The sequence below is a fragment of the uncultured Tateyamaria sp. genome (assembly GCF_947504105.1).
Lineage (GTDB): Bacteria > Pseudomonadota > Alphaproteobacteria > Rhodobacterales > Rhodobacteraceae > Tateyamaria.
Genome location: NZ_CANNGP010000023.1, coordinates 1 through 57,327 on the forward strand (window position 1 = coordinate 1; position 57,327 = coordinate 57,327).

The following is a 57,327-nucleotide window of genomic DNA, read 5'->3' on the forward strand; positions in this document are numbered from 1 at the left end:
CCGGACACAAGACCGCTTCTGAAAAGGTACACGCAATCCCATTTAACCCTTGCTATGCGGGTGCCATCCACACAAGTTATTCGCGACCAAGGGACCAATGACTGTTTTGGTCCCGCGGAGCAGACCTTATCCACTGGCCGGGCCGATGACCGCAAAGCGGACGAAGCGGCCAATGCTCGCTATGGACCAAAGGTCCGCTATCGCACGCGCGTTTCAAAGACCCTGATTGTTGATTGGATCTGACGTTTGAACGCCCGCTGCATGCGTTGATGGTCTCCAAAGCCGGTACTTCGGACAACACTTGCTGCAGGCATTCCCGACGCCAAACGATCCGCTGCCAAACGGACACGAACTGCCTCGACGAACTTAGTTGGCGACATGCCCATTTGTGCATTGAAGCGTCGGGTCAGCGTCCTCGGTGTTGTGCCTGCAAAATCTGCCATTTCGGATAGCGTCCACGAACGGGCCGGGCTTTGAGCGATTTCATCAACAAGATCGGAAAGCTGGCAGTTGGATGCAAACTGAGCAGACAGCACATCGTTGAACTGGCTCTGATCACCAGAGCGCGACAAGTGAACAAGCATACCTCGGGCGGCAGACAAAGCGGCTGCGGTGCCACAGTCCTGTTTCAAAATGTACAGGGCTAGATCAATCCCCGCCGTCACGCCGCCGGATGTGTGAATATGGCCATCTTGGACATACAGCTTGTCAATTTCCCAATCGACTGTGGGAAAGCGCTTTTTGACGAACCGCTCTCTTTGCCAGTGCGTTGTTGCAGGGCGACCATCCAAAACGCCCGCATGTGCGAGCAACACTGAACCGGAGCAAATGCCCATCAAACGCTGGCCGCGCCAATTTGCCAGATAGGCTCGGAGGCATTCATCCTTCAGCGCATCGTCCACCCCCATGCCGCCAGGCACCAAAAGGTAGTTCGCTCCTGACGCATCTGACAATCCGACGTCCGGAGTGAGGCGCACGCCGCAGGCCGTCGTGACCGACGCTCCATTTGAGGACACATATCTCAGGCGGTAGGCCTGTTTCCCGTTACTTTGTGCATTGCTGAAGACATGGGTGGGCCCGCTCACATCCAGCAGTGTCACGCCGTCAAAGAGAAGCACGTCGATGTGGAAAGGCGCTTTGTCCATAATTGACTAAACTATGTCCAAAAAGACGACTGCAAAAGCGTTATCGTCAGGCAACAGATCCCTATACTGGAAACACCGGCCTTCGGATGACACACAAAGACCCTCAACAGGCATTAACGCGCGATACAGCAAGCGTGATCGGCCCAACCCTTGCCCTGCTGACAGCGTTGATTTTTGCGACCAGCAGCATCGCGGCAAAAATCGCCACATTTGAACTTGAAGCCCTGACGATCATTCTTGTCCGCTCCTCGATTGCCGCCGTGGTTTTGCTCGCCGTTATGCTGTTTCAAGCCAGATCAGTGTTCCGCATCAGCATACGAGACATTCCGGCAATCGCCGTTCTGGGGGTTGTGGGTATCGTGGCGACACTTTGGTTTCTGTTGCAAGCACTGACATACACGACGGTCACAAGCACCGCTCTGATCGGTGCGACGGCTCCAATCGTGACAGCGGTTTCTGCGGCTATCGTGTTCAAGGAGCGGCTGCCGCGTGCGGCCTATCTAGGCGTCGTAACATCATTTGCCGGGGTCATCCTTCTGATCACGGATGGTCGGATCGCGGACTTGCGGGAGTTATCTTTCAACCGTGGTGATCTGTTGATGTTCGGGAACGTCGTCAGCTCTGCGATTTACGCACTGACGATCAAAAGCCTCAGCGTAAAGTATGCTTCTTTGACACTCACGTTTTACATGACGATTGCGGCTATTCTCGCCTTGTTGATCTTGGTCGACTTCGATCAGGTTCGCGAGGTCTCCTCAGCTTCGGCAACCAGCATCTGGGCCTTGCTATATCTGGGCATCGTGACATCAGCCATCGGGTACTTTCTTTACAATTATACCGTCAAAATCGTCGGCCCGACTGTCATGTCCTGCACAGTTTTCAGCGCTATGCCGGTCTTTGTGATGATACTCGCGTGGGTCATGCTGGGGAAGGTCATCGCGTCGTTCGAGGTCATCAGTTCAGCATTGATTTCTGTGGGACTGTTCTTCGTTCTGAGACCAAACAGCAGGGCGTAGCCTACACAATACGACTGGGCCATGAACATAAAGCCGCCGTTCGTTGATCGCGCGGCATCGGTCGTTTTTGGGCACGGAGCAGCCTTTCGCAAAACGCTCCCACACCCCCTTGGCTCCGCCGCTCGCCACAAGTTCAACGTCACCTCTTCCCTATAACTTGGCGACCGGTCCCAATGAACAACCCAAGACTACCGGCACCCAAACGCATCCCGCACTGGACAACGTCCGTCAACGTGTCGCAAATGCTGCAATCAATGCAAAGGGCGCGCACCATGTTCGGATTGATCCGCACACCTATCCTGATCCTGATCGCCTTCCTGGCGGGCCTGATGTTTGAACGTAGCCAGGGGGCAGAGGCGTGCACGGACCAAGGCGGCGTGATGCGTGACGGAGTATGCTGGAATGAGTGATGATGTGATCTGTGTCGGCGTGATCAGCGGCGCCTACGGTGTGCATGGCGAGGTCCGGATAAAGTCATTCTGCGCCCTGCCCGAGGACATCGAAACCTATAGCCCGCTCACGACCGAAGACGGCAAGCGTTCGTTTTCCCTTGCGCTCATACGCCCCATGAAAAACGGCTTCGTCGCCCGCATCGCCGAGGTTGCGATCAAGGAAGAGGCCGACGCGCTCAAAGGAACGCAGCTTTTTGCCCGCCGCGATCAGCTACCTCACCTGCCGGATGATGAATTCTACTACACGGATCTCGTGGGGCTTGAGGTGTTCGACACCGGCGGCACATCGCTTGGCCACGTGAAATCCGTACAGAACCACGGCGCCAGCGACCTGCTTGAGGTGCACATGCCCGGGGCCACGGCGACGGTCCTCTTGCCCTTCACCAAGGCCGCCGTGCCGACCGTGGATCTTGCTGCAGGACGCATCGTGGTCGACCCACCCGATGGTCTTTTTGACTGATCGCAAGGCGCCTGATTGCGCATGTGGGTTTTCACAAAACGGGGACCACCTCCATTCAAAAGACGCTGAACGCCAATCGAACCGTCTTGGATGGGCGTCTCCATATATGTCTGCGCACCGATATGCTGGCTTTGTGCGAAGCGGCCCGCAAATGGTCCGTCAAGCGCAGCCACGTCAATCTCGCATATGTCCGATACGAGGCGGCAGAGCTGCTTTCATCGTGGCGTGATGATTGCTCGATGCTGATCAGCTCAGAAGACTTGAGCGGTCACATGCTAGGCCGCCGTGGCCTCACCACATACGACGCTGCGCCCGTTCTGGCAGAGGCTCTGATTTCAGCCTAGGCTGCGGCCCGACCGGATGTTGATATCACGCTCGCCTACACAACCCGAGCAGCGACGCCCTGGTTGCGCAGTTGCTACACGCAACACCTGCGCGCCACGCGCATTACAGTGTCCGAAACGGGCTACACCCAGGCATATGCCGAGTCTGCTGGTCTTGATGGGATCATTGCCCGCGTACGGGACAAGACCAAACACACAAACGTTCAGACCTTTCCGCTAGAGATAGCCAGCGGGCTGCGTTTGGTCCGCTCGACCCGCTTCTGGATCTTGTCAGTCTGCCCCGGGCTGTTCGATCCCAAATTGCCCCACAGCCCCCCGCGAATGTTGCCATGTCGCAAGACGCACGGGACGCGCTGCTTGCCTTGAACCGCTCTGACATCAACGGCGATGCCTACCGAAAGGCGCGCAACGCATTGAAAAAAACGACGCACGTGACCGCCTGCGCCGTTGCCTTTGTACCCTGACCAACGGCATAGACACAGCGCATCGAACAGATAGAACCTGCTTATGACCGCACCTTCAAAATCCCATGGCCGCAAAGTCATTCGCCCGACCCTGAAACCGGCCTCACTGATGGATGAAGCGCCAGACTTCGTCGGCGTCTGGCAAGCGCGGATTGTCACGCTTTTCCCTGAAACCTTTCCGGGCGTGCTGGGTGCATCACTAACAGGCAAGGCTTTGCAGGACGGCAAGTGGCAATTGCACACGCACGATCTGCGCACCCACGGAATCGGCAAGCACCGCAATGTAGACGACACTCCGGCGGGCGGTGGAGCCGGCATGGTGCTGCGCGCCGACGTGGTCAGTGCCGCGCTGACAGAGGCGCAAGCGCATGCCCGCGGACGCTGGCCCATCCTCTACCTGTCTCCACGCGGACAGCGTTTTGACCAAGCCATGGCCCGCGATCTGGCCCGCTGTGACGGTGTCACCATGCTGTGCGGTCGCTTCGAAGGCGTGGACGAACGGGTGCTTGAACACTGGGGCATTACCGAAGTCTCGCTTGGGGATTTCGTGATGACCGGAGGCGAGATCGCCGCGCAAGCCATGCTCGATGCAACCGTGCGTCTTCTGCCCGGCGTGCTGGGCAATGCCGACAGCGCGGTCGAGGAAAGCCATTCGAACGGCCTTCTGGAACACCCGCAATACACCCGCCCCGCCACATGGGAAGGGCGCGACGTTCCCGATATCCTGATGTCCGGTCATCACGGCAAGGTGGCAGAATGGCGGCGGGAGATGTCAGAGAAGCTGACACGCGAGCGGCGGCCCGACCTATGGACACGCTACAAGGATCGCGGCGGTGACTGAGGCACTGACGCTGTATGGATATCACCACAGCGTCTACACGTGGGCGGCACGGATGACGCTGCATACCACCGGCGTTGGCTGGCGCGATGTCGAAGTGAACCCGTTTGCTGCCGCACCCGAAGACCAAAAGCTGCCACACCCATTCGGACGCGTCCCCGTGTTGGATCACGACAGCTTCCGCATCTACGAAACCCGCGCGATCACAGACTATATCGACGCGCAGTTTGGACAGGACCGCCTGACACCACATGATCTACGGGCCAGGGCGCGCATGAACCAGGTGATCGGCATCATCGACAGCTATGCCCACATCCCACTGGTCCGACAGGTTTTTTCGCACAGCGTGTTTCGCCCTTGGGCAAATGAACCAAGCGACCCGGACGCAATCAAGGCAGGCTTGGACGCCGCCACGACCGCCCTCTCCGCTCTGGAGGATATTGCGGCAGAAGGGCTGGTTCTGACGGGTGAAACGCTCAGCCTCGCGGACTGCCACCTCGCTCCGATGATGGCCTACTTCAGCGCTGCACCCGCCGGGGACGACGCTCTACGCACCAAGCCAGCGCTGACGCAATGGTGGGACCGAACCCGGCGCGCGACGGCGCTTGCTGAAACATGGCCCGTTGGACCTGTGCAAAAGCCTTGATTGCTGCGCTTTGCCCTCCTATACACCGCCCATTCCGACTCGGGACTTCCTGATCGGGGGTTTGGCTTGTGGCACTTTCTTCAGTGCTTCTACGCAGGCCAAACAAAGTGAGACAAGGAATGATGACCTGACCTCTGGCGGGCGCAATGGCGGACCCGGTGAAGACACAGAGCTCTGAGGCGCGACAAACCTTCGTGGAAAAACCACGAGCATCATAGGAGTGATGGTCAATGGACCTGATCGCACAGCTAGAGGCGGAACAGATTGCCGCCCTGGGGAAAGACATCCCCGACTTCAAAGCCGGTGACACCATCCGCGTCGGCTACAAGGTGACCGAAGGCACGCGCACCCGTGTGCAGAACTACGAAGGCGTCTGCATCGCCCGCAACAACGGCTCAGGCATCGCCGGTTCGTTCACCGTTCGCAAGATTTCGTTTGGCGAAGGCGTGGAACGTGTGTTCCCGCTGTTTTCGACCAACATCGACAGCATCACCGTGGTCCGCCGCGGTCGCGTGCGTCGCGCCAAACTGTACTACCTCCGCACCCGCCGCGGCAAATCGGCCCGGATCGCGGAAGTCTCCAACTACAAACCCAAGAAGTCCGAAGGAGCCGAGGCATGAAGGCCGATACGCATCCCGACTACCACATCATCGACGTCAAGATGACGGACGGCACAGTGGTTCAAATGAAATCGACATGGGGCAAAGAAGGCGACCAGCTGTCGCTCGACATCGACCCCTCCGTGCACCCCGCATGGACCGGCGGTTCGTCCCGCCTGATGGACACCGGCGGCCGTGTGTCCAAGTTCAAGAACAAATACGCCGGTCTGGGCTTCTAAAGCATCCACGCCACGTAAAAGACAAAGCCGCTCCAACGGGGGCGGCTTTTTTCGTTCCGGGCCAAAGCATCTTGCCGCGCGGCTCCGCCGTCGCGATAGTATCCCGATCCATCTGGGGGACGGCGATGCGCACCGCATCACTCATCTTGGCACTCTTGATCGCGGCCACACCGGCCGCGACCCAGGCGGATATCCAAACCGCCACCAAACGCACCAAGTCCGGTCAATTCGATGCACAAGGCCAAGTGCGCTGCGCTCAAGAAGTCGGACAGGTCCTCGGTGCCTGTGACGCTTCGGTCGCCCGCGCGACAGGATCGGCAGCGGTGGTTGTGACCTTTCCCAACGGCTTTGCGCGCATGCTGACATTCTCGGACGGCGCATTCCTGCGCGACAATGCAACAATGTCAGGGGTCGGCACAGACACGGAATGGCAATTGACCAACGGCACCTACCATATTCGGGTGGATGACCAGCGCTTCGACATCCCCGAAACGCTGGTCACTGCAGATTAGCCGCCGGGCGTCAGCTTATAGATCGTACCTTCGTCGATGGACGTGTACAGGCTGCCATCCGGCCCCATGACCACCGACCGGAACCGGCCCGACTCCATCGGCAGGGTCATCTCGGTCACGTCCTCCACATCCGCAACATCTTCGTTGAATTGGATCACGTCGAGGCGTTGCCCAATGGGCGTGCCGCCAAATCCGATCCCCATGATGCCGACAACCATCGCGTCGTTCCAATCGCCCCAGGCGTCCCCCTCCAGGAACGCGGCCGAGGACATCCCTTGCGACCAGCCGTTGTTGTTCCAGACCGGTGGCATGGCATCAGGATAGGTGTCGAAATCGGTCATCGGCATGAACGCCGCACGCTCGTACCGGTTCATGCCCTCTTCCTGGTTGGGGCTGTAGCCACAGTAGTTGTCCGGGCAATCGCCACGCCCAGCCACGTTCGGGCGCGGGTCCCACCCGGCATTGCCACCGTTTTCCAGAATGGTGATTTCATCCGAATGCCATGGCCCGTGTTCTGCCGTGATGGCCTGCCCCGTCTCGGGGTGGAACGCGATACCCTGCACGTTGCGGTGCCCATAAGTGTACGTCCGCGCGTCAAAGCCTTCGGGCGGGCTGTTGTCGGCATGGGCATTGCCGTCAGTATCGATCCGGATCACTTTCGATCCCATCATCGTCGGGCTCTGCGGCACCTCGCCATTATGGGTGTCACCCGTTGTCAGCCACAACGCGCCATCCGCGCTGAACCGCACGCGACCGCCATTATGCGCTCCGGGTCCCCCGAACGGGTGATCAGACGCCGCCATTTTGTAGGGCACATCGTCGATGATATCCGTCCGATCCGACACGCTGGCAAAATCATCGCTGACCGTAAATCGCATCAGCCGGTTGGTGTGCGGGTCCGACATGTTCGATGTGGAATAGACATAGATGCGCCGGTTGTCGGCAAAGTCGGGGTCAAAGGCGACGCCCATCATGCCCGCCTGCCCTTCACAGAACAGGTCAGCGCCATTGGCCGCATATCCGACCGTGTCGGCAACGCCGTAAAGCGCAGTCACAGTTCCATCCGGCATCCGCACGGACAGCCCCTTGCACTTTTCCGTAAACAGCATCGTGCCATCGTCGAGGAACGCCATGTCCCAAGGGTTTTCGAGGCCATCAAGCACAACCTCGTGCGTCAGACTGGTGGTGTTCATGCCGCTCTGGGCCAGCAGCGGCGATGATGAAATAGCCGTCGCCGCAAGCAGTGATGCAATGACCGATAGTTTGGAATGCGTGGTATAACCGGACATAGTTTCCTCCCTTAAATGGTGTCATTCGCCATCCGGAGGGTGCTCTTTGTTTTTATGTCCGGACAAGCCAGACTTTCACGGTATGGTGGCGCCATACGCTGGTCAATGTTTAGTTTACCCAAGGGCAACTTTACGCCGGTGCGTCCATACGGATACGAATGTTCAATCGAATGCCGTCGCCACGTAGACCGAAATATTGACAATATCCTCGTCCGACAGCCGCTTGGCATGAGAGATCATCAGGATCGAATTGGGCCCAATCTTTTCACCGGCGCGATACCTTTCAAGCTGCGTGGCGATATAGGCAGGGTCCAGGTCAGCAAGTGCAGGATAGCTTGAGGCCCCTTGTGCCTTGTTGCCATGGCAAGCCCTGCACGATTTTCGAAAGATGTCCTGCGCCGCGTCCACGTCGATCACTTGGTCTTCGGATATCGCGGCGGCGCTGGGCGCTGCTGTCCGTCGTGGTATCCGCCCAAGTGGCGCACGCCCAAACGCTGATCGCAACGGTCAAAAGGCAGCGTATTAGCATCGGCACGGGTCTCCTCTGCTTGCACAATCCCTCAGTAGTAGAAGGTCCAGCGCAATTCGTCCAATGCCCGTCCGCGTCGGGAACGCGATCGGGTGGTCTATGGACTGCTAGGAGAGGTGGGGATTTTGCACCAAAGACACCTCGCTCATCCCGTCTGCCTCCAGAACAGGCGGACCCACATCCAATGCCAGCTGCTGCGGTAAAAATATTAACAGTTCCTGAATCCGCCGCTGTAACCCATTGAAATTTCTAAGGCTGGAACATGTCCCACGCCGGGACACCCCTACCGCGACAGGGCCGCAGCCTCCTTCGCCAAGGCCTCGATCCCGGCCCAATCCCCGGCTGCGACCAGGTCCTTGGGGGCGACCCAGGATCCACCGGCACAGACCACATTTGGCAGGCTCAGATAGCTATTCGCATTCCCCATGCTCACCCCACCCGTCGGGCAGAACGATATCTGCGGCAAGGGCGCACCAATGGCCTTCAAAGCAGGTGCCCCGCCTGATGCCTCAGCCGGAAAAAACTTGAGCATATCGTATCCACGTTCGAACAGGCACATCGCCTCGGAAGCCGTGGCAGCCCCCGGCAATAAGGGCAAATCCTCGGCCTCGCAGGCCGCAATCAGTGCCTCGGTGGCACCGGGCGACACCCCAAACTGCGCGCCAGCCTCCTTGGCCGCCTTCACGTCATCCGGCGTGACCAACGTCCCTGCACCAACAACGCCACCTGGCACCTTGGACATCGCTGCGATCACATCCAATGCAGCTGGGGTGCGCAGCGTCACTTCAAGCGCCGGTAGCCCACCCGCCACCAATGCTTCGGCCAGTGGCCGCGCATGGGCGACGTCATCGACCACAAGCACCGGCACGATCGGGGCCAGGTCACAGATTTCGCGGGCGCGCACGGCAGCAGCTTTGGCAGTCAGCATTCAAAAGTCTCCAAATACGGTTGCGCCAGTATTGGCGGACCCGACGGTATTACGGAAGGCGTGGAACATGTCGCGCCCAGCCCCCCATTGGTTGGCCGAAAGATCAGCCGTGGCATGAGGGCGGTCAAGCACACCTTCAGTCAGAACTTCAAGTTGCCCCGCCTCGGCGTCAACGCGGATCAGGTCGCCGTCCCGCACTTGCGCGATCACACCCCCATCCAGCGCCTCGGGGCAAACATGGATGGCGGATGGCACCTTGCCCGATGCGCCGGACATGCGGCCATCCGTGACCAGCGCCACCTTCTGCCCACGGCCCTGCATGATGCCCAGTAGCGGTGTCAGGCTGTGCAATTCCGGCATCCCATTGGCCCTGGGTCCCTGGAACCGAACCACGATAACAAAATCACCTTCGTTGAATTCGCCAGCCTTGAACGCGGCCTTCACGTCGTCTTGTTCATGGAACACGCGCGCCGGGGCTTCAACGATCCGGTGTTCCGGTGCCACGGCCGAGATTTTCATGACCCCTGTTCCCAAGTTGCCGGCAAGGCGGCTCAGACCGCCGGTTTCCTGAAACGGATCAGACGCAGGGCGTACGATCTTTTCATTCAGGCTTTTACCCGCGCCCGCTTCCCAGGTCAGTGCACCGTCGATCAGCTTGGGTTCCTGCGTATAGTTCTCAAGCCCCTCACCCGCGACTGTCTGAGTGTCATCGTGCAGCAAGCCTGCGCCCAAAAGCTCGCCAATCATGAAGCCAAGACCACCCGCCGCGTGGAAGTGGTTCACGTCCGCCAAGCCATTGGGATAGACGCGCGCGATCAGCGGTGTCACTTCCGACAAGTCGCAGAAGTCTTCCCAATCCAACACAATGCCCCCGGCCCGCGCCATGGCGATCAAGTGGATCAACAAGTTGGTCGACCCACCCGTCGCACTCAGGCCAACGATCCCATTCACGAACGCCTTCTCATCCAGGATATTGCAGACCGGCGTGTAGTTGTTGCCCAGAGCCGACAAGGACAGCGCGCGCTTGGCCCCTTCAACTGTCAGCGCGTCGCGCAGCGGGGTGTTCGGGTTGACGAAGGACGAGCCCGGCAGATGCAGGCCCATGAATTCCATCAGCATCTGGTTGGTGTTGGCCGTGCCATAGAAGGTACAGGTGCCCGGACCATGGTAGGCGGCCATCTCTGACGCGAGCAATTCCTCACGCGTCGCTTCGCCCGCCGCGAACCTCTGGCGGACCTTGGCCTTTTCATCATTGGACAAGCCGCTGGTCATCGGACCTGCAGGGAGGAAAACAGCTGGCATGTGACCAAAGGATTGGGCCGCGATGATCAAACCCGGCACGATCTTGTCGCAGACGCCCAGAAAGACGGCGGCATCGAAGACATTGTGGGACAGCGCCACACCGGTCGCCATAGCGATCACGTCACGCGAGAACAGACTCAACTCCATGCCTGCCTCACCTTGGGTCACACCGTCGCACATGGCGGGCACACCGCCCGCCACTTGCGCAGTTCCGCCCTCCGCCCGGATCGCGTCGCGGATCAGGGTCGGGTAGGTCTCGAACGGCTGATGTGCCGACAGCATGTCATTGTAGGCCGTGACAATCCCAAGATTGCCAACGCTTGCTTCGGCCAGCCGGGACTGGTCAGGACCAGCCGCGGCAAACGCATGGGCCTGGCCGCTACAGGACAGGTGCGCGCGGGCCGGACCTTGGGACTTGGCGGTAGCCATCCGATCCAGATACCGACGTCGTGTCGGTGCGCTGCGTTCGATCACACGTTCAGTCACGCGCTCAAGTGTAGGGTGCAGGGGCATCGTGCTCTCCTATCTCCTCATCTCGGTTTGGCCACATCTTATCACAAGGCGCCTGATAGCGCTAACAGCTTCGTTGTGCAATCACCGCGCCACGGTGCCGCAGGAAAGTTTCCATGCCCGCTTTCAAAGGGTGCGAACACAACATATAGTGGCCCAAAATTCGCAAAGCGGATGTGCGGTAAGGGGACAATCATGGCGCATATCATTGTTGTCGGCAACGAAAAGGGCGGGGCTGGCAAGTCCACCGTGTCGATGCATGTGGCCACGGCATTGGCGCGCGCAGGCAAGAAAGTCAGCGCACTTGATCTCGACCTGCGGCAGCGGACGTTTGGACGCTATGTCGAAAACCGCCACGGGTTTCTGGCCTCGGCTGACCTAGACTTGCCGTCACCCGATGTGCACGACTTGCCCGAGATCGACGCGGCGCAGCTGAAGCCCGGCGAAAATATCTATGATCATCGGCTCAGCGCAGCAGTAGCGACGCTCGAACCCGACAATGACTTTATCCTGATCGATTGCCCCGGCTCTCACACCCGCCTTAGTCAGGTCGCGCATTCCCTGGCAGACACCCTGATCACGCCCCTGAACGACAGTTTCGTCGATTTCGACCTGTTGGCACGTATCGATGCAACGGGTGAGAAAATCCTTGGACCGTCGGTCTATTCCGAGATGGTTTGGAACGCCCGTCAGCTCCGCGCCCAGGCGGGTTTGAAACCCATAGATTGGATCGTGCTGCGCAACCGCATGGGGGCCCAACGCATGGTAAACAAGGAAAAGATGGAACGGGCGATCAGGATGCTCGCCCAGCGGATCGGGTTCCGCATCGCACCCGGTTTTTCCGAACGGGTGATTTTCCGTGAACTGTTCCCACGCGGGCTGACCTTGCTTGACCTCAAGGACATTGGGGTCAAGCAACTCAACATCTCGAACGTGGCCGCCCGGCAGGAATTGCGCGATTTGATGAAGGCGCTGAACCTACCCGAGGTCGAAATCGACTTTTGACCCCGAGCCGCGCTGCGCAAGACGCAGCAACAAGCGGCGCAGGGTATCCGCCTCTTCATCGGACATCCCGTCTGTCAGGGCTGGATCATAGGCCTGCACAACCCGTTTTAAATCACCATAGATTTGCTGCCCCACCACCGTCAGCGTCAGATACTTCCAGCGGCGATCCTGCTTGGCACGCGTGCGTGTCAGGCATCGACGCCCTGCCAGCCTTTGTACCTCGCGACTGATCTTGGTCTTGTGCATCCGCGCCCATGCGCCAATGTCGCTGGCCGTCATGCGGCCATAGATGCCCAGGTAAAACAGCACGCGCCATTCCTTGCGCAGCGTTCCATACTTGTCTTTGTAGACCTTCTGGAACTCCAGACTCGACGCCTCAACCGCTTGGTTCAGCAAGTAGGGTAGGAACTGTCGAACATCGAAATCATTTGGGGGGCATCGCTTATTAGCTGCAAAAACACCTGTTACATCAACAATCAATGCTGCAAGAAGGATCGCCATGAACCGCCAGGCGGCGCCACATCCCTGATCCACACCCCTTTCCAGTGCCGGTATCACTGACGGGTACATGCCCGGTTTCGGCGACAATTTCGAAACCGAGGCGTTGCACGGAGCGCTGCGTGAAGCCATGAACTCGCACCGGAAATGCACTTACGGGCTTTATGGTGAGCAACTAGGCCGCACCACATTTACCGATGTGCGGCCCGAACGGACGTGGTGCTATCGCATCCGCCCGTCCGTAAAACATTCCGGTCAGTACAATCGCATGGACCTGCCCGATTGGAAATCCGCGCTACACATCCGCGAAGACTTGGCAAGCCTGGGTCTGCACCGCTGGAACCCCTTGCCACACATCAATTGGGGCCTGACATGGCTGACCGGCATGCGCACCATGACGGCAGCGAACAAGGGGCAAGTTCGAACTCCCGGGGCGCGGCCCTATCAGGGCCAACTGCATAGCAAACCCGCGCGACTTCAAGGCCCCCGTGGCCGCATTCGAAGACGGCAAGGTCCAGTTGACGCTGACCATCAAGTGGTACGGACAGCTCTACGAGACAGCGATTGGCCACTCTCCGCTCGATGTTGTGGCGTGGCACGGCAACTATGCGCCCATGAGATACAATCTGAAAACCTATTGTCCGGCGGGGACCATCCTGTTCGGCCACCCGGATCCGTCAATATTTGCAGTGCTCACCGCACCGTCGGGTCAGCCGGGCGTGAACAATATCGACTTGGTCCTATTCCGCGAACGCTGGAGAGTGACCGAAGACACGTTCCGTCTGCCGTGGTATCATAAGAACATCATGTCTGAGTTGATGGGCAACATCTATGGCCAGTACGATGCGAAGCCGAAGGGGTTCGTGCCCGGAGGCATGTCGCTCCACAACATGATGCTGGCGCACGACCCCTACAAAAACGCATTCGAAGGGACCAGCAACGCAAACCTTGAACCGCGTAAGCTGGAAAATACCATGTCCTTCATGTTCGGAACCCGCTTTCCCCAGCACCTGACCCAATTCACGGCGCAAGGAGCGCCGCTGCAGGATGACTACATCGACTACTGGACGGACATCGAAAAGAAGTTCAACGGGACACCGGGCAAAAAATGATGACGTATCTTGGATACTTCATGGGCGCCTTCATTGTCTTCGTGCTGGGGTTTATCCTCTGGGCGTGGTGGCAGAAATTCGTCAACGACCGCCCCGACCGCTACGGGAAGGGACGCGGCCATGATCCGCGCGGACCCGAGCGCGGACAGTGGGACAGACCTGACAAGTGATCGAATTCCTGTCTTCCCTCTCCTGGATTGGCTGGCTTCTGATGGCTCTTGCCGGGTTCACAGTTTGGCACCTTCCGAGCATTATCAAGATGGCATTTTTTGGCGACCGCGTTTCCAAGGCGCGCCCTATACGTCATGGAACAGACCGGCCAGATCTGGACTTAGACCGCTCTGACCCCTGACAAAAGAACAAGGACCTAAATATAATGACGCTCCTTTCGTCGTGGGTGCCCGGCGCCAACAGCGCTGACACCGACTTTCCGCTGAACAACCTGCCTTACGGGGTGTTTTCCACCGGCACGCTGGACGCGCGATGCGGCGTGGCCATTGGGGACATGATCCTCGACATGTACGCTGCCGAAGAACAGGGGATCATTGACCTTGCCGACGAACCCCTGTTCGAACTGCCATTCTGGAACGAGTTGATGGAGCAAGGCCCCGCCGTCTGGACAGCCCTGCGCAACCGCCTGACGGATCTGCTGACCGAAGGGGCAAGAGATCAGGGCCTGGTCGAGCCACTGCTTGTTCCGATGATTGACGCCACGCTGCACATGCCTCTGGTTGTCTCGGAATTCACCGACTTCTACGCAGGCCGCCACCACGCCACCAATGTGGGCACAATGTTTCGAGGCCCCGAAAACGCGCTCCCGCCCAACTGGCTGCATATCCCAATTGGCTATAACGGACGTGCATCGTCTGTGGTTGTGTCGGGCACCGACATCCGCCGCCCGTGGGGCCAGCTGAAATCCCCCGACCACGACACACCCGCCTTCCTCCCGTCCCGGCGTTTCGATCTGGAACTGGAAATGGGTGCTATCGTTGGCATGGCTTCGGACGGACCGATCACGGTGGACGAGGCCGACGCAGCCATCTTTGGCTATGTCCTACTGAACGATTGGTCCGCACGCGACATTCAAGCGTGGGAATACCAACCGCTCGGCCCCTTCCAAGCAAAGGCAACCGCCACATCAATCAGCCCGTGGATTGTGACCAAGGCGGCACTAGCGCCTTTCCGAACCTCGACACCAGACCGAGAATTCGCACTGCTCGATCACCTCAAGGATACCGGCCCGATGCTCTATGACATCAACCTGAGCGTCACACTTGCCCCGGACGGCAAAGAGGCCACGACCATCGCGCAAACCAACTACCGCGAGATGTACTACTCCTCGGCCCAGCAACTGGCGCATCACAGCACCTCGGGCTGCCCGATGAATGTAGGTGATCTGCTGGGCTCCGGCACCATCTCCGGCCCGACGAAACCGGAACGCGGCAGCCTGTTGGAACTCAGCTGGGGCGGCAAGGACCCCATCACACTCTACACCGGAGAGACACGTACCTTCCTCGAAGACGGCGACACGCTGACACTTGCGGGGCACGCACAAGGCGACGGGTATCGCATCGGCTTCGGCACGTGCACGGGAACACTTTTGGCAGCGCTGGAAGACCCTTACAAACGCTGACCCGTTCATTTCACCAACCAAACCGCGGGGTTCTGGGCAGCGCCCCGGTCCGACACCCGCAAGACAGACCAACATGCGCAACAGGCACGGCCGCACCCGGCGCGATCACGGCTAGGGTGCTGGCGCCCACATGTTCCACCATCCCGATGACACCACAACGCTGTGTGATTGACGCACAAACGCAGTGCGAGGGATTTCGTGCACCCTGCCCTTGCGCGGCGCCTCGAAATTTGGAACCCTCGCCAGACATCTCTGGCACAGATTCACATCTCAAGGGCCGCTGACATCCACTTCCACGAAGGGGAAGGACATGAACAAGCGTCTTCAGGACAGTATTGCGGAAGGTTTCGGTCGATGGCTGGAGGATTTCGCAACCGTTGGGCGTGGTGGCCGGGCGTGACAGATATTCTGGTTCCCACCTCTCTGGTCGCTCAGCCCGGCCGTTTTGGCGGTGTGACAAGCGGCGACTGTCTGCGGGGCGCACCCGTTGTGAAAGATGGGCGGCTGATTGCACTTGATACGCCAAGAGGCGACACCGCCTGCATGGTGATACCCAAGCTGGTCGAGCCGCATTGCCATCTCGACAAATGCCACACGATCAGTCGATTGGGTCAGGTGGGGGGCGACCTGCATCACGCGCTCGCCAGCCAACGCACCGACAAGGTGCATTGGAACGAAGACGACATTCGCCAGCGTGCAACACAGGGATTGACCGAAGCTCATCAGAATGGCTGCACGCTGATCCGCAGCCACGTGGACTGGGGCGATGATCCTGCGCCGTCGCTCTCGTGGTCCGTGCTGGTCGAATTGGCCGAGGATCACCCAAGCCTGCAACTCGCGGCCCTGACCAGCATCGAGCAGTGGACGAATCCGGATTTCGGTAAAACAGTGGGCAAGGTATTGGCCTTCACCGACGGTGTCTTGGGTGCGTTTGTCCACGGACATGAAAATGCACGTGAAGGGTTGGAGGCACTGTTTACCACCGCAACCCAACACGGCCTGATGCTGGATTTCCACGTGGATGAAGGGTTGGGATCGCTCAACGGGTTGGAAATGATCGCCGATGTCGCACTCGAAACCATGTTTGATCGCCCGATCCTGTGTGGCCATTGCGTCAGCCTGATGGACAGACCTTCGCACGAAGTAAAACGCATCTCCGACAAACTGGCGCGCGCGGGGATTACGGTCTGTGCACTGCCCATCACCAACCTCTATCTGCAAGGTCGTGCCGATGGCACGCCGGACCGGCGCGGGATCACACGGCTGAGAGAACTGCGGGAAGCGGGCGTGTCCATCATTGCAGGGTCCGACAATGTCGCGGACGCGTTTTGCCCGCTTGGTGCGCATGATCCGCGCGCCGCATTGGCGCTCGCCTGCGTCGCGGCGCATTTGGACCCTCCCTTTGGTGATTGGTTGCCCGCAATCACAACGGATGCGGCGCGCGCGCTCGGAGCAGCAACTGTTACCGTCGACGACACCGAATTGACCGACATGCTGACGTGCGATGTCACGCACACTGCTGATCTGCTATCTGGCCGTGTGCCGCTGCGACCGGCGATTGAGACGCTCATGTGATCTCATATCGCTGGCAAGACCGACATCATTCGATGAGTACAAACCCGCTCCGAACTACAAAAGCAGGACCAGAAAATCTTGCGCCCCCGATGAACCGTTGAAATGACCAATAACGCGTCGATATCCGGCCAAAAGGCGGTTTTGGGCCCGGGAATGGCGTGAAATCACAAAAGAGTCGAAATCCTGTCGACTATCCCTTTCTGTGCAACTCCGACGACGGGGTTGACGCCATGCGCCCGATCGTTTGAACTTTGGGCGTCCCCCGGGAAGGGGTGGCGAAAAAAACGCAGGTTAACTGCAACACCAAAAAGGTCGGGCACTCACCCCGGCCGAATAAGGGCGCGGACAAACGTTCGTGACGCCAACAGAGAGGAAGAACATGACCTTTGTAACCCGTACCGGCAAGCCGCTGCCGCAATCCATCTTGGATTCGGCTGGCAAAGTCGGCACCGATCCGATCAACCGCCGCGAATTCCTGGCCACGGCCAGCAGCTTTGGCGCAACAGCCGCCGTTGCCTATGGCATGCTGGGCATGACGGCCCCCGCCGCACAGGCAGCAGGGCACAAGGAAGGCGGCGTCGTTCGGTACCAGACCGAAGTGCGCGCACTCAAAGACCCGCGGACCTATGACTGGTCACAGATCGCCAACTTCTCGCGTGGTTGGCTGGAATATCTGGTGACCTACGAAAACGATGGCACGTTCCAGCCGTCGCTACTGGAAAGCTGGGAAATCAATGACGACGCCACCGTCTACACCCTGAATGTCCGCAAGGGCGTCAAGTGGAACAATGGCGACGATTTCACGGCCGAGGACGTGGCCCGCAACATCACTGGCTGGTGCGAAAAAGAGCTCGAGGGCAACTCGATGGCTGGTCGCTTCAACACGCTGATCGACCCCGACACCAGCAAAGCCATCGAAGGTGCGATTGAAGTGGTCGACAGCCACACGGTCAAACTGAACCTGCCTGCATCTGACATCTCGCTGATCGCAGGCATGGCAGACTACCCGGCGGCGATCGTGCACAGCTCCTACACGGCTGATACAGCACTCAGCAACCCGATCGGCACAGGCCCCTACCTGCCTGAATCGCTCGAAGTGGGTGTGAAAGGCGTGCTTGTCCGTAACGCGGATCACACGTGGTGGGGCACTGAAGTCTCAGGTGGACCCTACCTAGATCGCATCGAGTATATCGACTATGGCACCGACCCCGCAGCTTGGATGGCAGCGTCCGAAGCGGATGAAGTCGATATGAACTACTCTGTGGACGGCGATTTCGTCGACTTGATCGCATCGATCGACGGCTGGGTTCAGAACGACATCGTGACGGCGGCGACCATCGTGGTCCGACCGAACCAGCTGGCTGAAGTAGATGGCAAGAAGATCTACGAAGACGAACGCGTCCGTCGCGCCATCACCATGGCCGTCGACAACAACATCCTGCTCGAACTGGGCATCGGCGGTCGCGGCGAATTGGCCGAGAACCACCACGTCGCACCGTTCCACCCGGAATATGCCGAACTGCCCCCGATGGAGGTTGACCCCGCAGGCGCCAAGGCCCTGATGGATGAGGCCGGCATGGGCGATTTCGAGCACGAGCTGATCTCGATCGACGATGGCTACCGCAAGGACACCACCGACGCGGTCGCAGCTCAGCTGCGCGACGCGGGGATCAACGTCAAACGGACCGTTCTGCCCGGATCGACCTTTTGGAACGATTGGGCCAAGTACCCGTTCAGCTCAACCAACTGGAACCACCGCCCGCTGGGCGTCCAGATCTGGGCGCTGGCCTACCGCTCGGGCGAAGCGTGGAACGAGTTTGGTTGGTCCAACCCCGAGTTCGACGAGAACCTGAAAAAGGCGCTGGCGACAGCGGATGTTGAAGAACGCCGCAAACTGATGGCCATCGGCCAGAAGATGATCCAGGACGCGGGCGTTACGATCCAGCCCTACTGGCGGTCGCTGACAAACCACACCAAGGAAGGTCTGGTGGGTGGCGCGCACCACATCACCTATGAATTCCGTCCGGCACAGGTTGCCTGGACCTGATCCAAGGGATCACGGAATTGAAAGGGGCCGCCACCGTGCGGCCCCTTTTTGTGTAAATTGCTAGAACCAGAACGCGATACCCTGGGCATCCCATCGCAATTCTACCAGCAGTTTAAGGGACGGTGGGCGGGGCGTCTTTGGCGCAGCCAAACAGCGTCCGACCAACGGTGTCAGATCACTGCGAGCCGATCCGCTGGGAAATACAGAAGGCGCACGGCCGCCTCCATGTCTGCGCGCAAGTCTTCCCGCATCTCTTCATGCAAGCGCATCACCAACGCATCACCGGTCACCTCGGTACGTGGCTCTTTCGCAAACCACGCCTCTTCACAGATCAGGTCCTCGAACAGCGGATCGATCACGGCACCGCCGCCTCCGGGATATCGGTAGTATCCCCAGCCAAACCGTTTTCCTAAACGGCCCTCAGCTACCATACGCGACAATACGGGTGTAACATCCACGCCGTTACGGGCCCTTAGCACCGCATCCAGACCGACAAGGTCCTGCGTCTCGCAAGGTCCCAGACCATATCCCCACGCCACCAGCGCCTCATCCAGTTCCCAGGGGGTCGTATGTCGATAGAGCAATCGTTCGCAAACGCACCAGAACGCATTTTGCAACGGCGCAACACGCGCGCTCAAGGTCCCAACCCTTCCAGGAAACGCTGCTTGGCAATAATGGCCAGCAATTCGTTCACTGACATGGACACGGGCTTGGCCGACGTATCGACCTGCGCCAAGGCCCGTTCATATGCCGGGCTACGTGTGCTCAATAACGCCTTCAGCTGCTCCATAGCCGCCGGGTTGCCCGCCATGGGGCGCACATCACCCTGGGCACGCACACGGGCCATGTGCTCGCCCGCGCTGGTGCGGACCCATATGGTGTGGAAGCGCTCCAACACCATGTCATAGGTGGTCTTGTCCCCGACGATACCACCGGCCACGGCAAGGATCAGCTTGTCATGGCGGGCCACCACCTGCGACACGGCCTCGGCCTCAAGCGCACGATACCCGTCCTGACCATACAAACCCATAACCTCAGACAAGGGCATACCGGCATTGACCTCAATCTCTTGATTCAGCTCGACAAAAGGGATCTTCAGCTTGTCGGCCGCCATGCGGCCCAAGGTCGATTTGCCTGCCCCACGCAAACCGACCAGACAAATACGCTGGGCGCGTAGCGCCATCGGGTTCTGCGGCGCCAACAGGGCCCGCACACGTCCTTGGACCTGTGCCGGAGCTGCCTGGTAAAGGCGCGCCACACGTGCCACGTCACCGTCCATCGGGGCGGCCTCCGACAGCAAATCCTCGATCCGGACATTCAGGGCTGTCGCCACACGCTCGAGCAGAATGACGGAAATATTGCCTTCCCCCGCCTCCAACTGGGCAAGGTAACGGGGTGATACGCCCGATCGCTCGGACAAGGCGCGTCGGGGTAATCCCAACGCCTCGCGTGCCGCACGAACGCGGGTAGCGAGGCGCGCGATCATGGGAATTGCTCCGTCGGGTATGGGTCTTGGTGATGTCATGCGCACATTTTCTGGTGTTATCAGGAAGTTGTAGGGCGCATCGCGCTCTGATCAACAAATCAAATGTCGCGAATGTGTGGAGCAAGCACAGCACGCAGCTCAGGCGGGGCTGATTGGCTCTTGAATTGGTCGGCAATTATGAAGACGCAGGTGAACGTACCCTCAAAGCACAACACACCATCCTGCCGCCCGTCCACGCGGAAGGTGACAGACTTTTCGCCCAGACGGCTGGGCCAAACCGCACACATCAGGCGATGACGCGGCGTGACAGGCGACCGGAAATCCATGCTCATATGAACAAAGGGCGTGCCAATGTTGCGATCCAGTTCAAGCTGATACCAGCCATCTCCGCCCAAATGCGCTTCCCACCACGCATTTATGGCGTCCAACGCAAACCATGGTAGCCGGGCGGTATAGGCAATCCTGGCCGGGTCACAATCACCCCAAGTGACCCGGATTTCATGTTCGAAAACTGCACTCAAGCAGCTTTGTCCGCCGCCATCAGGCCCATGATCCCCTGCACCCAGGGCAAGGCCACATCCTCGGGCATGTCAAACCCCGACGCATCATGCAGGCCACGTTCACCAACCTGAACAGCGCCTTGCGCTTTCAGAATCTCGCTCAGTTTCATGGACCCATGATTGAACGTCTCGGCAAAGACCATGTCGCCCAACCCGAAAATGGCAAAACGGACCCCGTTCAGGTCCGGCTTGCCTTCGGTCAACGCCTCTTCAAACGGCAGCGCGGTCGATGGCAGATCGCCATTGCCATATGTCGAAGTTACGATGATATAGAACGCATCCTTCTCCATCGCGGCAGGGTCTACGTCAGCAAGGCTCTGGATGTCGCAGTCGAACCCCTCGCCCAGTTCCGTCTCGATGTCTTCGCATAACATCTCGGAATTGCCCGTCTCGGACCCGTAGTAAATTCCAACTTTCATTCAACGCTCCCTAATGCACGCGTTCGGGTTCCGCGGCCTTGTATCGGCGGCACATTTCGTCTTGCTCGTCCCGCGTCAGCATCATGTAAAGCGCAAGGCACATTCCGGTGCATCCGTCGCATTCCAGCGCACAAAATGGGCGCCGGACCGGTGCATCGTCTGTCAGGGCTGTTCTGTCGATCTGCATAACATCCTCCATCAGGCCATATGCAGCTTAACATATTCGAAATCCCCTGGCTTGTTGTCGATGCCCACACGGGGCGGCGAAATCCAGCTGGCATATTTTCCGGGCTCATAGCACGGCTTCATCAAGGACTGGATAAAGGCGCCGTCTTCCTTGGTCGGCAGCCATTCAGACGCACGCGCATCCCACTCTTCCTGGCTGACAAAACTGCCGTCCGGCGTGATCGGCTGGTTCGCAAAGATACCGATTTTCCGGTGGAACCCCTCATGAGGCAGCTTCAGTTCAAACTCGATGCCCGTGCGCGAAATCTGCTTGTTCCAACGGCGCAAGCCACCGGAAGCATCGCGCACATAGTCGTCGCGCAGACGCATGTTGATCGCCGTCAGGGCAGGCACATCCTCGGTTACGATCTTGCCATCGACGATGCTCGCCACCTTGTAGGTGTCACCTGTCAGCTTGTGATCATCCTCGATCCGCTGCTCCATGTAGCGGCCCTTGATACCGGCATTAAAGGCATTCGCGGCGTTCGTACTGACCTCTTGCCCGAACAGATCAAGAGACAGGGTATAGTGCAGGTTCAGCTTCTTCTGGATCGTGGGCAGGTCAATCACACCCAGATCGCGGATCTTGTCGATGTCATAGGGATCGTCGATGCCGTTGGCTTTCATCGCTTCAAGCGTCGCCTGAACGGTCCGGGTCACGCCTGTCTCGCCCACAAACATGTGGTGCGCTTCCTCGGTCAACATGAAGCGGCAGGTGCGTGACAGCGGGTCAAAGCCGGACTGCGCAAGGCTTTCCAACTGCATCTTGCCGTCACGGTCCGTGAAATAGGTGAACATGAAGAAGGACAACCAGTCCGGTGTCTCTTCGTTGAAGGCGCCCAGCATCCGAGGCGCATCCTCGTTGCCCGATGACCGCACCAACATGTCATCGGCTTCCTCACGCCCATCCTTGCCGAAATATTTTTGGAGCAGATAGACCATCGCCCAAAGATGTCGGCCTTCCTCGACATTCACCTGAAACAGATTCCTCATGTCGTAAAGCGACGGCGCGGTCAGCCCCAGAAAGCGTTGCTGTTCAACCGACCCCGGCTCGGTATCCCCCTGGATCACGATCAGACGTTTGAGCATGTTGCGATACTCGCCCGGCACCTCCTGCCACGCAGGCTCACCATAATGCTCACCCATCGGAATACGGCGGTCCTCAACCGCGGGGGCCAGCAGAACGCCCCAGAGATATTCTGGCATCTTCACATAGTCGAACTTGGCCCAACCCTTCGGGTCCACGCTGACCGCAGTGCGCAGATAGACCATGCTTTCCTGAAAATGCTGCGGAATCAGGTCGTTCCACCAGTTGATGTAACCGGGGTGCCATTTCTCAAGTGCCTTCAGCACCTTGCGGTCCTGACTCAGACCCACGTTGTTGGGGATTTGGGTGTCATAGCTGACATTCATCACAGTCATGTCTTCTTCTCCTCCATCCGCGGTGGGCAATCTGCCTACCAACTGCGCGGGTTACACCCGCTCCATGTTGAAATCACCGCGCACACCGGTCCCGTACCGCTGCAACGCACCATCTTCGCCAACCGCATTGGGCCGGTTGAAAATCCAGTTCTGCCACGCAGTGAGGCGGCCAAAGATGCGCGTCTCCATCGTCTCAGGCCCGGCAAAGCGCAGGTTCGCCTCCATCCCCGTCATGGCATCGGGTGAGAAGCTCACACGTTCCTCAAGGAAGATGCGAATTTCATCCTCCCAATCGATGTCATCAAGGATTTCCGTCACAAGCCCCGCGTCATCAGCCTCCTCGGCATCAAGCGCCTCGCCAATCTGATCGCGCAGCCCCGTGGCATCGTCGGATCCGTAGAATCGTGTCTGCAACCGGGTCAGATCATTGCCCATCGGGTAGGCTCCGAAATTCCCTTCGCTCAAGGTGATGGTCGCAAGGAGCCGATTGTCCCCTTCGAATTCGTCTTCCATCATGTAGGAGCGATCGACCGCCCAAAGCAGCTCAGCCAGTACACCAGCAAAGCAGCTCCCATGCTCAACCAGCGCCACCAATGACCGCGAGGTTACATCGACCCGCTTCAACACCCGCTTCCAGTAGTGCCGGATTTCATTGCACAGCCAGTGATCCCGGTTGTCGAGGATCAGCGCCTCATGCGCCAGAACAGCCTCCGGATCACCTTGGCTCCGGATCACCCACAGGCCAGCCCCCATCTCGTTCAAGCGCAGATGGAGAATGGCGTCCTCCAACTCCCGCGCCAAACGCAAGATGTAGGACTGATCACCTTCCGCCACCAACGTATCAACATCCGCAGGGGCATCGCCCTCCGGCCCTTTGATCAAAACCTCCGCCCGCCGCGCTGCGCGATCCACGGTCACCTCAACCAGCCCATAGGTCACCGAGCCATCGTCAGACACCGTCCGCTCAATCGGCCCCAGCACAATCCCCCGCGCCACATCCGGCTTGTCCGACGCCGCGGCAAACTCCACCGCCCGCGCCGCCACGACCTCGTCAAAGCGGGCATTGGGCACGGCCTCATCCACCAGCTTCCACTGTACGGCCCGCTTGCCCTTTACCCCTTCCTCGGTCGAACAAAACACATCCGCCCGATCCCGCCGTACCATCCGCTTGTCCGTTACGCGGGTCAGGCCACCTGTCCCCGGCAACACCGCCAGCAGCGGCACCTCGGGCAAAGCGACCGAAGAGGTCGAGTCATCCGTCAGCATGATATGATTGCACGCCAGCGCCAGCTCATACCCCCCACCGGCACAAGCCCCTTTGACCGCTGCCACATATTTCTGCCCGCTCTCTGCCTCAGCCGCTTCATAGGCATTGCGCGTTTCATTCGTGAACTTGCAGAAATTGACCTTGTGGGAATGCGCCGCACCACCCAACATCCGAATATTGGCGCCTGCGCAAAACACCCGGTCCTTGGCGGATTTCATCACGACCACCTTCACCTCCGGATGCTCAAACCGCATCCGCTGCACCACATCATTCAACTCAATATCGACGCCCAGATCGTAGGAATTCAGCTTCAACTGATACCCATCGAACAATCCGCCATCTTCATCCACATCCATCCACAGGGTCGCCACCGGACCCTCATACTCCACACGCCAATGGCGATAGCGGGACGGGTCAGTGCGAAAGTCGATGGTCTGGGTCATGAATCACATGCGCCTTGCGAGGTCGAAAGTGGCACTATGCTACATTAAAGAACTGCTAAAATGCACAATATGCCTCTTCATGGGGTATTTTATTGCACTTTACTGCACCTCCGAGAGGGCATCTTCCAGGGCGATCAATGTCTCGCAGAACCCTGCCACCGCGGGCGTCACGACCTCGGGCGTATCCTGATGCGGCGCGTGCCCTGCACCATCCACGATCAGTGCTTCAACGGGGGAATAGGCCCGTTCCTCGACCTCGCGCACCTGTGCCAACGTGCCATAGGCATCCTCTGCCCCCTGTACGACCAGCGCCGGAATGCGCCAGTGATCGATGGCATCACCCACATTCCAATCGGCGAACCCGGGATCGGTCCAAGCATCGTGCCAGCCGTAAAAGGCCACCGCAGGATCATCGTGATGGCGCACCAACCGGTCTTTCAGGTTGCCTGTTTCATAGGCCACCTTCGCCGCGCGAATGGCCTCCAACCCCTCAGGCTCCGTAAAGAAGTGCGGCGCGATCAGGATCAGCCCCCGCACACGCATGTCAGACACCGTCCCAGCATAGATGCCCGCAATTGTTGCGCCGTCCGAATGGCCCAGCAACACGGCATTTTCGATCCCGACCGCATCCATGAACGGCCCCAGAACATCCACTGCCTCGCGGCTCATATAGTCCAGCGGGCGCGGCAAAGGAACGGTCGAGGATCGACCATATCCCGCACGGGAATAGGCCATCACGCCCATGCCGGTCGCCGCGGCCAGCTCGGCAGGCCAGTCCCGCCACAGACCGACAGATCCAAGCCCCTCATGCAGCATTACCAGCGTTGGCGCGTCACCGGGCGCAGGTCCCCAACACGCATAATCCAGCACCTGCCCCGCAACCAAAACCGTACCCGCCGACCACTCCATCACACATCCTCACGCAGCTTGAATCGTTGGATCTTGCCCGTCGCCGTTTTGGGCAGGCTGTCCACGCACTCGACCCAACGCGGGTACTTCCACTTGCCCACGCGGTCCTTCACATGATCCTTCAGCATCTCTTCCAACCCATCAGGCCGCACGCCATGGGGCACGACAAAGGCCTTGGGCTTGTCCAACCCATCCGCATCCTTCATCGCAACCACCGCGCATTCCAAAACGGACGCATGAGACGTAATCGCCTGCTCCACCTCGAAGGGGCTGACCCAGATGCCGGACACCTTGAACATGTCATCCGTCCGCCCGCAGTAGACATATCGCCCGTCCGCGCGGCGCTCATATTTGTCGCCGGTTCGCGTCCATACGCCCTCAAATGTTTCGCGTGTTTTGTCGCGTTGGTTCCAATAGCCGCCCGCAGCAGAGGCCCCGTTGACCAGCAACTCGCCCACTTCGCCCGTACCAACATCCGCGCCATGCTCATCCACCAGCCGCACGTCATAGCCCGGCACAGGCACGCCTGAAGTGCCGTAAACAACATCATCCGGTGCATTCGACAGAAAGATATGCAGCATCTCGGTCGATCCAACCCCATCCAGGATCGGCACGCCGGTCAGCTTTTCCCATCGGGTGCCAACATCCTCCGGCAGCGCCTCTCCGGCAGAAATGCACCTGCGCAACGGCGCATCGGGCGTTCCTTCCGCCTCCATATGCGCAACCATGGCCGCATAAAGCGTTGGCACGCCACAGAATACGGTCGGCTGTGCGTCGGCAATCACTTGTACCATCACATCCGGCGTGGGCCGCCCGCCAAAGATCACAACGGTCGCCCCAACTGACATGGGAAAGGTCATCGCATTGCCCAGGCCATAGGCGAAAAAGAATTTGGCAGCGGAAAACACCACATCGTCTTCGCGCACCTGCAAGACCTGCGCACCATAGGTGTCTGCCGTCGCCCGCAGCGCCGAATGGATGTGAGACACCCCCTTGGGCTGCCCGGTCGAGCCCGAGGAATAGAGCCAGAAGGCCGTCTCGTCGTCCTTGGCCTCAAACGGGTCAATCGGCCCGTCAGCCCTAGTCATGAAACTGTCGTAGGTCTCGGCCCCATCCCGGGCACCGCCAATCACCACGACCCGACGCAGGAACGGATTGTCCGCCAGAACAGGCGCCACAACCTTCCACAAAGCCTCAGAAACAATCAACATCGTGGCGCGACTGTCGCGCAGGATCGCGTCATAGACAGGGGTCGCCAGCAACGTGTTCAGGGGCACCGGAATGACCCCAGCCTTGAGCGCGCCCCAGAACAGGATCGGAAACTCGATCTGGTCCAGCACCAGCATGGCAACCCGTTCCTCGGGCCGGATATCCGCCGCTAGAAACGCTGCCCCAGCGCGCCCTGATGCGTCAGCCAGCGCGCCATATGTCAGGCTGCGCCCTGTGCCGACCTCGCGAAAGGCAAGCTTGGCGCCCCGCCCCTCGGTGACATGTCGATCCACGAAATACGATGCCGCGTTTGCCATGCGTCCCCTCCCAAAGACTCATGAAGATGCTTTATCCTGCATCCCGCGCCCAATTGCCGCAACCGCCCGCCGGGCAGTGCGCAATTTACTGCAACCCAAGCAAGCGTGCCGCATTATCCTTCAAGATACCGGGCCGCACCTCATCCTTGATGTCGATACTATCAAAATCGTTCAACCACCGCTCTGGCGCAATCATGGGCCAGTCCGACCCAAACAACATCTTCTTGCGCAGGATCGAGTTGCAGTATCGCACAAGGATCGGCGGAAAATACTTCGGCGACCAGCCGGACAGGTCGATATAGACATTCGGCTTGTGCTGCGCGACGGCCAACGCCTCTTCCTGCCAAGGGAATGACGGATGGGCCAGGATGATCTTCAGGTCAGGAAAATCCACAGCCACATCATCCATATACATCGGATTGGAATATTTCAGGCGCATCCCGTTGCCCCCGCGCATGCCCGAGCCCACACCCGTCTGGCCCGTATGAAACAGCGCAATCCCGCCCTCATCCTCGATCGCCCGGTAAAGGTCATAGGCCATGCGATCATTGGCATAGAACCCCTGCATGGTCGGATGAAACTTGAACCCCTTGATGCCAAAGTCGCGTATCAGTCGCTTGGCTTCGCGCACTCCCATCTTGCCCTTCCATGGGTCGATGCTGGCAAAAGGGATCAGGATATCGCTGTTCTCCGCTGCAATCTCGGCGACCTCTTCATTGGCGTAACGGCGATAGCCCGTCTCCCGCTCTGCATCGACGGGAAAGATAACAGCGGCGATGTTCTGCGCCCGGTAATGGGCCGCCGTCTCCGGCACTGTCGGCGGATGTTTCCAAGGCGCACGGAAATACTCCGCCATGGTCGACTGCAATTCGTCGTAACCGTCATCCGCATGACACCCGCACGGCTCTTCCGCATGGGTGTGGATGTCGATGGCGCGGATCTTTTTCAGATCAATCATAGAACAATACTCGCAGGGTCGTTGTCGTCATAAAGCCGGTCCACCAGATGGGCCCGGCGCTCCAGCAGCTTGGCAAAATTGAGGTTGCCCTTGGCCGTCACCTCACCCGCCCCGATGTCAGGCAGCTCCGCCATGACCAGGGCGCGCGCCACAACGCGGGCGGACCCTGAGACGGCTTCAGATTGAGCATAAATACGCTGGCATATGTTACGTGATGCTGCGCAGCATAGCGCACCGTTGACAGCCACTCCGTCCATCGCATCGGGCCCTGGAACCACCAACATCCCGACCTCATCTCGTCCAGCCCCACAGATCACCACGTCCCGTGCCAGCGGGCCAAGCAGCGCCAGCATCTCCAACCGGATTTGCGCCGCCTGCACCCATGTTCCTGTGCTCAGCTTGAAGTCTTCGGACAACCGCCCATCAAAGCGCAAGCCCTTGGCCATGTCGTCTCGGTCAGCAAAACGCATCGCATCTCCCGTGATAAAAAAGCCTTCATCATCAAATGCTTCTTCGGTTTTCTCAGGGGCATCGTAGTAGCCAGAGAACACGTTGCCCCCTTTCACCCGCACATCCATGCGCCCCGTTCCATCGTCAATCAGCTTCACGGTCACACCCGTCATCGGCACGCCCACAATGCCCGCCCCCTTGGCCGGCACGTGCTGCAACAGCGCGGCGGGTGCCGTCTCGGTCAGGCCCCAGCTTGACGTGATCAACGGCATCCGCCCAGCCGTTTCAATTGCCATACGCTCAAGTATGTTCCACGTCTCCTGTGGCAGCGATGCCCCGGCATAAAAGATCATGTCGAGGTCACGGAAATACGTCTCGCGCAGCGCCGCATCTGCTTCCATCGCTGTCACCAACTGCGCAAAGCCAACCGGCACGTTGAACGATATCGTCCCTGACACCCGCCCCAAATTCTCAACCGTCCGGCCAAACCTGGCCGGGATCGGCGCGCCATCATCAATGTACAGCGTGCCCCCATTCGCCAGCACCAGATTGAAGTTGTGCGAGCCGCCAAACACATGGTTCCACGGCAGCCAATCCACCAACACCGGCGGGCGGGTAGAAACAAACGGCAAACCATCCCGGATCTGCGCCTGATTGGTGGTCATCATGCCATGGGTTGTCACCACGGCCTTGGGGTCGGATGTAGAGCCGGAGGTCAAAAGCAGCTTCGCCACGCTTCCGGGCCCAACACTGGCATGGGCCGCATCCACATCCGCCGGCCCGGTCAAACCATCCAATGCAGCCGCACGTCCAGACACCACATGCGACACCAGCTTGGGGCAGTCAAACACATCCAGCGCAGGGCCAAACGCGTCATCATCGGCGGCATAGACCAGCGCGGGCTGCACCAGGTCGCGCACATATTCCAGCCGTCCCCGCGCCGCCGGGATCAGACTGTACTGCGCGGCTACAGGCGCAGTCACCAGCCCAACATATTGCGCGGCCAGCGTCAGCAAAGCATGGTTAACCGAATTGCCCGACAGGATCAGGATCGGCCCATCAACCCCACGCGCCAAAAGCCCAGCGGCCAGATCACGCACCCGCGTAAGCGCCTCACCATAAGTTACTGTATTCCACCCAGCCCCCGATCGCTCAGCCAGAAACATAGCATCCGGTGTCTGCGCCGCCCATCGATCCAGCCACACGCCCGTAGAGCGATCGACAGCAGACATCTCGTATCCGGACCGCAACAGGATCGACCCATCGGCACGATCCTCCCGCACCACCTTGTGCGGCCGCAGGTCCAGATGATCCGTCACCCCTGCCCCTCGATCCGCATCAGCGCTTTCTTCACGGCAGCAATCTCGACCTCGCGCAGCCCGTCCAGCATACGCCGATCATGCGCACGCACCGCCGCCCGCGCCTTTTCGTAGACCTGCCGCCCCGCCAACGTGCACTGCAAGGCATAGGCCCGGCGGTCCGTCTCGCTCGGGGCACGCGTCACCCATCCCGCCTCTTCCAGCTGATCCACATAAACCACCACATTCGCCCGCTCCACGGACAGCGCCTCGGCCAACTGACTAGGGCGCAGGCCCGGGTTCTCAACAATCATCGACAGGGCGGAAAAGGTCAGCATGCGCAGCCCGAACGGTTCCAACGTCCGTGCCAGATCCGCCTGCAACACGTTAAACGCCCGCTTCATGTTATAACCGACAAAGTCGCGCAGCGCCGCGTCCGACGCGCCACCCCCGGGCTTCTCCTTTGGCTTTTCCATCACCGGAACCTCGGGCTGCGTTTTTCAAGAAATGCCGCCAAACCTTCGGCAGCATCGGGCGAGGCCTGCGACAACGCCGTGGCAAGGCTTTCGACAAACAGCCCGTCCTGCCGCGACATGTCTGCAATCCGCGCAATCCCCTGGATCATCATATAATTCGACAGCGGCGCATTCCCGGCAATCTGCGCAGCAATTTCCATCGCGCGGAGCAAAGCCTCTCCGGCCCCAACCGCGTAATGCGCCAACCCGAGCGCCACGGCCTCGTCGGTTCCATATTTGCGCCCGGTCAGCATCATTTCGGTCATCCGGTCCGGCCCCAGTATGCGACCAACGCGCACCGTCGCCCCGCCGCCCACAAAGATGCCGCGCCGCCCCTCAGGCAGCTGAAAAATGCACTCCGGCTCGGCAATGCGCACATGGGTCGACGTGGCCAGTTCCAGCCCCCCGCCAATCACCGCACCGGTCATGGCCGACACGACAGGCAGCCCGCTGCCCTGCACTTTGTCCATCACCGCATGCCACCCGCGCGAATGGTGCAATGTGCCCTCGGCATCGCGCGCCACATGCTCCGACAGGTCCAGACCAGCACAGTAGTGCCCGCCCGCCCCGGTGATGACCGCAACACGCACCCCTTCTGGCGGTGCGGAAAAGAACGCATCAATCTCGGCCAGAAGCCCGTCCGACATGGCGTTGCGCTTGTCCGGGCGATTCAGCGTCAGGACAGCAATCGCCTCTTGAACATCCACCAATAAATCCGGCATGCACGCCCCTTTAGTTATGCTACATAACTACCCAAACACAGCTCACCCGATTCCAGCAAGCCTGCCGTTGACGGTCCATTAAGGTTAACGTACCGCGCGCGCCCTTAACCCCGCTCGACACACTGAAACCGCCCAAACCGGTGTACGGGGGGTGCACAGGGGGTGTACGCATGGTGACGGACCCATCCCCCTTGTTTTCATGGCGTTAACACCCGTGTCAGGGAAAACCCGTCGCTCAGACCATCGAACGTTGCGCATCAGGGGATCAGGAACAGCGTGATCGCCGGGAAAGCAACCAGCAGAATCACCCGGAAAATGTCGGATCCCACAAAGAACATGACGGCCTTGTAGGTCTCGGTCATCGGCGTCTCCCGGTCCATCGCGTTGATGATGAATAGGTTCATGCCCACCGGCGGCGTGATCAATCCAACCTCCACCACGATCAGCACCAGAATGCCAAACCAGATCGCCACATGCTCGGGCGTCAGCCCGAAATCGAGGCCCGAGATGACGGGGAAAAAGATCGGCACCGTCAGCAGGATCATCGACAAGCTGTCCATCACGCAACCAAAGATCAGGTAGAACAGAAGGATGACGCTCAACACCAGAATGGGCGTAAATCCCTGGGACAAAACGAAATCGGCCAGCCATTGCGGTGCGCCGGACAGGGCGAGGAAGTTGTTGTAGAGCGACGCGCCCAACACGATGAAAAAGATCATGGCAGTGGTCTTCGCCGTTCCGATCAGCGCCTCTCCCAACACCCGCCAGGTCAGGTTGCCGCTCATCAGTGCAACCAGCCCCGTGCCCGCAGCACCCACCGCAGCGCCTTCCGTCGGGGTGAACCACCCGGCATAGATACCGCCCACAACCAGTGCGAAAATCGCCAGAACCGGCCATGTCTCGGCCAGCGCCTTCCAGCGTTCTGCCATCGGCACCGCCGCGCGCGTGCCCGCACTGTCCGGGTACAAACGCACATAGATCGAGATGGTGATGACATAGCCAATGGCGGCCAGAATGCCCGGAATAAAGGCGGCAAGGAACAGCTTTGCAATGTTCTGCTCCGTGATGATCGCATAGATCACCAAGATCACCGATGGTGGGATCAGGATACCCAGCGTGCCGCCCGCAGCCAGGGTCGCGGTCGAGAACCCCCCTGAATACCCGTATCTTTTCAGCTCCGGCAACGCCACGCGGCTCATCGTGGCCGCAGTCGCCAGTGACGATCCGCATATCGCACCAAAGCCGGCGCAAGCCCCCACAGATGCCATCGCAACCCCACCGCGGCGGTGGCCCAGGAAGCTCTCTGCCGCTTTGAACAGGGCAGTCGACATGCCCGACAGGGTTGCGAACTGCCCCATCAGCAGAAACATCGGTATGATGGTTAACGAGTAGTTAGAGAATGTGGTGTATGTCTCGGATTTCAGTTTGGCGAGGATCGGCGTCGGGTTGCCGTTCATCGCGAATATCCAGCCCAGCAGGCCCATCAGGAACATGGCCAATCCAATGGGCGCCCGCAAAAAAATCAGGCCCAGCAAAATGGGGAACGACCAGAACCCAAGCTCCAGCCGGGTCAAGCCCAGAAATTGGACAATCTCGCGAATCCAGTCCATGTGCCGTTAACCCTCTGGCAAGATTTGGCGATCCGTCGCGGCTTCGACCAGCCGCGCCCAGGCGCAGTAAACAGCCGTCAGGCTCGCAATGGTCGCAGCACCCACGCTTGCCGCATAGGCCCACCAGACCGGAAACTGCAGGAACAGCGTCGTCTCGCCATTGCCCAGATAGCGCAGCATGCCTTCGTACAAACGCAAGGCGATGAACACGATGACAGCGGCCAGCACCACCTCCCAAAAGGCGCGCAACCAGCCCAATGGGCGGCGCGGCATGGCCGAGGTGAACACATCCACAGTCGCGTGATTGCCATAGAATTGGCAGACCGGAAAGAACGCGAAAATGGCAAAGGCAACGCCCGCTTCGGTCAGCTCGTAGGTGCCGTTGATCTCGTCCACGCCGGACGCAACCAGCCACTCGCCCAGCGACACCAGCCAACCATCGGCCATGGAATGCCCCAGCTTGGACAGCTCGCGCCCGATGATGGACAGGGTGGTCAACAGGATCAAAACCAGCAGAACGATCCCCCCGATCACCGCCGACATCCGCGACAGCCATTTCACCACCTCGTGCATATCCGCCTCATTTTATTGGAAAATCGGGCCGCAGCATCTCTGCCACGGCCCGATTTCAAAGGTTAAAAAGGATCAGCCTTCGTAGGCATCCATCAGCGCGCGCGCTTCATCGATCAGGGCCTGACCGTCGATGCCTTTGCTTTCCATATCAGCCACCCACTCGTCATAGATGGGTTGGGCCGCGGCACGCCATGCCTCCAGATCATCGCCAGACACGGTCACGATGCTATTGCCATTGTCCACCGCTGCCTGACGGGCAGGACCATCTGAATCCGCCTGCGTCCCACCAGCAAAGATGCTGAACTCTAGACCGGAGTTGTCATCAATGACCTTCTGCAGATCGGCAGGCAGCGACTCGTAGCGATCCTTATTCATCGCCAGCACAAAAGTCAGCGTATACAGGGCGTTACCTTCGAACTCGGTGTGATTTCCCACCAGCTCCGGCACCTTCAACGCGGCAGTCACCTCCCACGGAATGGTCGTGCCGTCGATCACACCCTTGCTCAGCCCTTCGGGCACCGCAGGAACGGGCATGCCAACGGGGGTAGACCCCATCTTTTCAAGCAGGCTGTTCACGGTGCGCGACCCGCCGCGGATCTTCAGACCCGCCATGTCTGCGGGCGTTTTCACTTCCTTGTTCACATGGATCATGCCCGGTCCGTGCACCCATGTTCCCAGGATGTGCACGTCCTTGAACTCTGTATCTTTCATATGTTTTTCAAACATTTGCCAGTAGGCGGATGACATTGCACGGGCGTCCGTCATCATGAAGGGCAGCTCGAACACCTCCGTGCTGGGATACCGTCCCGGAGTGTACCCAACCACCGTCCAGACGATATCGGCCACACCATCAATGGCCTGATCCATCAGCTCTGGCGGACGACCTCCAAGCTGCATCGACGGATAGCGATCCACTTTGATGCGGCCGTCCGAGGCGGCCTCAACATTGTCGGCCCAGACATCTAGCACCAGCTTGGGCACGTTGGCTTGTGCGGGCAGGAACTGGTGCAGGTTCAGTGTAACCTCTTGCGCCAGCGCGGCAGTGCCGGACCCGATGGCGAACGCCGCGGCGCCCACCATGTTCAGAAACAATTTGCGTGTGAGTGACATGAATTTCCTCCCTTATCCGGTCGGGCACGTGCGGCCTGACTCGCTCTTCCAGAGAGATTGTTATGCAACGCAACTAAATCTGTCACCCGCCTTTGTAACTATATCGCCGCTTTTGGCCGATGCCTGTCAGGCACGCGGACGGGTCGTCTCGGGATCATAAGGACCGGGTGCAATGACCCTGCAACGCACGGTCTCACCCAGCATATCCACCGTGATTTCAGTGCCTTGCGCTGCCAGATCGGGGCGCACAAAGGCGTAGGCAAGGCTCATCCCCACCCGGTGCCCCCAATCGCCCGAGGTCACAGTCCCCACGACACTGTTATCCTGCATCACAGATGCCCCTGGTTGAGCATGTGAGGTGGTGCAGTCGATCTGCAAACTCACCAGCTTGGCCACCGGTCCCTTGGCTTGCCTGACTTCAAGCGCCGCCTTGCCCAAGAAATCCTTGTCCATCTTAACGAACCGGTCCAGCCCGGTCTCAAACGGGTCGAACTCTGTGATCAGGTCGGCCTTCCAATGCAGATACCCTTTCTCCATCCGCATGGACTCGACCGCCCGCGCCCCGAACAGGCGCAGCCCATGCGCCTCTCCCGCCGCGCGGAGTGCCAGGTAGGCCGCGTATAACTGGTTGTTCGGCACATGGATTTCATAGGCCAGCTCACCCGAAAAGCTGACTGACATCACGACCGCAGGGGCAATCCCCACAAAGGCGTGGCGCACCGACAACCAGGGAAACGCGGCCGCTGACCAATCGCCACGAGAGGCGGCTGACAGCACATCCCGCGCCTTCGGTCCCGCCAGAACAAGGATCGTCCAGTCGTTCGTAAGCGACTGAAACGACACGTCAAACCCGTCCGCATGTGCGCGCAGCCAATCCATGTCGTGCCATTCGGCGGCCGCCGCCGACCCATACCAGACAGGCTCATCAGGGATGTTGGCAATCGTCGCCTCACCCTTCACGCAACCATGTTCATTCAGCAGATAGCCAAGGCCCACCTTGCCCGCTTTCCGCGTCACCCGCCCACAGATCACGTGGTCAAGGAAGTCGTGTGCATCCGGCCCCGTGATCTCAATCCGGTTGAACCCGTTGACCTCAGCCAGGCCAACACCGGTCTGCACCGCCTTTACTTCCTCGGCCACGACATCAAACGCTTCGTCAAACTGGAACCCGTGCGTCACTTCAAAGTCAGGCGATGGCTTGAAATACTCCGCCCGCTCCCAGCCATTCACGACCGTGAATTCCGCCCCCTCTGCCGCCAATACAGGGGTCAAAGGCGTGGTTTTCATGGGCCTCCCGGCGGGCCGATGTTCATTCGGGAAATGGAACCGAAACTCGTTCTGATAATCCTCTATCGCCTTCAGCGCCGTCAGTTCGACATTGCAATGCCCTGTGAACCGGCGAGGGTCGAGGCACCATGTGTCATAGCACGCTTCGCCATGCACGATCTGCTGGGCCAACAGCCAACCATGACCACCCCCTTCACCCAGCCCAGCGCGCAAGCCTATGATACAAAAGGCATTCCGCTTGCCCGGGATGGGTCCGACCAGCGGCGCCCCGTCGATAGTGTAGGTGATCGGTCCGTTGACGACGTTCTTGATCCCCACCTCTGTCAGCGCAGGCATTCGCTCAAACGCGCCCTCCAGCACATCCGTGATCCGGTCCAGATCGTCCGGGCACAGATCATTGGAAAAGTCGGGCGAAATCCCGTCCATCCCCCAAGTCTTGCAATCCTGTTCGTAGAAGCCCAACAGCAATCCGTTCTTTTCCTGACGGCAGTAATAGTCGCTGATCGGGCAACGCAGTAGCGGCATGCGATGTCCGGCAGCAACGATGCCGGGAATCTCGTCCGTGACGAAATACTGATGCTCCATAGACGTCACAGGGTGATGGATACCCATCATCGCGCCCACCTCGTTCACCCGATACCCACAGGCGTTCACGACCACTTCGCAGGCGATATCGCCCTTATCTGTACGAACGATCCAACTGTCGTCCTTCAACTGCGTCAGGCCAGTCACATTCGTCTGCCGGTACACCTCGGCCCCGGCCTTGCGCGCCCGTCGCGCAAGCGCCTGGCAAAGCGAAGCGGGGTCAATATCCCCGTCATTGCCGTCCCAAAGCCCACCCAGCAGATTGTCGGTCGAGATCAGTGGATGCCTGCGCGCGCATTCCTCGGCGTCGATCACCTCGAACTCCACCCCCATGCCCCGCGCCATCGAAGCGAAATGGCGATACCCATCCATCTGCGCCTCGGTGTTCGCCAACCGGATGCCGCCATCTCCGTGATTGTACTGCACCGGATAATCCGGATCGTCGCGCAATTCCTGATAGAGGTTTATGGAATGCGTCTTCAGCCCTACCATCGTCTGGTTCATGCCAAAGTTCGTCACCTGCGCCGCCGAATGCCACGTGGTGCCGCTGGTCAGTTCATCCCGCTCAACCAGCACCACATCGGTCCATCCTTCCTGTGTGAGGTGATACAGGGTGGAACACCCGGCAATGCCACCGCCAATCACAACGGCACGGGTCTGGGTTTTCATAGCAATGCTCCGGCTCTGAATACGTGCCGGAACAATGGGGACAACGCCAGCGCGGTCAATCACAGCACCTCACCTTCACTGTTCTGAAAACATGTATTTGCCGTCATCAAATTCAAAGCGGAGGACTTGCATGCGCGCCAAACATCGCAACCCCTGATCGCATGTCCGATCCCAAACCCATGCGCAAAGGACGCTCAGCCCGGAAGAAAGCCCGGGCTGCAGGCCCACCGACGAACCCGGCCCCGCCAGGACAGTCCGGCGGCCAGTATCGCCCCCTGTCGGACACAGATCTAAAAAGCATCTACAACGCTGCCCTGCGTCTTTTGACCGATCTGGGGATGGGAGAGGTTTCTGACCGCTTGCGCGCAACACTCAAACAGGCCGGAGCACAGACGCTGCCAAATGGGCGCGTCGCCCTGCCGCGCACCCTGGTGGAAGAGGCTATTGATCAGACGCCCAAAACATTCCCCCTGCATGGCCGCGATCCCGCCCGCACCATCGAAGTTGGTGGGGACGCGGTCCACTTCGGCACCGGCGGGGCCGCAGTCCAAACACTTGATCGGCAAACCCGGTCCTACCGACCTTCAACGCTCAAGGACCTGCATGATTTCACCCGGCTCCAAGACACGCTCACCAATGTCAGCTGGTTCACCCGCTGCTGCATCGCGGGTGACATGCCGGATGAATGGCTGCTGGATATCAACACCGCCTACGCGCTGATGCGCAACACCACCAAACCCGTTGCAACGGCCTTCACACTGGCGGAGCACGTCGCCCCCATCGTCCACATGTTCGAAATGGTGGCGGGGGGCGATGGTGCCTTTGCAAAACGCCCCTTCGTCAAGGCGCATATCAGCCCCGTCATATCGCCTATGCGCTTTGGGGCAGATGCGGTCGAAACGGTCTATGCCTGCATTGCCCACAACATCCCGCTCAGTTGCATCACGGCCGCGCAAGCCGGGGCCACGGCGCCTGCGACACTCGCCGGTTTCCTCGCCCAATCGCTGGCCGAAACGCTGGCCAGCCTGGTCATGGTGCACGCCATCAAACCGGGCCACCCCATGGTGTTCTCGAACTGGCCGCTGGTCATCGACCTGCGCACCGGCGCCTTCGCAGGCGGGGGTGGAGAGATCGCCGTGATGAACGCCGCCTCGGCCCAGATCGTCAACCACCTCGGCCTCGTGTCAGGCGTGGCCGCCTCCATGACGGATGCCAAGGCGCTCGACGCGCAATACGGGCAGGAAAAGGGGCTGACCTCGCTTGCGGCGGCCCTCGCCGGGGGCAACCTGATCTACGAAAGCTCCGGCATGACAGCGGCCCTGCTTGGGGCAAGTTTCGAAGCCTTCGTGCTGGATGACGAGATGCACGCCAGCACATACCGCATCCTGCGTGGCGTCGAAGTATCAGAAGGCACGCTCGACCTTGCGGGCATCCATGCGGCGGTTCTGGGCGAAGGCCACTTCCTTGGCGGGCCTGCCACCATCGCCGCGATGGAGCGCGACTATGTCTACCCCACCCTCGCCGACCGCGAGACGCCAAAGACATGGGAAGACACGGGCGCACTCACGGCTTGGGACCGGGCAGCCGCGCAGGTGGACGACATCCTTGCCAATCACCACCCATCCTATATCGATAACAGAACCGATGCCGCCATCCGTGCGGCGTTCGACATCCGATATCCCTGAAAGGCGCGCCATGACTGTCAAAGACACCCAATCGATGATTGCAGGTATGACGCCGATCATCGTCCCCGGCGACTGGGTATTCTGTTCAGTGACCGGCGCGGACACCATCCCACCCGACGCATTCGCGGTGATCCAGGAAGCCGAAGGCACAACCCTGATCCTGCCCGAAGCAACGGCCAAGGCGGGCGGCTACCAAAGCAGCGCGGTCATGCAACTGATCACGCTTCAAGTGAATTCCGACCTCGAAGGCGTCGGCCTTACCGCCGCCGTTGCAACTGCACTGGCGGCACAGGACATCCCTTGCAACGTGATCGCTGGATATCACCACGACCATATCTTTGTGCCCAAGGCGCAGGCGGGGCTTGCGTATGCTGCGCTGCTGGATGTCCAGCACACCGCCAAGCAACACTGATTTGCACATTCCTTTGACTGTAGATCTTTCGGGGTGAACTGCGTCCCGAAAACCTTCTGGGGCACGGTATCGGTGTCGCGCGGACAGCACCCTGCCCCATAACTCAAAGACGCCACACCTCAGCGCTCGGCAAACTCATCAGAAAGAGAGGTGCTGAGAATCTGATGGCGGTCCAACACGTACAGCAGGGCTGCCGCTACTATTGCAATTACAGCCCCGATCATTGCCACACCCTGATATCCGGTCAGACTGGACCCAACCGCAAAGATCGCTGATGCAATAATCGCCCCGCCAAAGTGGTTGACCGACAACAAAGAACTGCCTGCACCGGCCCGGTCAGCCACAAGGTTTTGCACATACCCAATAGGTATCGACAGAATGATCCCCGCACCAATTCCCGCAGGAAGAACAAGCCACCATGCAAGCTTTACGGAAGGCATAAAGCCCAAAACCGCAAGAAAGCTGCCGTAAATTGCCACACCAATCAGGATAAGAAGCGACGGAGAAAGCACACGCAGAAATCGAACTGTGAGCATCATCACGGGAATCTCGATAAACGCTATGAGACCCGCAAACAAAGCGACGTCCGCCTCCGCACCTCCAAGATTGTTCAGAATGAGCAAACCCAACAGGATGTTATAGAGGCCGTTGGTCGCAGAAATCACACAGATCAGCACCATACGCACAAGTAGGCCCGGCTCCATGAGTTCAGACAAGGATGCCAGCAATCCGTTGCCAGACTTCTTGGTCCGGGACAGCGTATGATTACCACGCCAAAGCGTCACCACGACCAACAGTGCAACGATGTTTGCGCCCGCGACCACGGCATATGCCCCCATGACGTCAACACCTTTCGCAAGCGCGTAACCCCATATCACTGGGGTCAGTGCATATGCACCGGAAAACGTCGCACGAGACAGCGTTGCCGCATATGGCCGGTCGAGACTTGGGTTTTCGTTTGCCGCGACGACAGATATGGCGAAATACTGTGTAAAGGCCGTTGCGCCGACGGGAAACAACACCACGTGAACCAAAAGAAACGCAAGTTTCGAAGGGGCAAAGAACATCAATACCCCGGCAACCGACCCAATAATCAACGCGGCCAATAGGGCTTCTCGGAAGCGTCCGGTTTGGTCGGTATAAATCCCAACAAGTATGGACGCCACGACGCTGAAGAATGCGCCACCGGTCACAATTGCCGCGTATGCCGCGTCAGAAAAACCGACCTTTTCGATCCCAATGATGGATTGAAAGGGACCGATCGCTGCCGCCCCGATGCCCATCAGGATCAAACCGGCAAGTGCAACCTGAAGCAGTCTGTCAGTAAGCGCCGTCTTAATCATGATGCCAATACGTTCGGTCCGGGTTCAGTACCGCGCGATGCCGCGCTGCTCTTGCCGACGCCCAAGCGGCACTTTCAGTGTCTGCAACGTGGTATGAGAATGGTGGCGTGGGGGAGACTTGAACTCCCGACCTCTCGATTATGAGTCGAGCGCTCTAACCAGCTGAGCTACCGCGCCATGGACGCGTGACCTATGCCAGCGCCTCAGAGTCGTCAAGCCAGAAATCAGGACTTTGTCGACCGGACTGTTTCGATCATCAGCGCCACGTTGTCCGGGTCCGCATCCGGTGTGATTCCGTGGCCCAGGTTGAAGATGTGCGGCCCCTTGGAAAAGGCCTGCACGATGGCGCGCGTCTCGTCCACCAAGGCCTGACCGCCCGTCACCATGTGGGATGAGGCCAGGTTGCCCTGCACACAGCCAGCTGTCTGCACATTGGCAGCGGCCCACTCAGGCGACACCGAATTGTCCAGCGCCACGCAGTCCACGCCCGTCGCTTTGTGGAAACCGATGTACCCGTCCCCAGCCTCGCGCGGGAAACCAATCACCGGGATATGCGGATGCCGCGCCTTGAGCGCTGCGGTGATCTCGGCACAGGGGGCAACGGCGTATTTCTGAAACGCCGGGCCCTTCAGCGACCCCGCCCAGCTGTCAAAGATCTTCACGACCTCGGCCCCAGCTTCGATCTGCGCCGACAGGTATTCGATGGTGGCGGCCGTGATCCGGGCCAAAAGCGCCTCAAAGGCGGCCACATTCCCTTGCATCAGCGCATGCGCTGGGCCTTGGTCCGGTGTGCCCCGTCCCGCAATCATGTAGGTGGCAACCGTCCACGGCGCCCCCGCAAAGCCAATCAGCGTAGTCTCTTCCGGCAGCTCCCGCCGCAGAATGCGTACCGTCTCGTAGATCGGGTTCAGTGTCTCGTGAATGTCATCCAACGGCTTCAACGCGTCCACACCCGCCTGATCGGTGATGGTCGACAGGCGCGGCCCTTCACCCGTCACAAACCACAAATCCGCGCCCAGCGCCTGGGGCACCAGCAAAATGTCAGCAAACAGAATGGCCGCATCGAAGCCGTAGCGCCGGATCGGCTGCAACGTGACTTCGGCAGCCAATGCCGGGTTGTAACACAGCGACAGGAAATCACCGGCTTGCGCCCGCGTGGCCTTGTACTCCGGCAGATACCGCCCAGCCTGTCGCATCATCCAGATGGGTGGCGTCGGCAACACTTCACCCGCCAAAGCCCGCAAAATAGTCTTGCCGGTCCCGCCATCTTTCATCACACACGCCCCTGTCTCTTCGTTTCCAGTTGTCAACATAAGTTGACACATCTAAAAGATAAAGTCATGACCGTGCGCCTACCAACTCCATCCGCCCCACTCAAGATCGGAACCCGCGGATCGCCCCTCGCCCTTGCCCAAGCCCATGAGACGCGCCAGCGTCTGAGCAGCGCGTTCGACCTGCCGGAAGAGTCGTTCGAAGTCGTGGTGATCAGGGTCACAGGCGACAATCGCTCGATGATCGCCGCGGACCGCCCGCTCAAGGAGATCGGAAACAAGGGCCTGTTCACACGCGAAATTGAAGATGCGTTGCTCGATGGCAGCATCGACATCGCCGTGCACTCGACAAAAGACATGCCCACGATCCAGCCGGATGGGCTGATCCTTGACACGTTCCTGCCGCGCGAGGATGTCCGCGACGCCTTCATTTCACCCGGCCTGACGCGGATCGCTGACCTCGCCGAAGGTGCCACGGTCGGCACCTCATCCCTGCGCCGCCGGGCGCAACTCCTGCACAAGCGCCCCGACCTGAACGTGGTCGAGTTCCGCGGCAACGTACAGACCCGGCTTCAGAAACTGGCGGATGGTGTAGCGGACTGCACATTCCTCGCCCACGCAGGGCTGAACCGGTTGAACATGACCGACGTACCCGCCACCCCCATCGAACCAACCGACATGCTGCCCGCCATCGCCCAAGGGGCCATCGGCATCGAACGGCGCTTGGATGACACCAACACGGCCGAGATGCTGTTGGCCATCCACGACACCCCAACAGGCCAGCGCCTCGCCGCCGAACGACAGTTCCTGTTCACGCTCGATGGCTCGTGCGAAACACCCATCGCCGGACTTGCCACGCTTGACGGGGACGTACTGACACTCACCGGCGAAGTCCTGCGCCCCGACGGATCTGACGCCATTCGCGGCATCCGACAAGGGCCCATTGCCGATGGCGCGACCATGGGCACCGACCTCGCCCAAGACCTTCTGAAATCCGCTGGCCCCGGCTTCTTCGACTGGCACTGATCCCATTTCACTTTGCTAAGTAAACTTCGGGGGAGGTCGCAGACCGGGGGCAGAGCCCCAATAAACGGCGCAGTTGGCCACCCGACCCTTCGGGGAGGATTTTTTTAAAACAGGGAAGGATGGACCGGCGCCACTTTTCTCATCAACAAGTTCCGACCTTGACCGACTCAGGCGCAAAGCAGCACGCTTGCACCATGCCCACACCGCGCCGCCATCTGCCCACGCATGAGGTCGAAAACCAGCCTGATCCGCTGGGTGACGTGAACCTGTTTACAGACGATCCCATTCTGGTGACGGTCGCACCCGATCACCTGAAGGAGTACGGCGCGGCATTGGGGCGGGCCGACACACGGGCAACAGGACAAGCTGCCAATCGGCATACGCCGGAACTGACCCTCTTCGATGCAGGCGGGCGTCGCCTTGATGAGGTGACATTTCATCCCGCCTATCATCAGATGATGACGCTCAGCCAAGGCTCAGGCTACGCTGCCACCGCCTGGGATGGCGGCAGCCATGTGGACCATGCTGCGATGGTCTACATGGCCAGCCAGGTCGAGCCGGGGCATTGCTGCCCGCTGACGATGACCTATGCCGCAGTGCCTGCCCTGCAAGCAGATGCAAAACTGGCCGCGATATGGGTGCCGAAACTCAAGGCCCGTTCCTACGACCCCCGCGTCCTGCCAATTGATCAAAAGACATCCGCGACGCTGGGCATGGCCATGACAGAAAAACAGGGTGGCTCTGATGTGCGTACGAACAGCACAAAAGCGATACACGCCGGAGATCATTGGCGCCTCACCGGCCACAAGTGGTTCTGCTCGGCGCCCATGTCGGACGGTTTCCTGACGCTTGCACAAACGGACCAAGGGTTGACCTGTTTCCTCGTCCCGCGCTGGCTCGACGGCGACCGGAACGCGATCCACCTCATGCGGCTCAAGGACAAGCTGGGCAACAAGGCCAACGCCTCGTCAGAAATCGAATATCACAACGCCCTCGCTTATCAGCTCGGCAACGAAGGGCGCGGCGTCCAGACCATCATCGAAATGGTGCACCACACACGGCTGGACACCGCCATCGCACCTGCGGGGCTCATGCGTGGCGCGCTGACCCACGCCATGCACTGGGCGCGGCATAGACGCGCATTCCAGAAAACCCTGATCGACCAGCCGTTGATGGGGACGGTGCTGGCCGACCTGATCCTTGACTGGCAGGCTGCGACCCACCTTGGGCTGCATGTCGCCGCAGCCTTCGATGATCCAAATGCGCGCCCCTTTTCCCGCATCGCTGTGGCCCTCGCCAAGTTTCTCAACAACAAGCTGTGCCCGCGCGTGACGCTCGAAGCAATGGAGGTGCTCGGTGGGATGGGGTATGTCGAAGATACGCCCATGCCGATGTACTACCGCGAAGCCCCCCTCAACAGCATCTGGGAAGGATCAGGCAACGTGATCTGTCTCGACATCCTGCGCACGCTGGCACGCGAGCCTGAGGCAGATGCCGCTCTGACCGCAGACCTCGATAGTGCCACCGGGCAGGATGCCCGCTACGATCAGGCCCTCAAAGACCACCGCGCCCGCTGGCCCGCCCTGCCTGCCGAACACGAGGCGCGCACCTTTGCCGAACGCACCGCGCTTCTTCTGGCGGCATCTGTCCTGATCCGCCACGCCCCCTCTGCCGTGGCTGACGGGTTCATCAGTACCCGCATCCACGCACCATTCGGTCAGATCGCTGGCAGCGCCACTGGCCTCGACATTGCAAGCATCCTGGCAAGTTTCGAAAGCTGAAAGGGTCGGCGGGCGGGCGCCTTTGCGCAAAGCGCAAACAGAGCCGCCCGACGACGCCCACGAAACCGCGCCCCATCGGACACGAGGGTGCCACGCGCAGGGTTAAAATAGGCATATCGCACCGAACGGCGCTCAACTCACTGAAAATACGGCACATTCACAGACCGGTTAAACTTCAGACAAGGCCTCGAACACCTTGTCCCCGCGGGGACAGATCACACCCACTTCGCCAAAGGCGGCAAAGACATCAGCACAGCGTTGGCGTCATGCCCGGTCTCAAGCCCAAACTTGGTGCCCCGATCATAGACCAGATTGTACTCGGCATAGAGCCCGCGATGCACCAGCTGCTTGTGCTTGTGATCCTCGTCCCAATCCTGCACCCGGCGTTTCTCGACCAGCGGCACATAGGCTGGCAAAAAGGCCCTTCCAATGTCCTGGGTCAACGCGAAATCCGCCTCCCAATCGCCGGTGCAATGGTCGTCCATGAAGATGCCACCAACACCCCGCGCGCGATTGCGGTGAGGGATAAAGAAATACTCATCCGCCCATTCCTTGAGACGCGGATAATGCGTGTCCCCGTGGGGATCCAGATGTGCTTTCTGCTGGGCATGAAAATGCGCCGTGTCATCCGCGTATTCGATGCAGGGGTTCAGGTCAGACCCGCCGCCAAACCACCACGCATGGGGCGTCCAGAACATGCGGGTATTCATATGCACCGCCGGACAATGCGGGTTCTGCATGTGGGCCACAAGGCTGATGCCCGAAGCCCAGAACCGCGGGTCATCCTTCATCCCTGGAATACCCTTGCGGGCCGCCATCGCATTCTGCGCCCGTTCCCCCAACGTGCCATAGACCGTCGAGACGTTCACACCGACTTTTTCGAACACACGGCCACCCCGCATCACGCTCATCAATCCGCCACCCGCATCAGAGCCATCATCGGAGGTGCGCTTGGTTTCCGTCACCTCGAACCGACCTGGTGTGCCATCAGACATCGGGCCTGTGCCGTGGTTGTTCTCCAAGCCTTCGAACGCAGCAACAATGTCGTCCCGCAACTGACGGAACCATGCGGCGGCACGGGCTTTCTGGGTGTCGAACTGTTCAGTCATGGCACACTGTCCTGTTTGGTTGACAGTTTTCTAGCCCACACGTCCCCGCGGGGCCAAGGGCAAAACTCTAATGCGCCGGAGCCTCGACCGGGTCGAGCAGACTGCGGCCACCGTCTACGGTCATCACATCCCCAGTCATGAAACCGGAGCCGTCCGACGCGAGAAACTGAACCGCGTCCACCAACTCGGTTGGGCTGGCAATACGGTGGAGCGGGGTGCGTCCCTCTATCTCATCGCGCCAGTCGGGATGATCGCCGATCGAGGCTTTGAGCGAGGCCGACATGACCGATCCGAAGGCTACCGCGTTCACGCGGATGCGTTTCGGCGCAAGGGCAAGGGCCATGGAACGGGTCATCTGCTCAAGCCCGGCCGACGCTATGGAATAACCCAAAAGCTCGGGCCGGGTTTGGTGCGCTGCAATGGAACTGAGGTTGATGATGGACCCGACGCACGCGGCATCCTCGTTGCCCTTGGCCTGTTTGATCATGCGTCGCGCGACTTGCTGACTCAGCCGCAGGGCGGTCATCAGGTTCTGTTCAAGCAGGGTTTCAACCGACTTGTCCTCGGGATCAAGCGCATCGGTCTCCATCACCTGGCGGGAGGCGTTCACAAGGATGTCCACCTGATCGAACGCATCAATGGTGGCCGAGATGAGGTTGGCAATGGTCAGGCGTTGCCGCAGATCACCGGCGAAGTACCGGATGTTGCCTTCTTCCGCGACATCACCCAGTTCATCGGTCAACCGTTTTTCGTCCATGTCGGCGCACATGACGTTGGCCCCACGGTCTGCAAAATGCCGCGCGATGGCGAGACCGATGCCATTGGCAGCACCCGTCACAATCGCGGTCTTACCGTTGATGGAAAAGGACATGGGCTACCCCTTGTTTTTCTTTGGCCGTTCAGCCCGCACCAGTTTGAACCGCGCATCGCCGTCCAGATCAACCACTTTGGTGAAATGAGACGTAAGGGCATCCTCGTAGGGCAGATGTCGGTTGGCGACCATCCAAAGCGCCCCGTGGGGACGCAGGATGCGGGCGGCGTTGGCGATGAAGGAACGCCCCAAGGATGGATCAGCGCTGCGAGACTTGTGGAAAGGCGGGTTCATGATGACCGCATCAACCTTTTCGGGCGGCATCCATACGGTAGCGTCCGCCCAGTGGAATTGCGCGCGAGGGTCCGTCACATTGTGACGGGCACATTGCAGCGCCATGTCGTGCGCTTCGACAAGATGAACCGCTTTGACATCGCGGGTCAGGATGTGGGCAGAGAGATAGCCCCAACCTGCGCCGAGATCGGCAACCGAGCCCACCATGGCTTCGGGCAATGCCGCGACCAGCATTTCAGACGCGGGATCGACACCATCGGCCGAGAAAACGCCTGGGGCGGTCCAAAACCCACCCGGATGCAGTTCGGGGCCGCGTGCCCAGTCGGAAAAATCGGCACCACCAGCCATCCAATAGATCTTGCCATGCGCCTTGGAGATGGGTGCGCCCACCTCGATCCGCTTGCGCAGCGCTTTCAACATGGAATCCGCGCCATCCGTCTTTTGCCCATCGACGATCACAGGGCCATTGGTTTGCGCCATCGCGGCTGCGACGAGGGATTGCGCCTCGGCCCGCGCGCGGGTCAGGCAAACGATGCTGGCGGCAAAGCGGGTGTCTTTGGGAAGTTCGGGTGAGACGGTGTAACCCATACGTTCAAACCGGTCGCACACCATGACCAAGGGCGACACGACGCGCACGCGGTCCTTGGGAAGCGCGGACAGGTCGGCATCCTCGGGCGGGTGCAGAACGGCCACGGGGCCGTCGCCCCATGCGTCCATCGCATCGAGCGCCAGAGGCAGACGATCACCTAGCACGTAGGCGGCCTATTCCTCTTTTTCCATTGTGCATTGCAGCGGGTGCTGATGCCTGCGGGCAAAGTCCATGACCTGTCCCACCTTGGTTTCGGCAATCTCGTGGCTGAAAACGCCCACAACGGCGAGCCCCTTCTTGTGCACGGTCAGCATGATTTCGAACGCCTGTGCGTGATTGAGGCCAAAAAACCGTTCCAACACATGCACCACGAATTCCATGGGTGTGTAGTCGTCGTTCAAAAGCAGCACCTTGTAGAGCGGCGGGCGCTTGGTCTTGGGCTTGGTTTCGGTGACAATGGCGGTATCGCCATCCTCATCCGCCGGACCTGCCGACTTGGGTGCCATCATGTGCATGTCAGACTGCATGCGCGTCCTCATAAACGGGAATCTCTTGGTGAGCTTGGATCACCCTATATAACGCAAGCGCGTATTTAGGAAAGAGGGCGGTGCGGGAATGTCGCGTCATGGTGATCCCAATGGGCTTTGAAACCGCGTGTATCGCGTTCGATGCAGACGATACGCTTTGGCACAATGAGCGCGTGTTCAAGCTGACGCAGGAGCGGTTCGCAGAATTGCTGGCCCCGCACGCAGATGTGCCGGACCTGGATGCGCAATTGCTGGCTGCCGAGCGCCGGAACATCGGGCACTATGGTTTCGGCGTGAAGGGCTTTGTCCTGTCGATGATCGAAACGGCGCTTGAGGTTACCGAAAACCGGGTGCCGGGAAATGTCATCGGCGACCTGATTGCAGCAGGTCAGGAGATGCTACATCACCCCATTGACTTGCTGCCACATGCGGACGAGGCGGTCGCCCGCGCCAAGGAACATGGCCCCGTCCTGTTGATCACGAAGGGCGATCTGCTGGATCAGGAACGCAAGCTGGCGCAATCCGGCCTGAGTGATCTGTTTGACGGGGTCGAGATCGTGTCGAACAAGACCCCGGCTGTCTATGCCCGCATATTCGACCGCTTTGGTGGCGCAGACCGCGGCATGATGATTGGCAATTCGATGAAATCCGATGTGCGCCCAATGATTGATGCGGGCGGTTTCGGTGTTTTTGTGCCCCATGATCTGGCCTGGGATCTCGAGGCCGCCGATGCGCCCGAGGGGCACCCGCGATACGCCGCCCTTCCCAATTTGGGTGCCCTGCCCGACTTTCTGAAAACGCGGCGGTAAGCCGCCGCCACATTCTTGCCACAATCGCCCTTTTGGGGCCATGCGCTGCCGCATCCCCCATATGTTGTTTGATGCGCGTGCAGAAAAACGGAAACGTGAGCCGCATCAACACTTTATCGAAAATGCGACCTGTGTTAGCTTCGCGGCAATTACAAAAAAGGTCAGCCGAATAATCGGCGGCCAGAGGCAGACATAGGCAGGTTTACCGTGAAGGTTCGGCGCGCACAGCCGGCCCGGCTAGGGCTTATTATTTTTGCATTGTTGTGGATGGTGGTCATTGTGCCCGCCTCTGTCATGGCGGCACCTTATGCGGCGTTCGTGATGGACACCCGTACGGGTGAAGTTCTGCATTCCCGCAATGCAGACACGCAGTTGCACCCCGCATCACTGACCAAGATGATGACGCTATACGTCGTTTTTCAGGCGGTGGAACGGGGCGAGATCACCATGGACACCGAGGTGAAGGTTTCAAAAAAGGCCGCTGCCGAGGTTCCGTCGAAGCTGGGCCTGAAGGCCGGATCGAGCATCAAGTTGCGCTATCTGGTGCGCGCCTCTGCCGTGAAGTCAGCCAATGATGCGGCCACGACCATCGCCGAGGCGATCTCGGGTTCTGAAGCTGCATTTGCCCGTCGCATGAACCGCACCGCCAAATCGCTGGGCATGACCCGCACGACCTTCAAGAACGCCCATGGCCTGACCGAGAGTGGCCACATGTCCACGGCCCGCGACATGTCGACCCTTGGGCGGCACCTGCTGTACGATTATCCGCAGTATTACAACCTGTTCTCGCGCACCTCGACCAATGCGGGCATTGCCAATGTGAACAACACGAACCGTCGGATGCTGGCCAACTACAAAGGCGCGGACGGGATCAAGACCGGTTATACCCGTGCGGCCGGTTTCAACCTTGTTGCATCGGCCGAACGCGGGAACGAGCGCATCATCGCAACCGTCTTTGGCGGCAAATCCACCGCATCGCGCAACGCCAAGGTGGCTGAGCTGCTGGATCTTGGGTTCCGCCGTGCGCCCAGCCGTGCGCCGCTGCGCAAGCCGTCCAAGCCCAGCTATGTGCCCGGGGATGAATCGGTTATCATTGCGGGCAATCAGGACGCCCCCAGGGGCGCTGGCAAGATCATTCGCCTAAGCGGCGCGGTCAAGACAAGCTACCGTCCGAAGATGCGTCCGGGCACCGCAGCCCCTGTTCTGGTCGCAGAAGCACCTGTGGCGTCGACCGTATTGCCGGATGACATCCAGACCGCGTTGGTCGCGGCGCAGGTCACCGAGACAACGGCACCAGCGGCAGCCGCTGCGGTCTCCGCCGCGCTGGCACCGACTGTCCGGCCCGAAGCACGTCCCACGCAGGTTGCGCTGCAGGCCGAACCCGAAGTCGTGACCCGCGTATCGACATCCGGTGGCCGCCATTGGGGCGTGAACGTGGGCCGCTACGGCAGCCGCTACAAGGCCGAAAAGGTTTTGTTGCAAACCGCCCTGGCCGAGATGTCATCGCTGGATGGCAGCTTGCGCAAGGTTGTACGCCGTCCCACGGGCTTTGACGCGAACTTTATGGGCATGACCCGTGATGGGGCCGACCTGGCCTGTCGCCGCTTGCAATCGCGCAACGTGACCTGCTTCATGATCGGACCGCAATCCTAGGCCCAATTCGCCGGATCGACGTTCAACAGCATGGAAAGCTGTTCGTAGACCTCGGGCTCTACGGCCTTCAGCCCATCGGGCTTTTCAAAGAACAGCTCGACCGCGACGGCAAAGAACTCTTCGTGGCTGGTGGCACCATAGGCGTCGATAACCGTGCGCCGTCCGGACTGCGTATTGGCAACATGGCGATCATAGGCTTCGACAATCACCTGCGCCCAGCGGACAAAGCTTTGGCCTTCGGCCATGGGTGGCGCGCCGTCGGTCTGGCCCGAGAGGTCATCCAGTTGATGCGCGAATTCATGCAGCACCACGTTCAAGCCGTCGCTGTCATTCAGCCCACCCTGCTGCACATCCCGCCACGACAACACCACAGGTCCGCGTGACCAGCTTTCGCCCAATCGCACCACCTCTTCCTCGGTCACCACGTAACCGTCCTGCTTGGTTTGCTTGGACTTGAATGCACCGGGATAGATCAACACGGTCGTCAGATGTTTGTACCAGGCATCTGTCCCCACAACGAGCAGGGCGGCCTGCCCCGCAATGCTGAGCGCAATGTCATCCGTCACCTCGAGCCCGTCACATCCCACCAAGTCGACCTGATTGAGAAACAGCGCAACCTTGCCTTCGAATGACATCTTTAGCGAGGGTGGCAGTTTGCGAACAAGCGGCACCTGTGCCCGGATGATCCGCCACTCGGCCTCTGTCAGCCGCGAGGCAAGCACCTCTTGTTGCCATTGTCGTTTCGACCATGCGCGCCATGCCAGCGCACCGCCGATCAGCACCAGAAGTCCAAAGAACCAGTTCATGTGCGCGCCGCCTTTCTGATCCAGCGGATGAAATCCCGCAGCGTCGGACGGAGAATGCCGGGACGCGTGACAAGGTAGTAGCCCGCACCATCGGTCGCATCCTCGTGCAGAACGACAAGCCGTCCGGCTGCAATATCGGCGGCAACGAAGTTGCGGACCGTAACGGCAAGCCCCTGCCCGTCCCGCGCGCCGTCGAGCATCAGGTTACCAGGCACCTGTGTCACCGGCCCCCTGGGCATGTCGGCAACTCCGCGCTGGGACAACCACCTGGAGCTTTCCGTGGTCCCAATCTCTTCCAGCCACGGCAAGGCACCCAGACTTGAGGGGTCGGACACATCACGCCCCGCAACAAGGTGAGGTGCCGCAACCACCACCATCGAGGTTGGGACGAGAAGTTCACTCTCAAGCCCATCCCACCCCCCAACGCCATAGCGGATCGACAGATCGACACCGCCCGGCGACAGCGTCACGATGTCGGATGTTGGGTTGAGCACGAGATTGATTTCGGGATGCTTGGCGCGAAACTCGGACAGACGCGGCATTAGCCAGGCCGAGGCAAAGCTGGGCGTGGGCGAGATATGAAGCGGGCGCGCCGCCTCGGCCCCTGTTACAAGCGCCACGGCGCGCGCGATGCTGGCAAACCCGTCAGCACAGCCTTGGGCCAGAATTTCGCCATCCGGGGTCAAACGCATGGCCCGACCCGAACGATCCAGCAAGCTGACGCCAAGATGCGCTTCAAGCGCGCGCAGTTGCTGGCTGACGGCGGCATGGCTGACAGACAGGGCCTGCCCCGCCGCAACAACGCTGCCGGTGTCGACAAAGGCGGCAAAGGCCCGGAGGGCTGCGAGGGGGGGAAGGCTACGCCATTCCATATGTCAGTTCAGCTTACACATGAGCATTCCAATTGAGTCGCATAAAGCGCGCACCGGATCAATATACAATCATGTTCCCTAACCGCCCAAGAGATGCCTCATGCTTGACATTTACGCTCAAACTTTCATGATAGCGACCCGCCAGCGCCGCTGTGTCCGGGTCACCTTGCCCAAACTCCGCTGGTGGCAGGGCAAGCGCACCAAATGCGTCGACCTGGAACGGCTATGAACGCGGTTCTGCGGCGCACCACCGAGACAAACACGATCAAGTGGGGCGCGTCGGTTATCCAGATCTTTGGTTATGGCGCAACGGCCATCGGGCTGGCACCATTGAACATGTACCTGTTCCTGGCCGGGCTGATCGGCTGGCTGATCGTGGGCTGGCGTTGGAACGATATGGCGATGACGCTGATCCATGTCATCGCGCTGGCGGCCATGGTGATCGGACTGGCCTTGACCTGAAGGGACGGTGGGCGGGGTGTCGTTGACCCGAAACGGGGCAACGCACGTCGCCCTCTGTCAATGCGTGGCTTGCAAGAGCAGGCGCGTATAGTCGGTCTGGGGTCGTTCGAACAGGTCCGCTGCCACGCCCTGCTCCACGATATCCCCCTGTTTCATCACCAGCATCTTGTGGCTCATGGCCCGGACGACCTTGAGGTCATGCGAGATGAACAGGAAGGCCAGCCCATATTTCTCCTGCAGCCCACGCAGCAACTCAACGATCTGCACCTGCACTGTCATGTCCAGCGCAGAGGTCGGTTCATCCAGCACCACCAGTTTGGGCCGCAGTACCATGGCGCGTGCAATGGCAATGCGTTGCCGCTGACCGCCAGAGAATTCATGCGGATAGCGATCCATGGTCATGGGATCGAGGCCTACCTCGGTCATCACCTCGGCCACCACCTCTCGCGCGCTGCGCCCATCGTCGATGCCGTGCACCCCCAGTCCTTCGGCGATGATCTGCATCGCAGTCATCCGGGGTGATAGGGATCCGAACGGGTCCTGGAATACGATCTGCATATCCTTGCGCAGCCGCCGCAGCTCGCGCACCGACCACGCCCGGATGTCCTGCCCCATGTAGACGATCCGCCCCTCGGACGAGATCAGCCGCATGATGGCCAGTGCCAGCGTGGTCTTACCCGACCCGCTTTCGCCCACGATGCCCACGGTTTCGCCCGCATGCACCCTGATCGTGGCATCGTTCACCGCTTTGACATGGCCTACCGTCTTTCGCAGCAGCCCTGCGGTGATCGGAAACCAGACCTTGAGGTTTTCCGTCTCGGCCACCAGTTCGGCGCCCTGCGGCACGGGGGCCGGGTGACCCGTGGGTTCGGCGCTGAGCAGCTTTTGCGTGTAGGGGTGCTGGGGCGCGTCGAAAATCTCTTTCGTCGGGCCGGTCTCCACGATCTCGCCATTCTGCATGACGCAGACGCGATCCGCGATGCGCCGGACGATGCCAAGGTCGTGGGTGATGAACAGGAGGCCCATGCCTTCGGCCGCCTTGAGATCCGCCAGAAGGTCGAGGATTTGTGCCTGAATGGTGACATCAAGCGCCGTCGTAGGTTCATCAGCGATCAGCACGTCGGGCTTGTTGGCCAGCGCCATGGCGATCATCACGCGCTGGCGCTGCCCACCGGACAGCTCGTGGGGGTAGGCGTTCAAACGGCTTTCGGCATCGCGGATACCCACCTTGTCCAGCAGTTCCAGGATACGCGCGCGGGCAGCCTCCCCTGCGAGCCCCTGGTGCAGGGCGAGGCTTTCGCCCAGTTGCTTTGCGATGGTATGCAGCGGGTTCAGCGAGGTCATCGGTTCCTGGAAGATGAATGAAATGTCGTTGCCCCGCACTTTGCGCAGCAGCCGTTCATCGGCCCCGATCATTTCCTGATCGTCATAGGTGACGGAGCCGGTGACCTCGGCGCTATCGCCCAGCAGGGACACGGTGGAGAGGGCCGAGACCGATTTGCCCGAGCCCGACTCGCCGACAAGCGCGACCGTCTCACCCCGGTCCACATGGAAGGACACGCCCTTGACCGCTTCGGTCAGTTGCCCGTCCTGGCGGAAGCCGACGCACAGGTCTTTGACTTGCAGTAGCGCCATTAGGAGAAAGTCTTTCTTGGGTCGAACGCGTCGCGGATGCCTTCGAAGATAAAGATCAGCAGGCTGAGCATCACGGCGAACACGGTAAAGGCGGTGAAGGCAAGCCACGGGGCCTGCAGGTTCTGTTTGGCTTGCAACGTCAGTTCCCCAAGCGAGGGGGCAGAGGATGGCAGGCCGAACCCGAGGAAGTCGAGCACGGCCAGGGACGAGATTGTACCCGTGATGATGAACGGCAGCATCGTCAGCGTCGCCACCATGGCGTTGGGCAGCATGTGCCGGAACATGATGGTCAGGTTGCTGACGCCCAGCGCCCGGGCCGCGCGGACATATTCGAGGTTCCGGGCGCGCAGGAATTCGGCGCGCACCACGCCCACGAGGCCCGTCCAGCCAAAGAGGATCAGAAGGAACACGAGCAGCCAGAAACTTCGGCCCAATATCGCGAACATGATGATGATGACGTAGAGGCTGGGGGTGGAGGACCAGATCTCGATGATCCGCTGGAAGATGAGGTCGGTGCGCCCACCAAAATAACCCTGGATGGCCCCTGCGAAGATGCCGACGATGGCCGACGCCCCAGTGACCACGAGGGTGAACAGGACGGACAGGCGGAAGCCATGAATGACGCGGGCCAGCACATCGCGCTTGGTCCCGTCGGTGCCCAAGAGGTTCTCGCTGTTAGGTGCCAACGGGGCAGCACCTGGGCGATCCACAGCGGTGTCGAAACTGTAGGGAATGAGGGGCCAGATGGTCCAGCCCTTGGTGATCGCTTCGCCGTCGACTTCCCCGTCTTGCGCGTCTTCGATCACACCCTCGGGGTCATCGAAACACGTATCAAGCCCGCCCGACACGATCAGACATTCCACTTCCGGGTCACGGTAGCTGGCCTCGGTCCGGAAGTCGCCGCCAAAGGCGGTTTCTGGGTAGAAGTTCCAGATCGGCGTGTAGAATTCGCCCTGATACCGCACGAGGATCGGTTTGTCGTAAGCGATGAGTTCAGCCACCAACGACAAGCCGAACAGGATCGAGAAGATCCACAGCGACCAGTAGGCGCGGCGGTTCTTCTTGAAGTTCCGCCAGCGACGCTGGTTCAGCGGCGACAGGGAGAAGAACGGGCGGCGTGGGGCTGGCACCACCGCGGTTGGCGGGGCGTCCGTATTGGTCACGGGGTCTGGCATCGCCATCAGCCCTCCCTCCGCTCAAAATCGATGCGGGGGTCAACCAACACGTACATCAGGTCCGAGATGATACCCACAAGCAGCCCCATGAGGCCAAAGATGTAGAGTGTGCCGAAAACGATCGGATAATCGCGGGCTACGGCCGCCTCGAACCCGAGCCGCCCCAGCCCGTCGAGCGAGAAGATGGTTTCGATGATCAGTGAGCCGCCAAAGAAGACACCGATGAACACGGCCGGGAAGCCCGCAATCACGATGAGCATGGCGTTGCGGAAGACGTGGCCATAGAGCACGCGGCGCTCAGACAGGCCCTTGGCGCGGGCGGTCATCACGTAGAGCTTCTTGATCTCGTCCAGAAAGCTGTTCTTGGTCAGCAGTGTCAGCGTGGCAAAAGCACCAATCGTACCTGCCAACACAGGAAGGGTGATGTGCCAGAAATAGTCGGCCACTCTGCCCAAGGCGCTGAGATTATCGAAATTGTCCGATGTGAGACCGCGCAGCGGGAAAATCTGGAAGTAACTTCCGCCTGCGAAGAGCACGAGCAACAGGATGGCGAACAGAAAACCGGGGATCGCATAGGCCGCGATGATGGCGCCCGAGGTCCAGGTGTCGAAGGGTGTGCCGTCCTTGACCGCCTTGCGAATGCCCAGCGGGATCGACACGAGATATGCTATGAGCGTGGACCACAGCCCAAGCGTGATCGACACCGGCAGCTTTTCGACGATCAGGTCCACGACGCTGATAGATCGGAAGTAACTGTCGCCAAAGTCAAAGCGGGCATAGTTCCAGATCATGTTCAGAAAACGCTGTATGGGCGGTTTGTCGAACCCAAACTCAGCCTTTAGTTCCTCAATGAATTCGGGCGGCAACCCCCGCGCGCCCACGTATTCGCTGTTAGAAGCAGTATCGAGTTCATCGGCCCCCGCATCATTGTTGCCCCCGGCAAACCCACCAAAGACGTCGCCCCCACCCTGCGCGCGCGCAATGGCCTGTTCCACAGGACCACCGGGCACGAACTGCGTAAGGGTGAAGTTGACCAAAAGGATGCCCAGCAAGGTCGGGATGACCAAGAGCAGCCGTCGCAGAATATAGGGGCCCATTGCCTTACCTCAGTGCGCCGGACGCTTTGAGGGCAGCGGCCTTGTCTTCGTTCACCCACCAGAAATCGAGGTAGCCCAGGTTGTAAGGCGGGATGACGGCTGGATGTTCAAACATGTCGTAATATGCCACCCAGTGGTTTGGACTGTACCAGAGAGGCACCACAAAAAATTCATGGCGCAGCGCCCTGTCCAAGGCCATCACTGCCGCTTGTTCCTCTTCACGTGTTTCGGCGTGCAAGGATATGTCAATCAACTCGTCCACCAGAGGGCTGGCAAGACCGGCAGGGTTGAACAGAGAATATGCAGCATCCTCGGATCCATACCACTGACTCAGCCCAGTCCCCGTTCCAAGGAATGCGGCATAGCTGTCGTACAGTAAGTCATAGTCCCGGTCCCGTCTGCGTGCGGTGAATTGTGACGAGTCAACGCGTTCTAGCGTAATGTCGATACCCATATTGGAGACGTTGGAAACAAAATTCTCCATAACTCCAGTGAGCGTCGGGGACGACGCACTGTTGAACAGGAAGTTCAGCTTCAAAACCTCGCCATTTGCATTGCGGCGCAAGCCATCGTCCCCCACCTGCCAACCTGCATCATCCAGTAGACGCATCGCCTTGCGAAGGTTGCGTCGATCCCGCAAGGTTTCTGGATTGGATGTATGCGGCATACGTGCTGGTTCAGTCAGCATCGCTTCGGGCACGAGGTCACCCAGAGACTGCAAAATATCCAGCTCAATGCCCTCTGGCGGCGCGTCAGCCATAACAGGCGTGCCTTGGCTAAAAGATGCGCGTTG

General features: G+C 59.8%; 57 protein-coding genes, 1 tRNA gene and 1 pseudogene (1 of these 59 only partly in view). 23 read left to right on the top strand and 36 right to left on the bottom strand.

The window, feature by feature from the left end:
• Positions 1-197 precede the first annotated feature (197 nt).
• Positions 198-1,145, bottom strand: a complete 948-nt coding sequence (locus tag Q1A75_RS14190) for a DJ-1/PfpI family protein (protein WP_299592384.1) — start codon at positions 1,143-1,145, stop codon at positions 198-200.
• 86 nt (positions 1,146-1,231) lie between these two features.
• Here Q1A75_RS14190 and Q1A75_RS14195 point away from each other — a divergent pair, with 86 nt between their 5' ends.
• The 10 genes from Q1A75_RS14195 to Q1A75_RS14240 all read left to right on the top strand — a co-directional run bounded on the left by Q1A75_RS14195 (position 1,232) and on the right by Q1A75_RS14240 (position 6,715).
• Entirely contained in the window at positions 1,232-2,161 is a 930-nt protein-coding gene (locus Q1A75_RS14195) for a DMT family transporter (RefSeq protein ID WP_299592386.1), read from the top strand.
• Positions 2,162-2,334: 173 nt separating this feature from the next.
• Complete coding sequence (locus tag Q1A75_RS14200) at positions 2,335-2,571, top strand: hypothetical protein (RefSeq protein WP_299640238.1); 237 nt, start codon at positions 2,335-2,337, stop codon at positions 2,569-2,571.
• Positions 2,564-3,073, top strand: coding sequence for a ribosome maturation factor RimM (gene rimM, locus Q1A75_RS14205; protein ID WP_299592390.1), 510 nt, complete (start codon positions 2,564-2,566; stop codon positions 3,071-3,073). The genes Q1A75_RS14200 and rimM overlap by 8 nt, the downstream gene beginning before the upstream one ends.
• A 122-nt stretch (positions 3,074-3,195) precedes the next feature.
• Positions 3,196-3,417, top strand: coding sequence for a hypothetical protein (locus tag Q1A75_RS14210; protein ID WP_299640240.1), 222 nt, complete (start codon positions 3,196-3,198; stop codon positions 3,415-3,417).
• A 329-nt stretch (positions 3,418-3,746) separates the two neighbouring features.
• Positions 3,747-3,881 carry a hypothetical protein gene (locus Q1A75_RS14215; protein WP_299592394.1) on the top strand — a complete coding sequence of 45 codons (135 nt, stop codon included), beginning with the start codon at positions 3,747-3,749 and terminating at the stop codon, positions 3,879-3,881.
• A gap of 43 nt (positions 3,882-3,924) precedes the next feature.
• The gene (trmD, locus tag Q1A75_RS14220; RefSeq protein ID WP_299592396.1) at positions 3,925-4,722 is read left to right on the top strand and encodes a tRNA (guanosine(37)-N1)-methyltransferase TrmD; all 798 of its coding nucleotides are present in this window, start codon (positions 3,925-3,927) and stop codon (positions 4,720-4,722) included.
• On the top strand, positions 4,715-5,365 hold the full coding sequence (locus Q1A75_RS14225; protein ID WP_299592398.1) for a glutathione S-transferase family protein: 651 nt from the start codon (positions 4,715-4,717) through the stop codon (positions 5,363-5,365). The genes trmD and Q1A75_RS14225 overlap by 8 nt, the downstream gene beginning before the upstream one ends.
• A gap of 230 nt (positions 5,366-5,595) precedes the next feature.
• Positions 5,596-5,985 carry a 50S ribosomal protein L19 gene (gene rplS, locus Q1A75_RS14230; protein WP_189368162.1) on the top strand — a complete coding sequence of 130 codons (390 nt, stop codon included), beginning with the start codon at positions 5,596-5,598 and terminating at the stop codon, positions 5,983-5,985.
• Complete coding sequence (gene rpmE, locus Q1A75_RS14235) at positions 5,982-6,203, top strand: 50S ribosomal protein L31 (RefSeq protein ID WP_189368161.1); 222 nt, start codon at positions 5,982-5,984, stop codon at positions 6,201-6,203. Before rplS ends, rpmE begins: the two co-directional genes overlap by 4 nt.
• 125 nt (positions 6,204-6,328) lie before the next feature.
• Positions 6,329-6,715 (top strand): hypothetical protein, encoded by a 387-nt coding sequence (locus tag Q1A75_RS14240; protein WP_299555226.1) that lies wholly within the window; start codon positions 6,329-6,331, stop codon positions 6,713-6,715.
• On the opposite strand, the gene Q1A75_RS14245 is transcribed toward Q1A75_RS14240, so the two are convergent.
• The 4 genes from Q1A75_RS14245 to edd form a co-directional block, all read right to left on the bottom strand.
• The gene (locus Q1A75_RS14245; RefSeq protein WP_299555223.1) at positions 6,712-8,004 is read right to left on the bottom strand and encodes a PQQ-dependent sugar dehydrogenase; all 1,293 of its coding nucleotides are present in this window, start codon (positions 8,002-8,004) and stop codon (positions 6,712-6,714) included. The two genes, Q1A75_RS14240 and Q1A75_RS14245, sit on opposite strands and share 4 nt — an antisense overlap.
• A 162-nt stretch (positions 8,005-8,166) precedes the next feature.
• Positions 8,167-8,421, bottom strand: coding sequence for a c-type cytochrome (locus Q1A75_RS14250; RefSeq protein ID WP_299555220.1), 255 nt, complete (start codon positions 8,419-8,421; stop codon positions 8,167-8,169).
• Positions 8,422-8,816: 395 nt separating this feature from the next.
• On the bottom strand, positions 8,817-9,461 hold the full coding sequence (gene eda, locus Q1A75_RS14255) for a bifunctional 4-hydroxy-2-oxoglutarate aldolase/2-dehydro-3-deoxy-phosphogluconate aldolase (protein WP_299555217.1): 645 nt from the start codon (positions 9,459-9,461) through the stop codon (positions 8,817-8,819).
• Positions 9,462-11,276: a phosphogluconate dehydratase gene (gene edd, locus Q1A75_RS14260; RefSeq protein ID WP_299555214.1), complete on the bottom strand. Its 1,815-nt coding sequence runs from the start codon at positions 11,274-11,276 to the stop codon at positions 9,462-9,464.
• A 192-nt stretch (positions 11,277-11,468) separates the two neighbouring features.
• Here edd and Q1A75_RS14265 point away from each other — a divergent pair, with 192 nt between their 5' ends.
• On the top strand, positions 11,469-12,278 hold the full coding sequence (locus Q1A75_RS14265) for a division plane positioning ATPase MipZ (protein WP_299555211.1): 810 nt from the start codon (positions 11,469-11,471) through the stop codon (positions 12,276-12,278).
• Here Q1A75_RS14265 and Q1A75_RS14270 read toward each other — a convergent pair.
• Positions 12,252-12,908 (bottom strand): MarR family winged helix-turn-helix transcriptional regulator, encoded by a 657-nt coding sequence (locus Q1A75_RS14270; RefSeq protein ID WP_366142209.1) that lies wholly within the window; start codon positions 12,906-12,908, stop codon positions 12,252-12,254. The genes Q1A75_RS14265 and Q1A75_RS14270 overlap by 27 nt on opposite strands.
• On the opposite strand from Q1A75_RS14270, the pseudogene Q1A75_RS14275 reads away from it, so the two are divergent.
• From Q1A75_RS14275 to Q1A75_RS14295, 5 genes and pseudogenes are all read left to right on the top strand, one after another.
• Positions 12,847-13,888 (top strand): annotated as a pseudogene (locus tag Q1A75_RS14275) (homogentisate 1,2-dioxygenase domain-containing protein). The gene Q1A75_RS14270 and the pseudogene Q1A75_RS14275 sit on opposite strands and share 62 nt — an antisense overlap.
• Positions 13,885-14,058: a hypothetical protein gene (locus Q1A75_RS14280; protein WP_299592400.1), complete on the top strand. Its 174-nt coding sequence runs from the start codon at positions 13,885-13,887 to the stop codon at positions 14,056-14,058. Before Q1A75_RS14275 ends, Q1A75_RS14280 begins: the two are co-directional and overlap by 4 nt.
• A 206-nt stretch (positions 14,059-14,264) precedes the next feature.
• Positions 14,265-15,521: a fumarylacetoacetase gene (fahA, locus tag Q1A75_RS14285; protein ID WP_299555206.1), complete on the top strand. Its 1,257-nt coding sequence runs from the start codon at positions 14,265-14,267 to the stop codon at positions 15,519-15,521.
• Positions 15,522-15,917: 396 nt separating this feature from the next.
• A complete protein-coding gene (locus Q1A75_RS14290) occupies positions 15,918-17,096 on the top strand; it encodes an amidohydrolase family protein (protein WP_299555203.1) in 1,179 nt (392 codons plus the stop codon).
• Between the two features lie 379 nt (positions 17,097-17,475).
• Positions 17,476-19,143 carry an ABC transporter substrate-binding protein gene (locus Q1A75_RS14295; protein WP_299555200.1) on the top strand — a complete coding sequence of 556 codons (1,668 nt, stop codon included), beginning with the start codon at positions 17,476-17,478 and terminating at the stop codon, positions 19,141-19,143.
• 170 nt (positions 19,144-19,313) lie between these two features.
• Here Q1A75_RS14295 and Q1A75_RS14300 read toward each other — a convergent pair whose 3' ends face one another.
• The 17 genes from Q1A75_RS14300 to Q1A75_RS14380 all read right to left on the bottom strand — a co-directional run bounded on the left by Q1A75_RS14300 (position 19,314) and on the right by Q1A75_RS14380 (position 37,177).
• Positions 19,314-19,781 carry a 3-hydroxyacyl-CoA dehydrogenase family protein gene (locus Q1A75_RS14300; RefSeq protein ID WP_299555197.1) on the bottom strand — a complete coding sequence of 156 codons (468 nt, stop codon included), beginning with the start codon at positions 19,779-19,781 and terminating at the stop codon, positions 19,314-19,316.
• Complete coding sequence (locus tag Q1A75_RS14305; protein WP_299555194.1) at positions 19,778-20,629, bottom strand: helix-turn-helix transcriptional regulator; 852 nt, start codon at positions 20,627-20,629, stop codon at positions 19,778-19,780. The genes Q1A75_RS14300 and Q1A75_RS14305 overlap by 4 nt, the downstream gene beginning before the upstream one ends.
• Before the next feature lie 98 nt (positions 20,630-20,727).
• Positions 20,728-21,150 carry a thioesterase family protein gene (locus Q1A75_RS14310; protein WP_299555191.1) on the bottom strand — a complete coding sequence of 141 codons (423 nt, stop codon included), beginning with the start codon at positions 21,148-21,150 and terminating at the stop codon, positions 20,728-20,730.
• Positions 21,147-21,608 carry a flavodoxin domain-containing protein gene (locus Q1A75_RS14315; RefSeq protein WP_299555188.1) on the bottom strand — a complete coding sequence of 154 codons (462 nt, stop codon included), beginning with the start codon at positions 21,606-21,608 and terminating at the stop codon, positions 21,147-21,149. Before Q1A75_RS14315 ends, Q1A75_RS14310 begins: the two co-directional genes overlap by 4 nt.
• A 10-nt stretch (positions 21,609-21,618) precedes the next feature.
• Positions 21,619-21,795 carry a hypothetical protein gene (locus Q1A75_RS14320; RefSeq protein WP_299555185.1) on the bottom strand — a complete coding sequence of 59 codons (177 nt, stop codon included), beginning with the start codon at positions 21,793-21,795 and terminating at the stop codon, positions 21,619-21,621.
• An 11-nt stretch (positions 21,796-21,806) separates the two neighbouring features.
• Entirely contained in the window at positions 21,807-23,255 is a 1,449-nt protein-coding gene (boxB, locus tag Q1A75_RS14325; RefSeq protein ID WP_299555182.1) for a benzoyl-CoA 2,3-epoxidase subunit BoxB, read from the bottom strand.
• Positions 23,256-23,306: 51 nt separating this feature from the next.
• The gene (gene boxC, locus Q1A75_RS14330) at positions 23,307-24,965 is read right to left on the bottom strand and encodes a 2,3-epoxybenzoyl-CoA dihydrolase (protein WP_299555179.1); all 1,659 of its coding nucleotides are present in this window, start codon (positions 24,963-24,965) and stop codon (positions 23,307-23,309) included.
• A 99-nt stretch (positions 24,966-25,064) separates the two neighbouring features.
• The gene (locus Q1A75_RS14335; RefSeq protein WP_299555176.1) at positions 25,065-25,874 is read right to left on the bottom strand and encodes an alpha/beta hydrolase; all 810 of its coding nucleotides are present in this window, start codon (positions 25,872-25,874) and stop codon (positions 25,065-25,067) included.
• Positions 25,874-27,400, bottom strand: coding sequence for a benzoate-CoA ligase family protein (locus tag Q1A75_RS14340; protein WP_299555173.1), 1,527 nt, complete (start codon positions 27,398-27,400; stop codon positions 25,874-25,876). The genes Q1A75_RS14335 and Q1A75_RS14340 overlap by 1 nt, the downstream gene beginning before the upstream one ends.
• Positions 27,401-27,485: 85 nt before the next feature.
• Positions 27,486-28,358, bottom strand: coding sequence for an amidohydrolase family protein (locus Q1A75_RS14345; protein WP_299555171.1), 873 nt, complete (start codon positions 28,356-28,358; stop codon positions 27,486-27,488).
• Positions 28,355-30,127 (bottom strand): feruloyl-CoA synthase, encoded by a 1,773-nt coding sequence (locus Q1A75_RS14350; protein WP_366142210.1) that lies wholly within the window; start codon positions 30,125-30,127, stop codon positions 28,355-28,357. The genes Q1A75_RS14345 and Q1A75_RS14350 overlap by 4 nt, the downstream gene beginning before the upstream one ends.
• Complete coding sequence (locus Q1A75_RS14355) at positions 30,124-30,582, bottom strand: MarR family transcriptional regulator (RefSeq protein ID WP_299555168.1); 459 nt, start codon at positions 30,580-30,582, stop codon at positions 30,124-30,126. The genes Q1A75_RS14350 and Q1A75_RS14355 overlap by 4 nt, the downstream gene beginning before the upstream one ends.
• Positions 30,582-31,343, bottom strand: a complete 762-nt coding sequence (locus Q1A75_RS14360) for a crotonase/enoyl-CoA hydratase family protein (protein ID WP_299555165.1) — start codon at positions 31,341-31,343, stop codon at positions 30,582-30,584. Before Q1A75_RS14360 ends, Q1A75_RS14355 begins: the two co-directional genes overlap by 1 nt.
• Before the next feature lie 257 nt (positions 31,344-31,600).
• Positions 31,601-32,917: a TRAP transporter large permease gene (locus Q1A75_RS14365; protein ID WP_299555233.1), complete on the bottom strand. Its 1,317-nt coding sequence runs from the start codon at positions 32,915-32,917 to the stop codon at positions 31,601-31,603.
• Positions 32,918-32,959: 42 nt separating this feature from the next.
• Positions 32,960-33,526 (bottom strand): TRAP transporter small permease, encoded by a 567-nt coding sequence (locus Q1A75_RS14370; RefSeq protein WP_299592402.1) that lies wholly within the window; start codon positions 33,524-33,526, stop codon positions 32,960-32,962.
• Positions 33,527-33,598: 72 nt separating this feature from the next.
• Positions 33,599-34,606 (bottom strand): TRAP transporter substrate-binding protein, encoded by a 1,008-nt coding sequence (locus tag Q1A75_RS14375; protein WP_299551574.1) that lies wholly within the window; start codon positions 34,604-34,606, stop codon positions 33,599-33,601.
• A gap of 156 nt (positions 34,607-34,762) precedes the next feature.
• Positions 34,763-37,177, bottom strand: a complete 2,415-nt coding sequence (locus Q1A75_RS14380) for an FAD-dependent oxidoreductase (RefSeq protein WP_299551568.1) — start codon at positions 37,175-37,177, stop codon at positions 34,763-34,765.
• Positions 37,178-37,338: 161 nt separating this feature from the next.
• On the opposite strand from Q1A75_RS14380, the gene Q1A75_RS14385 reads away from it, so the two are divergent.
• Positions 37,339-38,862: a trimethylamine methyltransferase family protein gene (locus Q1A75_RS14385; protein WP_299551565.1), complete on the top strand. Its 1,524-nt coding sequence runs from the start codon at positions 37,339-37,341 to the stop codon at positions 38,860-38,862.
• A gap of 10 nt (positions 38,863-38,872) precedes the next feature.
• Positions 38,873-39,274 (top strand): ACT domain-containing protein, encoded by a 402-nt coding sequence (locus tag Q1A75_RS14390; RefSeq protein WP_299551563.1) that lies wholly within the window; start codon positions 38,873-38,875, stop codon positions 39,272-39,274.
• 119 nt (positions 39,275-39,393) lie between these two features.
• Here Q1A75_RS14390 and Q1A75_RS14395 read toward each other — a convergent pair whose 3' ends face one another.
• The 3 genes from Q1A75_RS14395 to hemE all read right to left on the bottom strand — a co-directional run bounded on the left by Q1A75_RS14395 (position 39,394) and on the right by hemE (position 41,891).
• Positions 39,394-40,617 (bottom strand): MFS transporter, encoded by a 1,224-nt coding sequence (locus tag Q1A75_RS14395; protein ID WP_299551560.1) that lies wholly within the window; start codon positions 40,615-40,617, stop codon positions 39,394-39,396.
• Positions 40,618-40,717: 100 nt separating this feature from the next.
• Positions 40,718-40,794: transfer RNA gene (locus Q1A75_RS14400), tRNA-Met, on the bottom strand.
• A 47-nt stretch (positions 40,795-40,841) separates the two neighbouring features.
• Entirely contained in the window at positions 40,842-41,891 is a 1,050-nt protein-coding gene (gene hemE / locus Q1A75_RS14405) for a uroporphyrinogen decarboxylase (RefSeq protein WP_299551557.1), read from the bottom strand.
• A gap of 66 nt (positions 41,892-41,957) precedes the next feature.
• Between hemE and hemC the strand changes: the two genes are divergently transcribed.
• Together hemC and Q1A75_RS14415 are read left to right on the top strand one after the other, a co-directional pair.
• A complete protein-coding gene (gene hemC, locus Q1A75_RS14410) occupies positions 41,958-42,914 on the top strand; it encodes a hydroxymethylbilane synthase (RefSeq protein WP_299551554.1) in 957 nt (318 codons plus the stop codon).
• Between the two features lie 194 nt (positions 42,915-43,108).
• On the top strand, positions 43,109-44,695 hold the full coding sequence (locus tag Q1A75_RS14415) for an acyl-CoA dehydrogenase family protein (protein WP_299551552.1): 1,587 nt from the start codon (positions 43,109-43,111) through the stop codon (positions 44,693-44,695).
• Between the two features lie 215 nt (positions 44,696-44,910).
• Here the strand turns inward: Q1A75_RS14415 and hemF are convergent, their stop codons facing one another.
• From hemF to clpS, 4 genes are all read right to left on the bottom strand, one after another.
• A complete protein-coding gene (gene hemF / locus Q1A75_RS14420; RefSeq protein WP_299551549.1) occupies positions 44,911-45,804 on the bottom strand; it encodes an oxygen-dependent coproporphyrinogen oxidase in 894 nt (297 codons plus the stop codon).
• 67 nt (positions 45,805-45,871) lie between these two features.
• Positions 45,872-46,675 (bottom strand): SDR family oxidoreductase, encoded by an 804-nt coding sequence (locus Q1A75_RS14425; RefSeq protein WP_299551546.1) that lies wholly within the window; start codon positions 46,673-46,675, stop codon positions 45,872-45,874.
• Between the two features lie 3 nt (positions 46,676-46,678).
• Complete coding sequence (locus Q1A75_RS14430) at positions 46,679-47,662, bottom strand: methyltransferase (RefSeq protein WP_299551543.1); 984 nt, start codon at positions 47,660-47,662, stop codon at positions 46,679-46,681.
• A 9-nt stretch (positions 47,663-47,671) separates the two neighbouring features.
• A complete protein-coding gene (gene clpS, locus Q1A75_RS14435; protein WP_299208534.1) occupies positions 47,672-48,025 on the bottom strand; it encodes an ATP-dependent Clp protease adapter ClpS in 354 nt (117 codons plus the stop codon).
• A gap of 110 nt (positions 48,026-48,135) precedes the next feature.
• Here clpS and Q1A75_RS14440 point away from each other — a divergent pair, with 110 nt between their 5' ends.
• The gene (locus tag Q1A75_RS14440) at positions 48,136-48,834 is read left to right on the top strand and encodes an HAD family hydrolase (RefSeq protein WP_299551539.1); all 699 of its coding nucleotides are present in this window, start codon (positions 48,136-48,138) and stop codon (positions 48,832-48,834) included.
• Positions 48,835-49,041: 207 nt separating this feature from the next.
• Complete coding sequence (locus Q1A75_RS14445) at positions 49,042-50,487, top strand: D-alanyl-D-alanine carboxypeptidase family protein (RefSeq protein WP_299592404.1); 1,446 nt, start codon at positions 49,042-49,044, stop codon at positions 50,485-50,487.
• Here Q1A75_RS14445 and Q1A75_RS14450 read toward each other — a convergent pair.
• Positions 50,484-51,293 (bottom strand): M90 family metallopeptidase, encoded by an 810-nt coding sequence (locus Q1A75_RS14450; RefSeq protein WP_299551533.1) that lies wholly within the window; start codon positions 51,291-51,293, stop codon positions 50,484-50,486. The two genes, Q1A75_RS14445 and Q1A75_RS14450, sit on opposite strands and share 4 nt — an antisense overlap.
• Positions 51,290-52,165, bottom strand: coding sequence for a LysR family transcriptional regulator (locus Q1A75_RS14455; protein ID WP_299551530.1), 876 nt, complete (start codon positions 52,163-52,165; stop codon positions 51,290-51,292). Before Q1A75_RS14455 ends, Q1A75_RS14450 begins: the two co-directional genes overlap by 4 nt.
• Before the next feature lie 204 nt (positions 52,166-52,369).
• Between Q1A75_RS14455 and Q1A75_RS14460 the strand changes: the two genes are divergently transcribed.
• Entirely contained in the window at positions 52,370-52,627 is a 258-nt protein-coding gene (locus Q1A75_RS14460) for a DUF6552 family protein (RefSeq protein WP_299551526.1), read from the top strand.
• Between the two features lie 57 nt (positions 52,628-52,684).
• Here Q1A75_RS14460 and Q1A75_RS14465 read toward each other — a convergent pair whose 3' ends face one another.
• The 4 genes in view from Q1A75_RS14465 to Q1A75_RS14480 are tightly spaced (at most 4 nt apart) and all read right to left on the bottom strand, a layout consistent with a single transcriptional unit that may run on beyond the window.
• Positions 52,685-54,262 carry an ABC transporter ATP-binding protein gene (locus tag Q1A75_RS14465; RefSeq protein ID WP_299551523.1) on the bottom strand — a complete coding sequence of 526 codons (1,578 nt, stop codon included), beginning with the start codon at positions 54,260-54,262 and terminating at the stop codon, positions 52,685-52,687.
• Positions 54,262-55,443 carry an ABC transporter permease gene (locus tag Q1A75_RS14470; protein ID WP_299551521.1) on the bottom strand — a complete coding sequence of 394 codons (1,182 nt, stop codon included), beginning with the start codon at positions 55,441-55,443 and terminating at the stop codon, positions 54,262-54,264. Before Q1A75_RS14470 ends, Q1A75_RS14465 begins: the two co-directional genes overlap by 1 nt.
• Positions 55,443-56,534 carry a microcin C ABC transporter permease YejB gene (locus tag Q1A75_RS14475; RefSeq protein ID WP_299551518.1) on the bottom strand — a complete coding sequence of 364 codons (1,092 nt, stop codon included), beginning with the start codon at positions 56,532-56,534 and terminating at the stop codon, positions 55,443-55,445. The genes Q1A75_RS14470 and Q1A75_RS14475 overlap by 1 nt, the downstream gene beginning before the upstream one ends.
• 4 nt (positions 56,535-56,538) lie before the next feature.
• Positions 56,539-57,327, bottom strand: the 3' portion of a protein-coding gene (locus tag Q1A75_RS14480) for an extracellular solute-binding protein (RefSeq protein ID WP_299551571.1). It continues 1,044 nt past the right edge of the window; only the last 789 of its 1,833 coding nucleotides appear in the window; its start codon lies off the right edge, out of view; its stop codon occupies positions 56,539-56,541.

Coding starts and splice junctions, on each gene's coding strand:
- Q1A75_RS14380 (WP_299551568.1), bottom strand. CDS start 37,177: ATGAAAACCCAGACCCGTGCCGTTGTGATTGGCGGTGGCATTGCCGGG.
- Q1A75_RS14215 (WP_299592394.1), top strand. CDS start 3,747: ATGTCGCAAGACGCACGGGACGCGCTGCTTGCCTTGAACCGCTCTGAC.
- Q1A75_RS14415 (WP_299551552.1), top strand. CDS start 43,109: ATGCCCACACCGCGCCGCCATCTGCCCACGCATGAGGTCGAAAACCAG.
- Q1A75_RS14425 (WP_299551546.1), bottom strand. CDS start 46,675: ATGTCCTTTTCCATCAACGGTAAGACCGCGATTGTGACGGGTGCTGCC.
- hemC (WP_299551554.1), top strand. CDS start 41,958: ATGACCGTGCGCCTACCAACTCCATCCGCCCCACTCAAGATCGGAACC.
- Q1A75_RS14455 (WP_299551530.1), bottom strand. CDS start 52,165: ATGGAATGGCGTAGCCTTCCCCCCCTCGCAGCCCTCCGGGCCTTTGCC.
- Q1A75_RS14465 (WP_299551523.1), bottom strand. CDS start 54,262: ATGGCGCTACTGCAAGTCAAAGACCTGTGCGTCGGCTTCCGCCAGGAC.
- Q1A75_RS14240 (WP_299555226.1), top strand. CDS start 6,329: ATGCGCACCGCATCACTCATCTTGGCACTCTTGATCGCGGCCACACCG.
- Q1A75_RS14340 (WP_299555173.1), bottom strand. CDS start 27,400: ATGGCAAACGCGGCATCGTATTTCGTGGATCGACATGTCACCGAGGGG.
- boxB (WP_299555182.1), bottom strand. CDS start 23,255: ATGACTGTGATGAATGTCAGCTATGACACCCAAATCCCCAACAACGTG.
- Q1A75_RS14345 (WP_299555171.1), bottom strand. CDS start 28,358: ATGATTGATCTGAAAAAGATCCGCGCCATCGACATCCACACCCATGCG.
- Q1A75_RS14375 (WP_299551574.1), bottom strand. CDS start 34,606: ATGGTGGGCGCCGCGGCGTTCGCCATCGGGTCCGGCACTGCCGCGCTG.
- Q1A75_RS14270 (WP_366142209.1), bottom strand. CDS start 12,908: ATGGCTTCACGCAGCGCTCCGTGCAACGCCTCGGTTTCGAAATTGTCG.
- boxC (WP_299555179.1), bottom strand. CDS start 24,965: ATGACCCAGACCATCGACTTTCGCACTGACCCGTCCCGCTATCGCCAT.
- hemE (WP_299551557.1), bottom strand. CDS start 41,891: ATGAAAGATGGCGGGACCGGCAAGACTATTTTGCGGGCTTTGGCGGGT.
- clpS (WP_299208534.1), bottom strand. CDS start 48,025: ATGCAGTCTGACATGCACATGATGGCACCCAAGTCGGCAGGTCCGGCG.
- Q1A75_RS14305 (WP_299555194.1), bottom strand. CDS start 20,629: ATGATCGCGCGCCTCGCTACCCGCGTTCGTGCGGCACGCGAGGCGTTG.
- Q1A75_RS14460 (WP_299551526.1), top strand. CDS start 52,370: ATGCGTCGACCTGGAACGGCTATGAACGCGGTTCTGCGGCGCACCACC.
- Q1A75_RS14245 (WP_299555223.1), bottom strand. CDS start 8,004: ATGTCCGGTTATACCACGCATTCCAAACTATCGGTCATTGCATCACTG.
- hemF (WP_299551549.1), bottom strand. CDS start 45,804: ATGACTGAACAGTTCGACACCCAGAAAGCCCGTGCCGCCGCATGGTTC.
- Q1A75_RS14440 (WP_299551539.1), top strand. CDS start 48,136: ATGGGCTTTGAAACCGCGTGTATCGCGTTCGATGCAGACGATACGCTT.
- Q1A75_RS14295 (WP_299555200.1), top strand. CDS start 17,476: ATGACCTTTGTAACCCGTACCGGCAAGCCGCTGCCGCAATCCATCTTG.
- Q1A75_RS14470 (WP_299551521.1), bottom strand. CDS start 55,443: ATGGCGATGCCAGACCCCGTGACCAATACGGACGCCCCGCCAACCGCG.
- Q1A75_RS14200 (WP_299640238.1), top strand. CDS start 2,335: ATGAACAACCCAAGACTACCGGCACCCAAACGCATCCCGCACTGGACA.
- edd (WP_299555214.1), bottom strand. CDS start 11,276: ATGCCCCTGCACCCTACACTTGAGCGCGTGACTGAACGTGTGATCGAA.
- Q1A75_RS14335 (WP_299555176.1), bottom strand. CDS start 25,874: ATGGAGTGGTCGGCGGGTACGGTTTTGGTTGCGGGGCAGGTGCTGGAT.
- Q1A75_RS14210 (WP_299640240.1), top strand. CDS start 3,196: ATGCTGGCTTTGTGCGAAGCGGCCCGCAAATGGTCCGTCAAGCGCAGC.
- Q1A75_RS14265 (WP_299555211.1), top strand. CDS start 11,469: ATGGCGCATATCATTGTTGTCGGCAACGAAAAGGGCGGGGCTGGCAAG.
- rimM (WP_299592390.1), top strand. CDS start 2,564: ATGAGTGATGATGTGATCTGTGTCGGCGTGATCAGCGGCGCCTACGGT.
- Q1A75_RS14395 (WP_299551560.1), bottom strand. CDS start 40,617: ATGATTAAGACGGCGCTTACTGACAGACTGCTTCAGGTTGCACTTGCC.
- Q1A75_RS14355 (WP_299555168.1), bottom strand. CDS start 30,582: ATGGAAAAGCCAAAGGAGAAGCCCGGGGGTGGCGCGTCGGACGCGGCG.
- Q1A75_RS14320 (WP_299555185.1), bottom strand. CDS start 21,795: ATGCAGATCGACAGAACAGCCCTGACAGACGATGCACCGGTCCGGCGC.
- Q1A75_RS14450 (WP_299551533.1), bottom strand. CDS start 51,293: ATGAACTGGTTCTTTGGACTTCTGGTGCTGATCGGCGGTGCGCTGGCA.
- Q1A75_RS14315 (WP_299555188.1), bottom strand. CDS start 21,608: ATGAAAGTTGGAATTTACTACGGGTCCGAGACGGGCAATTCCGAGATG.
- Q1A75_RS14370 (WP_299592402.1), bottom strand. CDS start 33,526: ATGCACGAGGTGGTGAAATGGCTGTCGCGGATGTCGGCGGTGATCGGG.
- eda (WP_299555217.1), bottom strand. CDS start 9,461: ATGCTGACTGCCAAAGCTGCTGCCGTGCGCGCCCGCGAAATCTGTGAC.
- Q1A75_RS14360 (WP_299555165.1), bottom strand. CDS start 31,343: ATGCCGGATTTATTGGTGGATGTTCAAGAGGCGATTGCTGTCCTGACG.
- rplS (WP_189368162.1), top strand. CDS start 5,596: ATGGACCTGATCGCACAGCTAGAGGCGGAACAGATTGCCGCCCTGGGG.
- Q1A75_RS14190 (WP_299592384.1), bottom strand. CDS start 1,145: ATGGACAAAGCGCCTTTCCACATCGACGTGCTTCTCTTTGACGGCGTG.
- Q1A75_RS14475 (WP_299551518.1), bottom strand. CDS start 56,534: ATGGGCCCCTATATTCTGCGACGGCTGCTCTTGGTCATCCCGACCTTG.
- Q1A75_RS14195 (WP_299592386.1), top strand. CDS start 1,232: ATGACACACAAAGACCCTCAACAGGCATTAACGCGCGATACAGCAAGC.
- Q1A75_RS14390 (WP_299551563.1), top strand. CDS start 38,873: ATGACTGTCAAAGACACCCAATCGATGATTGCAGGTATGACGCCGATC.
- Q1A75_RS14385 (WP_299551565.1), top strand. CDS start 37,339: ATGTCCGATCCCAAACCCATGCGCAAAGGACGCTCAGCCCGGAAGAAA.
- rpmE (WP_189368161.1), top strand. CDS start 5,982: ATGAAGGCCGATACGCATCCCGACTACCACATCATCGACGTCAAGATG.
- trmD (WP_299592396.1), top strand. CDS start 3,925: ATGACCGCACCTTCAAAATCCCATGGCCGCAAAGTCATTCGCCCGACC.
- Q1A75_RS14280 (WP_299592400.1), top strand. CDS start 13,885: ATGATGACGTATCTTGGATACTTCATGGGCGCCTTCATTGTCTTCGTG.
- fahA (WP_299555206.1), top strand. CDS start 14,265: ATGACGCTCCTTTCGTCGTGGGTGCCCGGCGCCAACAGCGCTGACACC.